Raw genomic sequence first — 57,671 nt, forward strand, 5'->3', positions numbered from 1 at the left:
ATCTTAAACTCAGAACTAAAACTCCTCTGCTTCTTCCCTTTCATACTTACCCCCTCTCTACTCTTCTATCCTATCTGTTCTTCTATTTATCTCCAATATCCTTGCGGGGTAAATATGTTCATGATCTGGGACGATCAACGGTGAACAGCTCCTCGCAGCGCTCAGCGGCTCTCAGGATCGAGATGCTGAAACAAGTTCATGACAAATTATTACGCTTTCGGAACAAGCATTCGTTGTCATTACACGGAACCTGCCCTGAAGCCTGCACCAATGAGCCTGCCCTGAAATGCTCTTGTTCAGGGGTCCTGTTTGGGGTCTCCTGTTGGGCTCCTGTTCGAGTCTCTGTTAAAGGTCATCCCGAACTCGATCCCGGATCTGGTCTCAATCAATACTCTGAACTCATAATCGAATCAGAAACCCATTCGAAAACGAACTTGGCTGATTCGAGAGCCATTCTGTATTCAGATTCGGTAACAGGTTCAACGATTCCGGGATATCGAGAAGAGACAGCATAGTCTGTAAGCTTAGCCGCTTCAAACACTTCTTCCGGAATTTGTATGCTGTCGGGTATATGCTGAATGAGAACGTTGATATTGTGGGTTCTCGGAAACTGGATTCCGCAGTAAATCAGCAGTGCCTTGAGAGACTTCTCACAAGCCTGTTGTGCGAGAAAACACAGGGTACCCGGCAGAATCGCGCCTTCCGGTTTTATGGAAGCCAAAGAAAGGTCACTTTCAGCGTAACTGAGCCATGTTCTCGAAATACCACGATTCTCTTCGTCAAGATGCATATAGCTCTATTCCTTCCTTCAGGGCACTATTGAAAACCATGAAGGGATTGTCTGCGTAATTTGCGATATCGCTCTCGGTAGCTACAATGAGGTCGAAAGGAGTTTTTACACCTTTGATTTCTCTGTACAGCATCTGTGCCGTTCTCCTGCGGCCTTCCCCATCCTTCACAATAACCAGGAGATCATAATCGCTCGTGACTGAACCCTCGCCCCTGGCGCGCGAGCCAAACAGCAGTACTCTTAAGGGAGACGCCAGCTGAACAATCTGATCCAGTAATAGATTAAGATCATTATCGACCACATTTACACCTCCTCGACTCCACTAGATTATAGCAAAATGCTGTTTTCTCAATAACGAAGTCGAAAAGCTAACAGAAGCATCGGGGATTCATGCTCGGCTTCGGTAGAAAGGAATAAATGTGGACTTTCCAAGAACGTCACATACTATCATCTGAACTTGATTCAGAATTACGCTCTCAAGGTTTTCTTCAATCAGAAACATCTAACCCGCATCTTCGATCGGTTCAAGAGCAGATCCCGAAACAAGTTCGTGATGACCCTTAACGTAAGCCCAAAAAAGAGACATTTCGGGCAGCCTTACGGGTGCTGAAGTAAGTAGTTTGTACGAGTGGCTAGTGATGAGAGCCTTCTCTTGCATCGCGTCATCCTGACAATGCTCGTGGTCAGGATCCCTATCCCTCGCGAAAAAGGGGCAGACGTGAGGAGAATCGTCAGTCCCTATTTTCGCTCTCGTCTTCTCATGAGCGCAGCGAACGTCTTGCCCCTCGCGTAAATCTCCCGCCTCAACCTTCTGATCTTGGTTTTTCCTGTAACCTGAATGCGCAGCGTCGGAACGAAGAACTGCTCTTCGCTCTGGAACGAACAAAAGGTTTTTTTATTCGGAGAACGGATAACCATTCAGCGGTGATCCTTTTTCACTCGCTCTTACCAACCTGCAACCACCAACCCCCAACCTCGTCGTTTATTCTTGCATCTTGCAACTGATATTTTGTTCTTACCAACCCGCAACCACCAACCCCGAACCTCGTCATTTATTCTTGCAACTTGGAACTGAGAACTTGCAACTGATCCTTCGCTCTTTCCGACCTCTAACCTCCTACCCCCAACCCCGGTTTCTAAGCAAACTCTAAGGTTTTGCTAAGCTGCCTCTAAGAAATGGACCTTAGACTGAGAATATACCGAAAATCAGATGGAGGTGAAAGCAGATGAAGAAAGTAGTACTGATTACGATAGCGCTTCTCTTGATTGGCGGAATGACTTTGGCTGTTGGTTACGGTGCAAGGCAGATGAAGAGAGTTCAGGATGTGGCGGCATGTGAGAACTTCGTGGACGAAGACGGAGACGGAGTAAATGATAACTGCCCGGTTGACGGTGAAAAGGTCTACATGAACAGAAGAGGACCGGCCGGAAAAGATGTTGAAGGCGGCTTCGGCACAAGAACAATGCAGAGGCTTCAGGATCCTACAACCTGTGAGAACTTTGTGGACGCAAACGAAGACGGCATTAACGACAACTGCCCGAACGGCGGCGAAAGACTTATGGAAAACAAGAGCGCGCAGGACGGAACAGGATACAGATACGGCGTCTCTGGCGAAAAAGGTCCCGGACGCGGTAAAGGCTTCGGAAAGACAAGATAACCCCATCCCCCAAAGATCTAGATCGGGCCCTATATGGGCCCTTTTTCTTGCAATTCAAAAGCTAATTCTTCAGAAGTGCTTTATTCAAGATCCTTCCGCGCAGAAAATCATGCCTTCCAGAAATGATCCAACTCGAGCAAAGTTTCATGAACACAGCTTCAGGAAGCATCTCGACAAGACTCTCCAGAAGAACGGAACAACTTGTTAAATGAATATAATCTTTCTAACGATGAGAAATCGGTATCTTTCATTTTGAGCGAAGGTCATTTCTGCCGCCGTTCTGAAAATCAAGACAAAGAATCCCTTAGTCGAGGAGGATGAACACAGCTATGAGGAACAGATCTCTGGAACTTAATTACAAATCGTTCACCAGAAACAGGCTTACGATGTTTGAGTACAGGAAGAAGCCGTTGCTAGATCAGCTGGAAAGAATCGAGAACGATATGGAAAGACTAATACCTCAGAACGACAGCGAGAAGCTGCGGAGGCCCGGTTGGGCAAGGACGGCAGAAAGAGATGTATCTCAGTTGCTAAGCAAGTTGAGCCAGTTCGATCAAAGGAGATATGCCGATCTCCAGGAAAGAATGAAAGAAACCGAAGAGAGACTAGATGCAGTTGAGATTGAAGAGGAAGATATCGAGCTGGATGTGATCGCCGACGAAATCAAGCACTTCGAAGAATTTCAGAAAGAGTACATGGAGGAAGTAGAAAAGGCCAAGAAAAAATTCGAGGAAGAATGGGATCTAACAAACATCGAGCTGAAATACTCGGAAAATGACTATATCTATAAGGTGATGTCTAAACTTGAAGAGCTTCGTGGCAGAGAGACCGAAATAAACAAGGGCAAGGCGCTGCGGGAGCTCCGAAAGAAGAAGGAGGCAGAAGGCGTCCTCAAATTCGATGACAAAGATGACAAGGATACTTATGTAAGACGGGTCGCGCAGAGACCGGTCAGCTCCGTAGAGCCCCCGACTAAGCCGGAAACGGAAGAACCGCCCACAATAATAAGAAGAAGGGGCGGCGGAAGAATAAAGCGGGACGAAGGTTGAGTCTCGCATAACCGGCGAATTCGCGGAAGCTCAGCTTGAATTTTCCGATAGAATTTGCCTATTTTGATTTTGGCGATTGTTTATGTATAATAATTTTAAGGAATAAGTAATCGAATTGATTTGTTTTGACTTTTTTTCATTTCGTATATGGGTGATTTGCGATGAAGCGCGCTGGAGTGACTGTCACGACGGCTGCGCTTTTTTCTTTGAAGCGGTCGACGTGAGAGCTTTTTTAGTTGAGAGGTTGCTCGATGTGGAAGATTCCCGAAGGTGAGTGAAAAAAAGAACACGTTTTTTTAAGGGGTTTCATGACGTCATTCCTGTTGGACGGCGTGAGTTTCATCTCTAACGGTAATTTCTTGAAAGCCAGCGTCTGAACTTAAGTCTCTTATCTGATTTAGTTTCATCTCTTGGTGAATTATCCCCGCGAATCCTGTCTCGAAGGACACTTCTTGCTCCACAGACAGAGAACAGACTCGACTCACAGGTCAAGTAACATCGTCTATTTGGGGTCTTCGGATGATCCGGTCAGACTGAAACGAAACAGATCTCTGACAGGGTTAATTCCCGTTCTACCTGTCGAACATCGGTTTGTCCAGGCTTCCGTCTTTGCTGTATCCGAATTCTTCCCAGTAACCTTTATACTTATCGTCGTCTGACGGTTCGATCTACTCGACCCAGCGCGCCCACTTGTAGCCCCATTTGTCTTCGGCGACCACAATGAAGGGAAAGCCCTGAGCCGGCGGCAGCTCGATCCCGCTCAATCTGTCGGCCAGTATGATATTTCTTTCCCAAACGTAGACGAGGGTCAGACTTGTTGTGTAGCCATCGGTTGACTTGAATATCACATTTGTCACTCTATCATCCGGGTCGGCCTTTTCGATCAAATTCATTAGCGGAATCCCTTCCCAGAGCATCTTCGCCGTCCATCCCTCCACACGATGCAGTGTTACGAGCTTTTCGACATGCTGAAATTCCTGCAGTTCAGTGTAGTTCATAAAATAAGGGGTTTCTGCAAGACCACCTATCTTCAAGGCGTATTCCTCGATATTCACGTATTGAATGCCCTTTATTGAGTTCTCTCTGAAGGCGCTCAGCTCGTCCAGCTTGACACCCTGGTACTCCCTTACCACCACCTCGTCTAAGGGCCCATCATCTGTGCCGTATGTGACTCCAAACACAATAAATACCACTACGATAATTCCAGTAAGAATAAGAACCGGTAACTTCAAAACGTTCTCTTCCTCGTATCTAGTTTCGTTCCAAATTAAATGGCTTTGTTCAGGAGCAAATGATTTCGCTTAAGGTCTTCATGAGTCAAACGGGTGGCAGCAACCGTTGAGTCTTCTGACCAAAGCGTATATAGCGTCTTCAGAGCGCTCTGCGATCAGCTGTTTCTATGCCCGCGTAGCGGAGCTGGTCGCACGAAGTGTTACTGGCTCTGCCAAGGGCAGAGGCTGCTCACCGAAGATGACTGTCATCCTTCTACTTATATATTCATTCGTTGTAATTGTTTCCAAAGCCCGGATCCCGAAACAAGTTCGGGATGACAATGAGAGGGACGACTGAGAAGTCATGACGGGAATGATAGCGCTGGTTATTTCAAAACGTCTCAATCGGTCATGAACTTGTTTCAGCATCCGGCAGGCTTACCGAAAACATCACATCCCTGACAGCGTCCTGTAATTCTTAAGAACACACCAAACCGTCATTCTGAACTTGTTTCAGAATCTCGATGCTCTCTTCTTGAATGTCAGTAACGAGCTTACTTCATCGTCCTTTAGAAAAAGGTCTTCTTCTTCTCCTTACAACTTGCATCTTGGAACTTGCAACCGTTCTTTTCTGAGAACGGAGAACCATTCAACGGCGATACGTTTTCACTCTGGTCTTTCCAACTCCCAACCCCCGGCCACGGCCTTCAAAAGCCCAGATCCCGAAACAAGTTCGGGATAACGGTGTCAGAAGATTCCGTAACTCTTTTAAGGTGCGAACAGCCCTTGCCTTGAGAAGACTTGTCTTCGTAGAAAAGATTCCTGGATAGTTCTTGAAGACAATGCATTGAGTCGTGTCGACGATGTTCAGATGCGCATTAGTAAAGTGATCCTATAAGAAATGCTAGTATACTTCTTTTCAATAATATTTGCCGGGTAGTGTAGAATAGCTGCAAAGGGGGGATTGAACTCATGAAAAGACATTTGATAATAGCCGTTTCATTATTTGTCGTTATTCTCGTAACAGCTGCCTCGGCGCAGGAACCTATAAAGATAGGCGTAGTGATGAATCTTACCGGCCACTGGGCCTCGATAGACACTCCCTGCGCCAATGGAGTTAAACTGGCTGCATCCCAGATCAACGAGGCCGGGGGTGTTCTGGGGCGCGAGATTCATCTGGAGATTGTCGACACCATGGCCGATGAAGAAGAAACGAGAAGAGCGGTAGTTAGGCTCATAGAGGATGAGAAGGTATCCGTTTTGATAGGCTATTGCGACACGCACTGGGTCAATATTGCGGCTACTGTTGCCCGAGAATATGGAGTCCCTTTTGTTACGCCCGGAGCGACACATCCAAGGATTCCGGAACGTTTCGGGGCCTGGCTGGCCTGCTTCGGAGACAATGCCCAGGCTTCGGCGATTGCAGAATACGTTGTGAAAGAGCTTGGGCTGAAAAGATGCGCAATCTGGATCGACACGGCGGTGGATTTCAGCGTCGCTGTAACTGAGTATTTCATAAATGCACTTGAGCATTACGGAGGCGAGACAGTTTTTGAAGATTACTTCGAGGTAAGCATGAAAGATTTCTCCTCAATGGCCGTCCGTCTGAAGGGATATCAGGACAGGGGCGAGGTCGACTTCGTCTACGTCGGCGCCGTTCCTGACAACTGCGGTTTGATCGCCAGGCATCTTCGGGAGAACGGGGTTACAATTCCAATTTTCGGAGAGGACGGCTTCGATACAACGCTCCTTGTAGAAATCGGAGGGGAAGCGGCCGAAGGCGTCGTCTTTGCGACTCATGTTTCACTCGAAGCTCCAGACGAAACCGTCCGGAAATTCGTGTCGGATTACGAATCAATGTTCGGAAAAATCCCCGAAAATGCCTTCGCAGCGCTGGGTTATGACGCCCTCAGATTGGTCTCGAAGGCAATCGAACTCGCCGGGAGCGATTCTCCAGCAAAAATCCCTGAAGGTCTGGCGCAAATTGAGGATTTCGAGGGTGTCTCCGGAACAATAAGCTATAACGACGGAAGCAGGATTCCCGACAAATCAGTGTCGATAATCCAGGTTGAGAACGGAGAGTTCAGAACGGTGAAGCAAATGATTCCCGAGTACCTTCCCGATCCGGCTATTGCAGAATAGACAGAAGAGCTTTTTGCCGCAAGTCATGGCTTGTAAATGCCAGTTCCACTCCTCTGGCGAAGAATTGCCTTTCGCTGGCCGTTGCAAAGACCCGCTTAACGCATGATGAAATACGCTCAACGCCGGGAAGACAAAGAATCCGTTGTCAGTCAACGGTCCGCCATCATCCGACGAGAAGGCATGTGCTGTAATAATGCGGCGAAATGCATCGCCGGAAGTGAGGCTGCTGGTGTGGAGAAGTGATGCTGACTATTATGCGCCAGGAGGGCGAAAAGAAGAGAAAGAAGTCAGAGAATGTGATCCCGTGCAAGAGCACCGCAGAATGACAGCGCTTAGTAATTCTGAAGAACACAACAATCCGTCATTCTCAACTCCATTCGAAATCTCGGGGTTTCTCGAATCTGCAACCACCTACGAACAACCATGGTCTTCCGCATCTTGTTTTTCTTTGACAAGATCAAGAGAGAATGATTATGGTCTAGATCTTTCTCTAAAGAAAATTGGCGAAAAGGGTAGTAGGTACTGATTGTCTGCCCGCGTTTGATAAAAGTTATCGTAATTTTGGGCATGACTCTTAGTCTCTCAGAATTCAGAACGGAAATGAGTAACGCGAAGGTTTTGATTCTTTTGTCACCCCTAATACCGACGTATTAATCTTATCTATCTTCCTGATAACAGCCGACAGTAACCTCCACTTGACTTGAGTGAGACAGAGCGAACTAACCTTATCAATATACTGGCGTGGTTCAAAAAAAGCTGGGTCTCGGAAGAGGGGTTCATTTCGAGCAACTGAAGCTGAAGTGTCAAGAAAAAGCTTGCCGATGCTGCTCTGAAAATTGTATACTATACAGTAAGTTACTGGTCAGTATACAAATCGGAGGCAAGAATGAAATTCTTTGATCGTAACGATGAGCTGGCGTTTTTTGAGGGGCTCACGAAGAGGAAGTCAAAGAAAATGGTCGCGCTCTTTGGGCGCAGGAGGATCGGAAAAACCACACTTTTGAAGAAGGTTTATCCGGATGCGCAATACTTCTTTGTAGATACTCGCTCCTCGGAGACTCTGCTGAAAGACTTCTCTTCACAGATATTCGAAGGAAGCTTTGACAGCTGGGAAGGCTTCTTCAGGGCGTTGTTTCGCCTTCAGGAAGTAGTGATCTTCGACGAGTTTCAGAACTTCATGAGAGTCGATCAATCGGTCTTTTCGATCCTACAGAAAGTTTGGGACGAGAATTCAGGAAGAGGATTACTGATTCTTTGTGGATCATATGTGGGGATGATGAAGCGAATCTTTCTGGACCAGAAGGCACCACTCTTCGGAAGGTGCGATCACAAAGTCGAGCTGAACCAGTTCCGCTTCAGGGAAGCTCTCGAAATGATGCGAAGCTTCGGCTATTCATTTGAAGAGGCTGTAGAGTGGTACTCAGTTCTCGGTGGCATTCCACAATATTTGTGGCTTCTTGAAGAAAAGGCCTCTTTTGAGATGAAGATTCGAGAACTCTTCTTTAACAGGTTCTCGCCCCTTCGGGAGGAGGGCAAGAATCTTCTTGTTGGTGAGTTTGGAACGGAGCATCCGGGCTACTTCTCGATACTTGAGGCGGTCGAGTTGAGAGCTTTTTTAGTTGAGAGGTTGCTCGATGTGGAAGATTCCCGAAGGTGAGTGAAAAAAGAAGACGATTTCTTAAAAAACATCGCATGTGTAGTTTCTAAGCGATGCGGCGTTAGTTTCACCTCCAGCGGCAATTTCTTGAAAACCAGCGTCTTAACTTAAGTCTCTTATCTGATTTAGTTTCATCTCTTGGTTAATTATCCCCGCGAATCCTGTCTCGAAGGACACTTCTTGCTCCAAAGAGAACAGACTCGACTCACAGGTCAAGAAGCATCGTCTATTCAGGGTCTTCGGATGTATCCGGCCAGATTGAAACGAAACAGATGTCTGTCAGAGTTAATTCTCGTTCTACCTGTCGAGCATCGGTTTGTCGGGGCTTCCGTCTTTGCTGTATCCGAATTCTTCCCAGTAACCTCTATACTTGTCGTCGTCTGACAGTTCGATCTACTCGACCCAGCGCGCCCACTTATAGCCCAATCTGTCATCGGCGACCACAATGAGGGGAAAGCACTGAGCCGGCGGCAGCTTGATCCCGTTCAAACTGCCGGCCAGTATGCTATTCCTTTCCCTGATATAGTCGAGGGTCAGAATGGTTGTGTAGCCGTCGGTTGACTTGAATATCACATTTGTCGCTCTATCGTCCGGGTCGGCCTTTTCGATCAATTCATCAGCGGAATCCCTTCCCATAGCATCTTCGCCGTCCATCCCTCCACAGAATGCAGTGTTACGAGCCTTTCTACATGCTGAAGCTCCTGCAATTCCGTGTAGTTCATGAAATAAGGGGTTTCTGCAAGGCCACCTATCTTCAAGGCGTATTCTTCGATATTCACATATTGAACGCCCTTTATCGAGTTCTCTCTGAAGGCGCTCAGGTCGTCCAGCTTGACGCCCTGGTACTCCCTTACCACCACCTAGTCTAAGGGCCCATCATTTGTGCCGAATGTGACTCCAAACTCAATAGATACCACTGCGATAATTCCAGTAAGAAATAAGAACCGGCAAGTTCAAAACATTCTCTTCCTCGTATCTAGTTTCGTTCCAAATTAGATGGCTTTGTTCAAGAGCTAATGACTTCGCTTAAGGTCTTCATGAGTCAAACGGGTGGCAGCAACCGTCGAGTCTTCTGACCAAAGCGTATATAGCGTCTTCAGAGCGTTCTGCGATCAGCTGTTTCTATGCCCGCGTAGCGGAGCTGGCCGCACGAAGTGTTACTGGCTCTGCCAAGGGCAGAGGCTGCTCACCGAAGATGACTGTCATCCTTCCACTCATATATTCATTCGTTGTAATTGTTTCCAAAGCCCAGATCCCGAAACAAGTTCGGGATGACAATGAGAGGGACGACTGAGAAGTCATGACGGGAATGATAGCGCTGGTTATTTAAAACGTCTGAATCGGTCATGCTGAACTCGTTTCAGCATCCAGGCTTACCGAAAACATCACATTCCGTGACAGCGTCCTGTAATTCTCAAGAACACAACATCCCGTCATCTGAACTTGTTTCAGCATCCCAGTTCTGAGAGACGCTGAACGCTGTGAAAAACCGTCCTTGGTCCTTCGTTGAGCAAGAACCCGTCCCCAAAAAGAGCAGTTCTTCGTTCCGACGCTACGCGTCCAGGTTGTTCGTTCTTAGAACCAGATCCCGAAACAAGTTCGGGATGACAATGAGAGGGACGACTGAGAAGTCATGACGGGAATGATAGCGCTGGTTATTTCGAAAACGTCTCAATCGATCATGCTGAACTCGTTTCAGCATCCAGGCTTACCGAAAACATCACATTCCGTGACAGCGTCCTGTAATTCTTAAGAACACAACATCCCGTCATTCTGAACTTGTTTCAGAATCTTGTGTTTATTGACTTTGACCAAGAACGAAGAACAGATCCTCGTTCTGGAACAAAGAACAGACTCTTTTGTGTTTCTGTGAATAAAGTGTAAGATTGAATCGGGAAAGCTATGCAAAGTGAACCAAATGCCTTTATTCAAACCCATCATAAAAAAAGGGAGGAAAAGAGATGTTCAAGAAGATCCTCGTGTTTCTTTCTCTATTCACCTTGATAGCGCTTGGCGGCTGCTCTCTATTCAGAGCTATCAAGATTGAGATTCCCGATCAGCAGGTGACAGAGGGCCAAGAACTGGTTGTTGACCTCAATCAGTTCGTATTATCATCTGTCTCCGACGGGATATCATTCTCGGTAAGCAGCGGACCCGGGAGAATCGACGGAAAGAGTTATGTATTTACGTCTTTGCCCGGTGACGGCGAAAACAGCCCTTTCAATGTGAAAGTGAGCGCAAGTGATGAAGGCAAGAGCGGAGTAGCAGAGTTCCTGATCAACGTAAATCCCATTCCGGAAGGTGAAAAGGCCGAGATCAAGCTATCTGGGGAGACCGCCGAAGAGTCTGAAGAGATTATTGACGACTTCGTGAAGAGGAATCCTGAGAATCCCGAAGGTCATGCCATTCGTGGAGCTATGAAGGCGATTCCGCAATTACTGAAGCTTCTGGACATATACAATTCGCAGATTGGTTCTCTTGACATTGCAGGAACATTTGATCGAAGCGAAATGCTGGCTGGTTTCGAAGAACTTGTTTCGAATCCAGATCAAGTTGTTCAAAGCATTTCAGCGGATATTCGCGCAAAACTGCTTAATATGAAGCTGAGATCTTCGTTGATTCTCAGAAATCCGGAGCTTCTGGTAAATTTCCTTGCTTCAAGCAGCTCCATAGCAGAGAATTCCGGTTTTTCACTTTGCGGGGAGATCGGAGATTTTCAGGATGAGATGGAGGAGTACGCTGACAGCCTTCAGGAAGTCTGGGGCGATATCTCCTATCTGAGTGGAGAGATGAATATTGTTGTGAAAGTATTTCTCAACGAATTCGACTGGGACAAAGATGGAGTTGTCGAAAGCGACGGAGAGCTGATGCTCGAAGTAGTGAGCAAAGACAATTCTACAACCTACACAGAAAGCTTCCGTCTGTATACGGATATCCTTTTCCTGGAGAAAGAGCCGAAGGGAGATCACATAGTCTCGATCGAGGTTGATCCCGATGGCGGAGACGCGGTGTTCGATCTCGATTTCTGGTTCATGATCTCACAGGGACTTGAAATAGAGTACGCTCCCCGATTCGATGAAAATGATTATCTTGTAATCGATGAAGGAGAAATAGCAATTTTGAAAATGCTGGTCGGCAGTGCCCTTTCAAGCGCCAGAGCATTTACCGTTTATGATCTCGAGCCATCGGAGGCTTTCATGGAGTATTTAGAAGACGCCGATGATGAGATAGATCCTCCGGAGATCGATACAAATAATGACGGAAATATCGATGCGTCAGAAGTCAAGGCATTTATCGGCATATCCTTCTTGACATTCAGGAACCCCTCCAAAAGTCCTCTATGGCTGAGTTCAATAAGGGATACCCTTTTGGAAGCACCTGAAACTACGTTGCTTCTGGCAGATGATCTCTTCAGCGACACTCAGACCGAAGACAATAAGCACAACCTGACTTCACAGTGGTACATCCCGTTCGGTCAGGATGCTTACGATGCCATGGCAGAAAATGCGAGCGAACAGGAGGAACTTCTGGACTACATAAGGCCAAACGGAGAAGATCTCGATACTGAGATCCCGGTCGATGAAGATGAAAAGACTATTATCCTGAGACTCTACAACATCTTCGATCACCCCGAACGTTTTTCAGATCTCTTAAGCTTCTTCCCCACCCTCATAAACTATGAGATGCTTGAGGGAATTGAATTCCCTGATCCGACGTTTGGTGGCCTCGTAGTTAACCTTCCGAAGACGATCTCGCCGGATAACTGAGGTCGGACTCAATCGAGATAATTGTGGGGCAACGAGTTGTAGAAAACGGTTCGTTGCCCCATTTGCTGGAAGTAATCAAAGCATGATACTGCTGTCGAATTTTCCAAAGGAGTTATGGGTTTTCTTAAGGCTTCTGAAAGAAGATCATCGGGAGGTGTTACAATGAAGCACCTGCTACTAGTTTTGATTGTATTAAGTCTCTTTCTCTTTTCTGGGTGCGGCCTATTACAGTACTTCACCGTAGCCGAGGCTGTCGAGCAAGAGACTGTAGAGGAGTCAGTTGTTGAGAAACTCAAGAACAGCAACGGAATCGAAGTTCCCGTTTTCAGAGGGTATTTTCTCAATGTCGATTATTCTAATCCGGAGTTGTTTTTACAATGTGGCCCCCAGACCCGAATCACAGATGAGATTGCCGCGATCGCCGATCAGTTTAATGACAAGAAGGATCTTTCAACAATTATAGAGATATACGGCTGGATGATGCGAAATCTGAGGGGGGTTGAGGGAGAAAAGTTCGGTAGAACATCACACGAGATCATAACATCAGGAGGGGTGACGGGCTGCACAGACTATGGACTAGCCTTCGTCTCGCTTGCAAGAGCAAAGGGGATTCCTTCCGTTTTCATCCAGACTGAACGGATTGACTGGATCGAGGCAAGAAAGAGCTCAAACAGCGGCATGATAGTAGGTCACATTCTTGTCGAAGTCTTTATAGAAGGAAAATGGTATCTTGTAGACTCGACTTCTGGCAGGCTTTACCTTAACTATGACAGAAACAACTTCTCGCTCCCCGACGGGTACTATGTGTTTGCGAAATCTATTGAGGTATGGGATTTGGGTGTGCACAACGACAAAGAGATGGGACCTGTGATGATGGATCTCTTCTGGATCTTTGATCCTTCAGTCTATAACAATCCGGGATACGACTATATTGACCTCACGACAGGGGAGACGAAGTCATCCGGAGTCTTCACCGGCCACTCAACCGTCATGGGAAGCTCGGCTCTAATTTTTGGAAAACAGAGTCCGGTTGAACTGTTCGACGATAGATTCACGGCGCATCTTTCTAACAAGAGGCTTCTCAATCTATACTTCGCCGATATAGACGAAGTGATGAGTACTCAGAGGATAATAGTCCTCCACTCTCTTGATCAGCCCGCCACGATGCCCGACTACATGTTGAGCATTATACCAGAGTTCTCATCTTCGGAAACGCCCGTAATCCTGAACGAAATCAGGGACGGCAGGAGAATTGTTCTTATAATGACAGATACAACAGACGAATTGATGAAAATAATCAAAGAACTGCCCGAGGACTTTTTGGACGGCCCGCTAAACGATGAAAATGTCCCTGATGTCGAAATAGTGAATGACTCAGTTCTAGTTTATGGGATGAGCAACCCGGTGGGAGTATTCGAAGAAAGATTCATAAAAGGATTTTCAAGAAAGGGCTTTCTAAGTCTTGGCAATTCACAATACGAAAGATTTCTGGAGACGGAACTAGTCGTAGTCCTCTACTCACTCGATTATCCCGACAAAATGCCATTTTATATCGAAGAATATCTGCCGGAGTTCTCATCTTCGGAACTGCCTGTAATAGTGAACGAATGGAGAGAAGGTAAGCAGATAATCTTAATCAAGACGTCTACCGAGGCGGAACTGATCGATTTGATCGGGCAACTTCCGGATGACTTTCTTTTGAGGTAGAGGAAGATTAAGCTTCACTCATAAAAGTCCCGATACAACGGAAAAACGGTCTGTATACTGCACAGTAAGTTACTGGCCAGTATACTAATTTGAAGAAACACTCGCAAACGCTAATAAAAAGTGAGACATAAGTGGTTTGAGGCTCCCGATTTCATATACTTGATTAGGTAAAAGAGTCCCGGTACGAACAGAAATGGGTGCTCGACGCATGAAATCTTCACCTGTTATCGCTGCGGTTTTTCACTTCATTTCCCGGCGAACGGAGAACCAACGGCAAACCAGTTTCTTTTGCTCTTCCTACCACCTACCCCGTACCTGCTACCACGGGTCTTGCAACTGATCCTTTTCCCTCTTGCGTCCAAATAAATATCCTTGTAAAACTGAATTGCTCTCGCTTTTTTCTTTTACTCCCTTGGTGCTAAGATTGGCATGAATATGAGTCGAAGGAGCTGAGAGAATGAGGATAGCGAAGTCGCGTTCATGGGAGGCTTTCAGGACTGGAAGGGAACATGGAGTCTGGGGTTGCAACAGAAAGAGATACGGCAACTGGAAGCCCGGAGAGAGACTGGTTTTCTTCATCGAAAACAACGGCGTTGCAATTTGTGAGATAACTGGCGAGCAGTTCGAGTCTGACGAAATCATCTGGGAGGACAACCTCTTTCCCAACAGAATAAAGTTTAGCTGCTCGAATGTTCTAGAGGGGAAGAGTGGAGCCGAGCTTCAGGCTTCGATCAAGAAGATTCTGAGGGAAGGTTACGGTCCCACTTATGGGACACTAATTCTTTTCGGAACGGAGATACCCGAAGAGCTCGAGAAAAAGATCGAAGAGCTCATATAGATTTCTTCAATAAAAAACATACAAACCTTCTGTGGAAACCGGCAGAAGGTTTTTTGACTCATAGCGAATCGGGAAGTCTCTTCGAATTCTAAAATCTATGAATCTGAAGGCGCGCATACGTTATTCTAAACATGAGGTACGTTCTCGATGTATTCACCACACCCCATCGACAAAGGAGCCGTCGACACATCACTCATCTCTGTGTTCTTGATCTTAAATCTGCTCTTGGTCTCTTCTCGGAGGACGGGGAACCGTTGACGGACAACACTATCTTCAGCAGCGATCATCGGGTTATTGATTTTAAGCGTAAAGCGTCTCTCAGGATCGAGATGCTGAAACAAGTTCAGATGAAGGATTTAGACGCTTTCGGAACAAGCATTTGTTGTCATTCCACGGAGCCTGCCCTGAAATGCCTCTGTTCAGGGTCATCCCGAACTTGTTTCGGGATCTTGGTGTTGATCTTATCCAAGGACGGGTTCATGGTTTGGGACGAAGGACCAAGGATGGCTCTTTGCAGCGACCAGCGGGTTTTTGCTCTTAAGCATACAGCGATTCTTAGGATAGAGATGCTGAAACGAGTTCATGACGCGAAGGGCAGGGTATCTATTACAGGGTATGGGGTCTCGCGAACAGAACCGGCAATCGATTCAGGGTTTCAATGCAACTGAGGAAGTTGTCCGGGCAGCGGGTTTGCGAAGTCCCCCACATTGTCATCCCGAACTTGTTTCGGGATCTAGGTTTCGATCTTATCCAAGAACGAAGAACCTGGACGCGCAGCGTCGGAACGAAGAACTACTCTTTCTAGGGTCGGTTCCATGATCCGGAACGGGCAACGAAGAACGGCTCTTAAGAGCTAGATGCTGAAACAAGTTCAGCATGACGCAGTGTTAGATTCTCTGAACGATCTTGATCTTCCTACATCTATCCTCAAACCTCTAATCCCGGCCTTTGCTCTAACAACTCAAAACTTGGAACTGATATTTTGCTCTTACCAACCCGCAACCACCAACCCCGAACCTCGTCATTTATGCTTGCAACTTGGAACTGAGAACTTGCAACTGCTCTTCGAAGGACGGCTCTTAATGATCTTGATCTTAAATGCCCGCTTGAGCGGGGGGGACCGCTTGCGGTGGGGAGTGTGGTCTTTGAACAACTTTTAGAATAGGTTGGCCTTTTGCAAATGAACTACAAATTCACTCTTAACGTTGTTTGGTCTGTGATCCATAAATATGCTCCTAGAAGTAACCATGAATGAACATCGAACAACCGTCTCAGGGGACTATGTCAGGGCAGCAACTTTCCCAAACGTTGGAGACTCCTCCGCCACTACGTGGCCCTCCTCCCTCAGGGGAGGATTAAAAAAATCCTTATTCAGAAGCTCAAACAGTTTCTAAAGGATCGCCCTTGATCTGGGGCATGGACTGTTTTTTACTGCGAGAAGCATCTTCAAACAAACACCAGTCGTTTCGCCCGACATAGTGGGCGCTGGCCTGCATCAGCAGACTGGCTCCTGACTGCCTCCCGCGGAAGCGGCATCACTTCTACTGGTTTTCTGAGGACGGTGGACCGTTGACGATCAGCTGCTTCTTGGCGCGACTCACAACTTGCATCTTGGAACTTGCAACTGTCCTTTTCGGGGAACGGAGAACCGTCCAACGGCTAACCAGGTCCTTTGCTCTTTCCTACCACCAATCCGCTACCCCCAGCCCCGTTTTCTAAGCAATCTCTAAGCGGCTTTTAAGCGGGCTCCAAGAAACGGGCCGTAGACTGAGAATGTACCAAAAATCATATGGAGGTGTAAGAGATGAAAAAGATAGTGTTAATTACGATAACGGTTCTTCTGATCGGTGGAATGACATTGGCAGTAGGCTATGGAACGAAGACGATGCAGAGAGTTCAGGATCCTACAACCTGTGAGAACTTCGTAGATGCAGACGGCGACGGAATAAACGACAACTGCCCGAATGACGGTGTAAGAGAACTGAAGAATGCCCAGGATGGAACAGGCTACAGGCACGGAGCCTCTGGCGAAAAGGGACCGGGACTAGGCAGAGGATTCGGAAAAGCAGCACAGCTGTAAGAGATAAAACCCCTACTCAATCAGGTCAAGGGCCCGTAAGGGCCCTTGTTCTTATAAGGAATACAATCGACTTTGACAGCACAAATTCTGAAACGCGCTAAAGAAGGGCAAAATTGAAAGTAAATCCAGACGTACCACCGCATTTCAAATGATAACGCGCCGATTCGTTGAGAATCCCAAAGGGCTCAGGCTCAATTGGGATTTTCTTTCAAGCTCTTTATTTACTTCCCTCTCCAGAAAAATGAAGTTCCTCCAAAAAGTGAGTCAGTCTACGGAAAAACCTGCTGAGCTTGGGCGATAAAAAAACCGGTGCTGGGCACCGGTTTCTATACAAGGCTAGGTGAACATTCTTCTTCGCATTTCGCGGATGTTCCCGTGCCTTCGATAAACTGTCTCGTCATGTTGAAGTCCATGTAGACAGTGCCTGTCTTTCCGTTTCTTTGTTTGCCGATTATCGCATGATATTCGTTCAACGACTCGCTCTTGTTGTACAGAATAGGTCTGTAGATAAGAATTACAACATCGGCGCTGTGTTCTATCGTTCCAGATTCTCGAAGATTTGAGAGTTTTGGAATCCCCTTGTCGTTCTTACCGACTTCCCTGTTCAGTTGCGAGGCGACTATGATAGGGACTTTTATATCCATGGCAAGAGCCTTCAGCGACCCCATTATCTCGCCGATCTCTGCATCCTTCGATTGCTTTCCCGTGCAGCTCATGAGCTGGAGATAATCTATGAAGACAACATCGAATTGATGAAGCATATTCATCAGCTTAATGCCTGCTATGATCTCGTGAACAGATCTCACCCCGCTGTCACAGAAATACATTTTCTGATCCATCGTCCTGTCGATCGCATCGTTCAGTAGCAACCGTCCCTCTTCGCTCAGCTTGTCCGACTCTGCACTGAGGTTTATATCGAAATCCTTCTGGTGCATTCTGTTCTTAAGATCAACTACATCGATTTCCAGAGAGATATATCCTATAGTCTTTCCTTCGGCAGCCCAGCGATCCGCAGTATTCAGCATAAAGGAAGTCTTTCCCGTTGCTGTCTCTCCTGCTATTACCACAAGTTCCTTACCCCTAAGAGGGTTCAAAACCGTGTTGAAATATCTGAACGGCCAATGAAGCTTCTTGCTCTTGTTCGCCCAGACATCCGTGTGAAACTGCTTCAGAAGCATATTTGCCTGCTTCATGTCCACGTACTTGAATCCAGACGAGCTCTCATGAAGGAAGGACATGATTCTTTCGGTTGCAGCCTCAACTCCCATGCTGCCTTGTCCCATATCACGAGAGATTTGGTTTAGCAGAAACCTGAATTTCTTGTTCCTTAAAGTCTCATTGAAGTCGTCGATCAGATTGTTGGCTGCGTTTTCGCTTACCAGATCAACATCATCGACATCAAAGCGTTCCACCCTGTTATACATTTCCATCAGGATCAAAGTTGGATCTTTGTCTCTCTTTTTTGAAATAATGTCGTAGATAATCTGCGATTCCTGGGAAAGAAACCTTCGATCTATCTCGTCAATCCTGCACCTAAGATTTATGTAGTGTATCAAAGCCTTCAGCACTTGCCTTTCGGACCTGACATCGAGAATCATCATCTCTCATAACCCCCTTCCCATAAACGACTCGCTCTCGAGAAAGCTCATGAAGAGCTTCCATAACTCTGGTTTCTTCAGGAGCGAGAAAAGGTACTTTTTCTTATCATTTGCCCTGTTTATTGCCTCGGTGAAATGTTCGACAAGCCACATGGGGAAATACCAGTCGATCTGTCGATCTGAATCTCCTATTAGCGCAGCTGCAAGCTTGTAATTGTCTTCGATTTCCAGCCTCTCTTTTATCAGACTTGCAGTTCTCTTGATGAAGTCATTCTTTCCCCACTTAGATATATCTTCACTCGTGCCTGCACGATACGAAGTATCCTTAGTAATATCATTATTTAGTAGTGACGGGTTTTCCGCCGCCGGATTATCCGCTTCCGGTTTTGCCGAAGCCGGAAAATCGGTTTGCGGGTGAACCTCGCTCAAATAAGGAGTTTCGTAGATCAGGTACCTCACCCCGTCGAACTTGCCCTTCGTTCCTCGCAACTTCACCTTTTTCACATAACCGGCCTTCTGAAGTTCCTCGATTCCCCTTCTTATACTCTCCTTTCCATCCTTAAAATTCCTCCTGATCTCGGAGAGCCGAAACTCCCAGTCATCGGGTTTGGAAAGAAAGAAGGCGAGAAGTCCTTTCGCCTTGCATGAAAGAGAAGGATCACTCAGAAAACTCTTGTCAATCGCTACGAAATTTCTTTGCTTCTTAACTCTGAAAATAGATGTGGTATTAGATCTTGAGACTCTCAACTAGTTCTCTCCTTTCTTCAACTACATTCGTATAGGAATCGCGATTCCTGTCGTAGATCTCGTTCATAATCCTGCGATACTCCCTGTGAACTCTCTCCTCAAAGGAAATGTTGCGGAAACGATCACGATAGGAACTGACGAATCCTCCTGTGCTAGAATCTCTTCGGATAAAATATCCTTTGTAACTTTTCGGATCTCTTGCAGGAGATCCTTTTTTCCTTCTTACCAACTTGCCCACCTTCCTTCAGTTTGAGTTTTTTTCTTACGGAATCGGAATAGGAAACACCGACTGGGCAAATCATAATCGCAAAGAAACCCTGATTCCAAGTACTTAAATATTCTTTAAGTTTTGTTAAGACTGTTCGCTTCAGAGGCCCTTCGAGTGCTCGAAAAGAATAACGCAGTTGAATTTCGGATCTTCTCCCTCCCTATTTATATAGTGTTCGGTTGTTTCCTACGCAGAGCTGCATTCAAAATCACCTCCTTAAGCAAAACCTGAATCCGTTTTGAGAATATCTATCATCCAACAAGCGGAGCTGCTTTTCAAAAGAAGGACTGATTACCAAATTCCCATGAAAAAGATAGAATCCGCTGAGTCGAATTCTCTTGCCACTCCTCTTGAGAGTTCAGAAAATCGAAGAGACTCTTCTTGATAATCCGAAGACCGGTCTTCGTTTATCAGTCACTATTTTATAGATGCAGAATCCCCAAGACCAAGCTCAGGTGAAAATCACCTATTTTCATATGGATGAAACCCAATAGTAATAGTATTAATTGGCAATACATTGTGTAGCTGCTATTCGAAAGCCTCATAATCAAACCAGGAAACCCATTATCTCTTTGAGGAAGTGTGGTTCACGCGAAGAAGCATACTCTCGACCGTTTTTTTCATGAGCGAGTTGTTTTCGATCCACTTCTGACGAGACCGCTGTCAACATTTCTTGTAAATACACACAAAATTCAGCTTTAATCACTGAAGCAGTATGCCGCAAATCTACTTCGTAAGACAAACCTCAGAGGTCTTCTTGACTTGTGACCAGATGACGTGACAAATAAGCGCCAGACTTTGCACTTGGTGAAATGACAATCACGTTGTTATAATCTATTTACCTAATGTGGAGGGTCTGCGATATGCCGTCAAACTCAAAAACACACCTCAACAGAGCATTCGATCATCTAGAGAATGTTATTTACATAATGGCCGAAGTTATGAAGGGAAGGAGCGCAGAGGAAATAAAACGTCATCTTGTTTTAGACGATCCCTTTTCGAACAGTTCCGAGAAATACAGAAAGGAAGTATCTAGCTGGCTCATAGGAGACTACGTGAAAGGTTTCTCACCTGAAGCTCTGAAAGTCTTCGCGCGCATAATGACTTCTGAAACCATAGAGACTCAGACTAAAAGAGAGATTCTATTCTGGAAGAACTGTGAGAGAGACGAATTGGTCAAGGCCATTACACTCGAGCAGATATTCCCTGCATACCATAAAGGAGCGGCCTTTCTGCTTCGTGAAGACGTTATTGATTACATCGTCAAGGAGAAAGGCTTTACCGCATATATGTCGGACAAGAGGATAACCAATTACCTCGCCATAACCTCTAAACTGGGAATGGCGAATGCGAATGGAAGAAACATAGACTTGAATTACTTTCGCCCAAATAAGAAGAGCGTTATGGCTATCCTTTATTTCCTCTTCAACTCGGGCCTCTCATCTTCAAAGATCCTGCATTCGGACGATTTCAAGTACCTGCTACTGGACGAGAGGGATCTTGTTTCTTACTTGGTGGAAATGAACGCTTTGGGAATAATCGAGTTCGCTATGGCCGGAAACATAGTCAGGCTTGAACCCAAAATAGATTTCGAGGTGCTGCCAAATGCACTTGAAGAATAACCTTTCACTTTCAGAGAAGCTGAACATACTCTCTGAAAAGCTGGAGAGGGTAGATTCATTGACCAGTGAAACCGAAGGCTCGAAGGCAGTTGTACTCATAGTCTCTCCCAAGGAAGAGACGACAGCCATCCGAGAACTTAAGATACGCTTTGAAGGTAGGAGTAAGCTGTTGAATCTGGGGAGCATAATTTCAGAGACGGCCACCAGTTATGGAATGGACAATTTGGCAGATGACTTCTCCTTTCTGGGCAAGTCCTGCATAAAAGACTTCGCTCATCTCTTGCATTCAAAAATGACAGAGAGCATAGTGAAATCCTCAAAGGACAGCCCTCTAACAGTTATACACAGGCTGGGCATACTCAACGGCTTCTTCGGTCTGAATCCGTTAATAGAGGAAGTTACAGGCAAACTTGTCAATCCGGTGTTGTTTATCTATCCTGGAAAGAGGAAGGAACACATACTGACATTCCTGGATGGAAGACACACCACTTCGGTTTACAGGGCATTGGTAATTTGAGATAGAAGGACTAGGGGGTAAGGGAATGAAGATTAAAGAGCTTCTGAGGATAAACATCGAAGACGAAGTCCCTCTCGTAATAAAGGCCGGTGAGCAGGATCTCACCGTCGAAGAGAAAGAAATCTCCCAGTACATAGTCACTCACCAGATAGAGAGACACCTCGAAACCTTTCTGACGAACTACAAGCTTCTCTCTACAGACAGGATAGGCGTTTGGATCTCCGGCTTCTTCGGTTCGGGAAAGTCCTACTTCGCGAAGATAATCGGGTATCTCCTTACGAACCACACACTACCTAAGGGAATAACGGCCCGCGAACTCTTCAATGAGAGATTGAGCAACTGCACGAACCCGGAATTCATAAAGGGAAACATAAAGTCATTGAACAGCATACCGAGCACCATCGTTATGTTCGAAATGACTGCCGACAGCTCCCTGAATATGGAAACGATACAGCAGTCGATCTTCAAGAAGTTTCTCGAAACCTGTGGCTACTCTTCATTCCCTAACGTAGCGATAATGGAGTATGAATTAGACACATTCGGTCACCTCGAAGAGATACGAAATTACATAGAGCAGAGTGGAAACGACTACTCGAAAGTGGCGCAGAACGTCGGAGAGTTCCGCCGCTACGCCGTAAAGGCTATGACCGAAAGAATTGGCTACTCACCGGATGAAGCAGGTGAATTCCTGAAATCCGCAGTCAACAAATACGACAGCCTGTCGCCGGCCGTTCTTGCCGAACACTGTGTCGATTACACGATGAAGACCGGGAAGAGACTCGTCTTCATAGTGGATGAAATCGGACAGTACGTGATATCCCTCAAAGACAACGAAGACAGAATACTGGCCTTGCAGGGAGTCGCTGAGGCCTTCGCCGCAAAGGGAAAGGGATCGGTCAGGCTAATAGTTACCTCACAGGAGAAGCTTGACCAGCTAATAGCCAACAGAGACTTCGACAAAAGAAAGCTGGGCAAATTGACAGACCGTTTCGAAGTGAGACTCGACCTCACGTCAGAGAACGTGGATGAGGTCGCCCGTGAAAGACTGCTGAAGAAAAAGATAGATGCGGAGCCCCTGTTCGAGAAGACGATGCGGGAAAACCAGGGGAACATAACGACTCTCAGCGACACGGGTGGAAGTTACAAAAAGACCGAAACCAAGGACGATCTTATGACCTACTACCCTTTCCATCCATACCAGTTCCAGCTACTCCCCGATCTGGTTCAAAACACCATAGGTTCGACTTATTACCAGGCGACGGCCCGCAAGTTCATCTTTCTCGTTGACACGATACTGAAGAATGTGAAGGATGAAGAGTTCGGACGGGTTGTGAGCGCCACCGACCTATTCGACGCACTAGGCCCCTCCTTCTTCGGTTCAGGAGTCACCCATCTTGTTTACAGTGCCGACGATTATATGGGAAAGAACGTGAAGGCCTCCGACATACTAAAGACTCTCCATATACTGAAAAACCTCAATAAGATAAGCGCGAGCGAGACGGTAATAACCCGTATGCTCTGCAAGAACATCTTTGATAAACAGTATGAACTCACCAAGGAAGTTAAGGATGCCCTCGACTACCTCGAGAAGGCGAAATACGTCACACGCTACAACGGCGAGATAACACTCGTGACAGACCTCGAGAGAGAATTCATAGCAGAGATGGATAACACCGTGATAGACATACCAAAGAGAAACGAAGAGATAGTCCGTCAACTGCTGAATATCTTCAACTACAAGGAAATCCGTTACGGTGATGGTCCCTCGATTCCCATAGAGTGGTACCTGGACAACTCCGCGATCGGCGGCAAGAAGAAGGGTCTCCAGGTCCGCATCGCTCCCTTCACTGGTGTAAACGTGGAAGGCCTTGAATTCGAGTCAATGAACCACCGCGATACTGTCTATGTAATCCCCGAGGCCGACGACACCATTGGCGATCTGGCCAGGGAGATAAAGAGCCTGGACGCCTCGTTGAACTCCTTCAGAACGAAAAAGACGGGAGAGGGCATACACGAAATCCTGACCAAGTACGGCAGGATAATGAACGACAAGAGAAACGAGCTGGGCCGGGTGTTGCGAAAGGCAATAGACTCGGGACAGCTTCTTTACGAAGGTGAATTTAACCCTACATCCAGCCTGATAAACGAGCTTAAGGACCTCCTGAAGGAAAAGGTAATCCCCGGCCATTACACAGAAATCACCTACACAACCGCTACGAGCAAGGACACAGACGGAGTGTTGAGCGGACCTCAAAACACGCTGAAGACAATCCGGTTGGATGACGACCACAGAGTCTTCAACGACAACGGGGAGCTGATCGAGACACACAAGATAATCTCTCCGGTCATTGAGTATCTTGGAGAGGATCAGACGGGAGAGACTCTGCTGGAAAAGTTCTCTTCTCCTCCCTATGGCTGGACCCCGGAAACGATAATCTATTCAGTGGCCTGTCTCATCCGTGGCGGAAAGATAATGGTGAACAATTCAGACTATTACGGAAAGGCAGATGTGCATAAGGCTCTGAAGAGCGTAAGCGAATTCAAGAAGTCCAGGATACGGCGCAGCGTAGTCCTTAAGCCGTCCGACAAGCAGTATCTTATGGACATCATAAACCCGCTTATGGACGATGGGAGACTTTCGCTCCAGTCACCGAGAAGTGAGTTCATATCTCGGGCACTGGAAGCGATGAAACATCTCGACAAGAGAATGAATGAGTTGAAAGAAAAGATGGAAAAACTCGGTGCCGATGTGAAATGGAATCTAGATACTCTAAGAACGATGATAAACACTCTCACCGGTGGCGATAGCGACTGTCTGGATGACCTGCTTCGCCAGAGAGATTCTATACGCGAACTGAAGGATACTGCAGACAAGACGGAGCGGTTCCTCGATAAGAACTACGAGCTGATTCGCAGACAGAAAACCTTTCTCCACGAGCTGGAAGGTGAAATCTCCAAGGGCGCCTTCGAGAAAGACCAGAGTGAAAAACTGTCCGCGATCTTGAAAGAGTATAAGGAAACTCTGCCCAGCATAGCCTCCTTCGGCACCGATCTCGACAGCACCTTCGAGAATCTTCGCAACACCTATAAGAGCTACTTCAACCCCATTCACGATGAGAGAGACGAATGGCTAAAGAAGATAAACGAATATCTCGATTCCATACAGGATGAGAAAAACTCGCTGGGAAAGAGAGCTGGGGATCAGGACTGGTTCAGAAGACCAACCCCTCCCTGCAGAGAACTTGAAATACAGTTCTCCATAAAATGCGAGAAGTGCCATACCGGATTGAATGAAGCCAGTCTTTACATAACGGAGTTCTCTAACAGGCTGGAGAAACTTAAGGACTTCTTCGACAGCTTTATGCAAGAAGAGTCTGATGATCACAAGAAAAAGCAGGAACAGCCAAAAAAACTGACGCTAAAGAGAAAACTCACCTATCGTGAACTGAAGCGAGAACTGGAAAAAATCTCCGTTTCGGAAGACACCGAGCTAGAGATAGAGCTGGAGGACTGATATGGCCGATCTCGAAAAGACGATAATACAGATTCGTGAGACTCTGGAGAAATCATACCCACTCCTTCTCAAACAGTGCGGCATAACCGAGAACGGCGATTACAGAGAGCCGACGACGGGCTTCGAAGACCTGCGAAACCAGATACTTCCCATAATACAGGCCGACGAGAAACAGCTCGGTGCAAAAGAAGCGAGAAACAAGTTCGTGCAGGAGGCCTCGTTCACCACGCTCAACAGGCTGGTCGGACTAAAAGTGATGGAGGCCAGAGAGTTAATCGAGCGGACATATGTAACCAAGAGCATAGACACGGGCGGAAAGAGCGAGGCTCACTACCTTTATCTAAGCCGCAATCCTCAGGCAAACAGCGAACCGGGCCAGGGGATAAACACCGTACTGAGAGAAGTCTTCCAGACTCTCTCACAGGAGCTTCCCCAGCTGTACAACGGCAGCCGCTACGGCTTTCTGCCACGACCGAGCGAAACGGTAGCTGTGATAGACCTAATCAACTCCATAGACCCTGATGAATGGCTGAAAGACGACATAATAGGCTGGATTTACCAGTATTACAACATCGCCGAGAGGCGTTTATTGAAAGACAGTAAGGCCAAAATAGACCAGTCTAACGTCCATTACCAATCGCAGCAGTACACACCGAGCTGGGTTGTCAAACACATAGTGGACAACACTCTGGGTAGGTACTATCTGGAGATGTATCCCGATTCCCCGCTATATGACGAGATAGAGATACCCATTCAAAAAGAGAATCTGAGGAAGGAAAGAGAACCAAAAAAGCTTGAAGAAATCAAGATACTCGATCCCGCCTGTGGAAGCGGTAACTTCCTGCTCTACTCTTTCGAGCTTCTTCAGAAGATGTATCTTGAAAGGGGATACGATCCCGGTGAGATTTCATCGCTCATCCTAAAGCACAACCTGTTCGGGATCGATTTAGATGATAGGGCCGCCCAGTTGACAATTCTCTCGCTTTACCTGAAGGCAAGAACTCTGGATAGGCATAAGAATAGATACACGATGAACGTCGTTTCCGCAGACTTCCATCTTTCCGATTCACTGGAACTCACTGCCGTGAGAAACAAATACAGGAACGACACCACGGTTCAGGACTTCATAGACCTTATATGGAGCCAGCTGAAGGACGCCAGTGCCATAGGCTCTCTTCTCGACATAACCGGGGAGCTGGAAAGGCTCAAGGAAAAGCGAAAGAAGAGCGACGTGATGTTCTTCAGTGAAGAGGCCTGGAGTGAGACGGAGATAAACGTGCTGGAGGACATAAAAGGGGCCGTATCTTCCAACAGGGAGTACGGTGAGTACATAGAACAGGGGATGAACTTCGCCGAGCTTCTCATACAGAAGTACGATGTGGTCATAGCCAATCCTCCGTACCTCGATTCATCGGATATGACGGATGAGTACAAGAAGTTCCTGAAAGACAGATTCAAGGGCTTCGAAAAAAACCTTTATGCGGCCTTCATAAAGAGATGTGCAGATTTCGCCGATGAAGGCGGTTATGTGGGTATGATAACCCCTCAGACGTATATGTTCATATCCAGTTATGAGGAGACTAGAAAGTGGATACTGAACAAGAATCAACTGGTAGACTTCGCACATTTCGGGTTGGGTGGTGTGTTCGGTGAGGCTCTCGTGGATACTGCCGTTATAGTGCTAGAAAAAGCGCCGCCTAACAGTGATGATTGTCTATTCTTCAATCTGGTGAAGTTCGAAAGGGGAAACGCTAAGCCCAAGAGAGAAGCGCTAAGAGAAGGCGTTGAAGCTATACGTAACGGAAAGGAATGCCCTTATGTTCATCTTCTAAACCAGACAGAGTTCAAGAAGATCCCAGGCTATCCCTTCGTTTACTGGATAAGCGACAGGATAAGGGAGCTGTTCAGGAAGTACAAGCCATTGAAGAAGTTCGCTAATGTTGCTGCAGGTAGTCAAACATCAGATAACGACCGCTTCCTCCGCTTCTGGTGGGAGGTAGGGCAGGAAGACATCTCGCTAGATTACAGGACCGATAGAAAAAAGTGGGTACCTTACGCTAAGGGTGGACCTTACAACAAGTGGTATGGAAATCTGTGGTGGATAGTTAACTGGGAAAACGACGGAAAAGAGATAAAAGACTATGTTGTAAAAACGTATCCGTACTTAAATGGTAACTATGAATACGTAGTCAAAAACGAATCCTACTACTTCAGAGAGGGGTTGACTTACTCGTTTGTAAGTTCGTTCGGCTTCAGCTGCAGGTATATGCCGAAGAACTGCATATTTGATGTTGGGGGTTCTTCTATGTTTCCAATCAGTGGTAATCCTCAGGAGTTTTCTGGCATCATCACAAGTAAACTCATATCCTTCGTGATGAGAATTCTTAATCCAACAGTGAATTATCAGGTGGGGGATCTGAAGAACATACCCACAGCGCATCCATCATCCTTAGGGAGTAAAGCCATAAGCCCGGACGAAATTCAGTCTCTTCTGGGTAGTCTCTCTCCTCACTCTCCACTCCCCACGCTAGACTCTATAACTCTCTCCTCCCTCGCCCAGGACTGCATAGAGATAAAGAAAGAGCTGTACAGCTTCCACGTTATGGAGCGCGACTTCAAACACGACCCGCTCTCCTGGGGACTGAAAGGGTTAAGCGAAGAGGGCGGCCTTGTAAACGTGAAGAGCGCCCTGAGGAAGTTCTTCCTGCATAAGGCAGAGCTCGAGGCGAGACTCCTAATAAACGAGGCTGTGAACGACGAACTGGTATTGAAGCTCTACGAACTCCTTCCCGAGGGCACGACACTTAGAGAAGTCATATCGCTCTCCGGTTTACTGAACGGTGGACGGACGCAGGAGGCCTCTTCTAACCTCTCACCTCAGGCCTCTAACCTCTACGCCGCCGTCCTGGAGGTCCTCGAGTCCGAAGGCATACCTGTCGGCGCTTACCCTCCCAGAGACCTTAATGAAGACGAGAGAAAGACACTGAAGAAGCTGTATCTGAAACACAGACACGACAGAGGCTCTGGTAAGAGCGAAGCCATAACGGGAATGGAGTTCGGCATAGTCGAAGAACTGGCCGGTACTCTGAAAGTCAGCCCCGTCACCGTAGTCGAAGAGCTTTCGAAGATCGACTCCCTTCCATCGGAGGCAGTTAAGGACGTTATCTCAGAGCATATACAGGCTCTCACGATAGAGATAATGAGAGAGGACAACGACGGAATACTCTCACTCTCTACAGATACGGGAGAGACTTCAATAGCGACGAGGATAATAGAGAGATGGCGTGCCCTAGGGATAGGCGACACCTACAACGAGCTGGAGAACCTCCTCGGAAAGAAACTGGATGATTACCTGCTTAAAGACTTCTTCAAGGACCATTCCAAGAGGTTTATGAGCCGACCAATAATCTGGCAGCTTACATCGGATAAGGGAAGCGTGAACTTCCTCGTTCTTCATCACAGCTGGAGCTACGACAAGATGCTTCTATTGAGATCGAAGTACCTCGGAGACGTGAAGAGGACACTCGAAAACACGCTGGCCACCGAAATAAACGAAAAGAACAGAGAAAAGCTAATGGAGAAACTGGCAGAACTGGAGAGATTCTCGAACGCCCTCAACGAACTGCTTGACGGCAGTTACCTCCCCGAAGTGGACGGAGGCGTGGCAAAAAACATAGCGCCTCTCCAGAAGAGAGGGCTTCTGAAATTCGACGTCCTCAGCAAAAAGCTAATGGACAAAATGCTGAAAGTGGAGTGGTAGTCTTATGTACCTGCTTGGCATCGTATTGACAAGGCTCGAGAAACTGGACAGTTCGATACCCGTGGTGTTAAAAGACTCCGATCTCTTACTGCGGGAAAGTCTCTCTTACTTCGAGGAACAGGGCTGGCACTACCTGGTACTGGAAAATCTCGACAGGGAGTTTCTCACGATGCTCGAGGCAGAGAGCCTCGCCCAGTCTGGCAGAAAGGTCATCGTTTACATAGCCCACCGCTCGGAGAAGGAGCTCGTCTATCTGGCGGAGTACTGGGACAGGGGAAACGGAGAGCTGATCACCGCGATAAACCTGCTGAGTGAGCTCAGAATTGCCCGTGGAGACTTCAAGAAAGACTTCCTCGTTTCTCTCGTGAGGTACGGCCTGAATAGGGATAAAGACTGGTGGCAAGACCTGAAGAAACGAGGTTTGGAGAACATAAGCAAGATTGTGAAGGAGAGCCTGTGGGAGCTGTTAAGCGACAGCAACTACGCCAAGAGCCTGTCGGAAGCAGAGAGGAACTTCATCTTCACTCACTTCGCAAACGCGACCTTCGATCTGAAACTCACCGCCTCTTCCTCACCGGAGGAAGCCTCCACCCTTATAGCCGAGAAGATACTCGAGGCCTCATACAAGAGCAGACCGGGTGATGAACTTCACGAATACTACAGTGAATGGACGAGAGAGAGCGAGTGGGAAGAGAGCCTTCACCTCCACGCAGAGAAATTCTCCAAGGTCCGCAAGGAAGAACTTCTGTCCAACATTGAGCTCTTCGAGGATGATTACAAGCACCCATTCACGGTTATTGAGAAAGAGCTATTCGATAGAAGAATACAGGCCATCTTACAGGAAGAAGATGCCGCACAGGCGATAGAGTTCGCGAAAGAGAGGGCGAGAAAGAGAAAGAAGAGAGACGAGGACAGAGAAGCGGGAGTCTACTGGGAGGAACTACTCTGGCTAGAACCGCTCCTGCAAGAACCCGATCTCTCGAGCATAGGCTCTCTGGAAAGCTTTCTTTCTGTTTACTCGAACACTCTCTGGAAATACGACTCTCTCGACAGGAAACTGAGACACTCCCACCTGCCCGACAAACTGAAAACCTGGGCTGTGAAAAAAGTATCCGGGATAAACAAGATAGCGGAGAACCACTGGAAAAGCCATTACGATCCTAAGATTCAAACGGGACAACCCGGCCTCCTTTACAGAATACTGAAGGGTGAGGGCAAGAAGGCAGTTATCGTGGTAGATGCGCTGAGATACGAACTCTCCTGTGAGCTTAGTCTTAAGAGAAAGGCGAACATACAAAACAAACCCATACTCGCGGTAACGCCAACGGAAACGCCCGTGGGAATGGGAGCACTCTTCTCATCCGGAGAGATCGAAAAGATACTGAAGGACAAAAGAGTCCTAATAGTGGATAAGAAGACCGGCAAGACGCTGGATAGCGTTCCGAATAGAGAGGAAAACCTGAAGGAACTCCTTCCGGGAGTGGAAATAATCCAGCTAGGCTCGGAACTGCCCGAGACAGAAAAGCTGGTTGTAAAGACTCGAGACATAGACTCTATGGGCCACGAAGAGCTGATGGAATTCTATGGAGACATAATGACCAAACTCTCCGATATGGCAGACAAACTGGTTAAGGCGGGGTATGAAGTACACTTCACGAGTGACCACGGCTTCTATCTTCCCGTTCCCGGAGAGACGGTCAAACAGGACAAGACTGTAAGCTACTCATCCGGAGTCAGGTACAGCCTAAACAGCGCCAAACCCGAGGAAGGCAAATACGAACAGACCGGCAGCAGCTACATACTCTACGCCAACAGTGGGAACGTATTCAAAGACTACGGCGGCCACTTCTGGCACGGAGGGATAACTTACCAGGAGGTAATAATCCCTCACCTAGTCATAACCCCTGTTGTGGGGGAGAGAAGAAAGAGAGTGATGATCGGAAATAAAGATAGACTAAAAGTGGTTCAGAAGGATCACTTCGAGGTCTTCCTCTTCACCGAAATAGATATGTTCGGTATCGCTCCCAGGGTATATATACAGTGCCTGGATCAAAAGATCGAGATAGAAGAACCGGTAAACGAGGAAACGAGACAGAAAATAAAGGTGAACGCGAAGAGCGGCGAAACCTTCAAGATAGAAGTGAGGGATTTGGAAGACGGCACTCTTATGGACTGGGTGGAGTGTGAGTATTTGCCAACGAGAGAGCGCATATTCTGATTGGGGGAGAGAAGAGTGGAGCTGGACGCCCTAGACCTGAAGGTTCTGAAGATATATCCCGAGTACGTGATAAAGAAGTCACTCGTCAGGAACTTGAAGATAGGCTACAACGTCCCGACTTACGTCCTCGAGCACCTGCTAGGAACCTACGCCGACCTGTCTGATCCCAGAGACATAAAGGGTGTGGAGAGCGTCAGGGAGATACTGGAGAAACACTTTCTCAGACCGGATATGGCAGAACTCGTGAAAATGCAGCTCCGCGATAAAGGCTTCTTCCGTGTCATAGACAGGATAGACGCCTGGCTGGACATAACCAAGAACGAATACATCGCCGGACTGCAGAATCTGAGCATAAAGAACGGGGTGATTACGGATGAACTGGTGAAGGAGCATCCCAAAATGCTTCTCGGTGGTATGTGGGCGATAATAGATTTGATCTACGACCACAACACCTACCCCGGAAGACCTTTTGTAGTAGAGAAGATACATCCCATACAGTTGAGCAACTTCATACGAGATCAATTTGTGAGTAGAAGAAGTGAGTTTACGGTGGGCGAGTGGACCGACCTCATAATACGCTCGATAGGTCTCGAACCGAAGAAGATGGACGACAGACAGAAGCTCTTCCAGCTTCTCAGACTCGTCCCTCTGGTTGAAAAGAACTACAACCTCGTGGAACTGGGACCAAGGGCTACCGGTAAGTCGTATATCTACAGAGAAATCTCGCCTTATTCATTCCTCCTCTCCGGGGGTAACACTACCGTCGCCCAGCTCTTCTACAACATAGCCACAAGAAAGGTCGGACTCGTAGGGGAGTGGGATCTGATAGCCTTCGACGAAGTTGCCGGGATACAGTTCAAAGACAAACAGGCGCTTCAGATGTTGAAAGACTTTATGGAATCTGGGACTTTCGCTAGAAAGGTAGAGGTGGTTGCCGAGGCGGGCATAGTCTTCAACGGGAATATAAACGATGATGTGCAGACTCTGTTGAAGATGTCTCATCTATTTGAGCCCTTCCCCGTAGAGATGCAAGACACGGCCCTGCTAGACAGAATACACGCCTATCTTCCGGGCTGGGAAGTGGCGAAACTGAGAGCCGAACTCTTCACAGATCACTTCGGTTTCGCAATAGACTACTTCTCCGAGGTTATGAGGTCCTTAAGGGGAAGTTCCGCAGTCAACGCACCGGACAGTTACTTCAACTTCGGGAGCCAGCTGAACAGGAGGGACGAGAAGGCGGTCCGAAAGACTCTATCCGGTTTGTTGAAACTTCTCTATCCGGACGGAGAGTACACGAAAGAAGCGATAGAAGAAGTCCTGGCCTTCTCCATAGAATGTCGGAGGAGAGTAAAGGAGCAGCTGAAGAAACTGGGAGGGCTCGAGTTCTGGGACACGAACTTCTCGTACATAGATAAGGAGAGCAAGAAGGAGACCTATGTATCCGTTAACGAGGGAGGAAGCAAGGCCCTGATCTCGCAGGATCCACTGCCCCCGGGGGTGGTCTATACCGTCTCGATAACCGGCGGAAAGACGACACTCCTGAAGGTCGAAACTATAGTTGTTCCAGGTTCGGGAAGACAGAACATAAGCGGCGGCGGGACAAAAGCGAAGGAAGCTCTGAAGACCACGATCTCCTGCATAGGCTCTAACCAGCGAAAGTACCTGCCATCCAACTCAGCGTTGAAGGATTACGACATAGCGGTGCAGCTCACCCCTATGATAGGCAGCGAAGTGGGCGATGACATAACGGTCGCCATATTCGTCTCTATACTCTCTGCCATACACAAAAACACCCTGAAGAAGGGATTGGGGATAATAGGAGATATGACAATAACCGGGAGCCTTAAGACCACGCTGTCCTTCGTCGACAGGGTAACGATGCTCGCAGAAAACGGAGCCAAATCTATCACCGTACCCCTGGAACAGATGGCAAACCTCGCAAGTGTATCTATGGACACGATCTCGAAAATCATACCCATACCCATCGCCGGCCCAGAAGACGCCTTTATGCGCGCGAGGCTGGAGGATTGATGCTGAAAATCTCGATCACGCCCTTCACGAACGGGTCAGACTCCATTTTTCACGCATTTGACAAGGTCTCTGATGAATGTGGATATAAAGCAAATGGAGATTACTCATTTTTCTACAAGAATGTTTCTGTGAGTAGTCGCAAAAAACTGGAAGATATTATGAAATTTGATGTCATCCATTAAATTGGACCATACGTAATAAGTAATGGTTTTTGAGAAACTGTTAGAAGCTACTTATTCATGGAGGTTCATGATGGCTATCTCCGACAAAACTAGAAAACGCCTTTGGGCGAACTCAGGTGGTTTATGCGCAATTTGTAAGACAAAAGTTCTCAAGGAATTGAAGCCAGGAGAGAAGCATTCAATAGTTGGAGATGAATGTCATATAGTTGCAAGATCTCCTGATGGTCCTAGAGGAGAAATAGGATCGAAGGTTCCGTCTATAGACTCATATGAAAACCTGATTATCCTTTGCAGAAATTGCCATAAGATCGTTGATGAATATCCCGATATCTATACAGTGGATAAGCTTGGAAAGATCAAACATGAGCATGAAGTGATGATTGCGGAGAATCATGAGGTTATTGTTGATGAAACAATAGGCTTAGAGACGGACTTCCTTCCACGAATCTTAACCGGGCAAGACCTCATCCACACGATCGGAAAAGGTTTGGTCTTTGAATTTCACAAGCCAGAAGATTTGGAAGACTGGGAGTATGAGTTAATCGGTACATTTTTGGAACTGTGCTCAGAATGGGGCGAGATTCTTTCTGACCTTCCTATCAAGGGACGTTTCGATGCAGAAAGAGCGCTTATTAAGGAACTGAAAGAATTGGAAAGTGCACACTTCTACGTGTTTGGAGCGAATATATCAAAGAGTGTCCCGGAACAAGGCTTTGTCGATCCAGTAGGTGTATCGGTATTAAGCATAGTTAGGCAGAACGACCCACAGATAATCAGAATAGACTTCAATGAACTAGAAAAAATGATAGACGATTCTGACAGCAGCTACTAGAACGCCTAAAGACAATACGCGAAAAATCGTACAAGGAGTCGGGATTTTGACTGACGAGAAGATTCTGGAGTACATTGAGTGGTGCAAGAAGCAGAAGTTAAGCTACAAGGAAGCTATGGCTCTCTTTGAAGAAAGCTATGATTCTGAAACCAGGAAGAGAGCAGAATTGCTTTGGCGAGACCATTCTGATTACGAAACCGAAGAGGCTTCTGATTTTGAACAAGAGCCGGTCGAGCTAACAAACACTCTCGAAAGTAAAACAGACCATTATTGGCCTAAGTGGACCATAAATAGATTCGCAAGGATCTTGATCCTTATCGGTATTGTCGTTGTTCTGGTGATGATAGTGTTTCTAGTAATCCCCATTCGTTACTATGAAGAACTTCTTTTCACAACGAGTTGGAATTACGGAACATTGTCAGGATTAGAAATCAACATTGTTCTCAAGAGTAACTACATTCCAATTGAGCCAACAGTACTGAATATGAGAGCTACCTTTAGGGGTATTGTTAACACGTATCCAGAATATGCTGCCTTAAGAGTTATTGCATACAAGAGTTTTTTCGCGGACAAACCGTATGCTTATGGAGATTACATCGACGGGAAGCTAGTAAACTTCAAGATTTACTGAAGGTTCGAGATGCTTCCTAGATTCTTGAGGAGGTTTCGTAGTGGTTATACAGCAATACTCGGTTAATCAACACCCAATTCAGACTTTGCTCACGTGGGTTCAGTCACAGGCAGTTGCCATACCAGAGATTCAGCGGCCCTTCGTTTGGGACGCGATTAAGGTTAGGGATCTTCTGGATTCTCTTTATCAGGGTTATCCCATAGGATACCTTATTGCTTGGCAAAATCCGAATGTCAAACTCAAGGACGGCACTAAATCGGTTGGCAAGAGAATTCTTATCGACGGGCAACAGAGAGTTACCGCCCTGATGGCAGCTCTGTTGGGTCAGAAAGTAGTTACCAAGGATTATCGCAGGATTCGGATAGCCATTGCCTTCCACCCGCTAGAAAAAAGATTCGAGGTTACTAATCCCGCTATAAGGAAGGATAGGAACTGGATTCCAGACATCTCTGCAATCTTCAGACCTGATTTCAGATTGATTCAGGCGGTTAATAATTACTGCGAATTGAATTCTGTTGAGAACGAAGACGAGATTTTTGAGAGTCTAGAGTCACTTAAAGGCATCATAAATAACCCGATTGGCTTGATTGAACTTAATTCTGATCTGGATATCGAAACGGTTACAGAAATCTTCATAAGAATCAATTCGGCTGGCTCAGTGCTTAGTCAAGCGGACTTTGCGATGTCGAAGATCTCTGTGAATGAAACATATGGCGGCAACAATCTCAGGAAGGCAATAGATTATTTCTGTCATTTGGCCATCGCTCCGGAGTTCTATCAACAACTCCAGGAGGTAGATGAAGAGTTCACCAAAACTGATTACTTCAGCAGGATGTCTTGGCTAAAGAATGAAAATGATGACTTGTATGATCCTTCTTATACAGACATGCTTAGAGTAGCCTTCACTTCGAAATTCAAAAGAGGTAGATTGCAGGATTTGGTTGCGCTTCTTTCCGGCAGGAATTTCGAAACGAGAGAGTTCGAAGAGGAGATTTCAGAACGCTCATTTGATCTATTGAAAACCGGCGTTATGGATTTCATGAATGAAAACAACTTCAAGAAGTTCATCATGATTCTCCGTTCTGCAGGTTTCATAGATAGTTCTATGATCAGATCCCAGAATTCGATCAACTTCGCATACATCATGTATCTAACTCTTCGCGAGATGAATTGCGATCAAGCGGAAATTGAATCGTTAGTCAGAAAGTGGTTTGTCCTTTCAATTCTTACGAGTCGTTATTCCAGTTCTCCCGAATCTACTTTTGACTATGATATCAGGAGAATACATGAGAATGGGAAGTCCTTCATAGAAAATGTCTTTTCAGCAGAGCTCTCAGATGCTTTCTGGGAGGTAGGCTTGCCGCAGCAAATGAATACTTCGGTTTCCAGCAGCCCATCTTTCAATGTCTATCTTGCGGCTCAAGTGAAGCTTAAGGACAAGGGTTTCCTTTCACGCGATATCTGCGTCGCAGATCTTGTGAGCCTAAAGGGAGATGTTCATCACATTTTCCCGAAGGAATACCTGAAGAAATTCGGACTTACCAGAGGAAAATACAATCAGATTGCCAACTATGCGATGACACAGAGCGAGATCAACATTGCTATCAGTTCTAAGCCGCCTTCACAATACCTTACAGAAGCTCTAAATCAATGCAATGGTGGGGGTCTCAAGTATGGAGGTATCACGCTGAAGTCAGAAATGCTTGAGAACTGGAAGATGAACTGCATCCCTGAAAACACAGTGAATATGACAATAGACGACTATGAAGAATTCCTTGAAGAGCGACGTTATCTCATGGCTCAGAAGATAAAGAGGTATTTTGCCGTTCTTTGAATAATGGTCCAATTGATATTCATTTGTTTTCTGGACGAGGTGTGAAAGTGGATTCGAACGAAACGGACATAAAATGACAGGAAAAACCCTATGATTCTGTTCTACTTCAGGAAGTACTGGTGGGTGGTATCGGCTGCAATCATCGCGCTTGCATTTGTGATTCCTTATCAGGTGGTTCTAGTCCTGCTCTTTGCACAGATAATCGCTGTAAATCTCGTGTCGTTTAGGATCAGGAGGTATTTGAAGCCCGAGCGAAATGTGAAGAGCCTCAGGAATCTTCTCGTTCTCGAGTTCAAGGACCTTCTCGAAAGTTATGGAATATCCTGTGATTTTCCGCCGCGGGGCGATTATTCCTCCGTTGATCTTATCGCGGACATCTTCGGAGAAAAAACTGTGTTCTCCATTAGAGAGGGCAATGATGAAATCCATAACTCCGAAGTGCAGAGTCTGGCCGCTTCTCTCCCGAAACACGGGGCAAAGCACGGAGTGTTTTTGGTAGATGGTTTGCTGCCGATTGAGGCGAAGAGACTGGCCGAGAGCTACGGTCTGGAATTCAAGAGATATCAGAAGTACAAGGAAGAAGTTCAGGAAAGGCTAAGCTCCAATTCCAATGTCTGCCATGTTTGCGGAAGATTGATCGATCAGAATCAAAAGGAGATATGCAGGAAGAATTCAGAGCTTCTAGGTGGAAAGTCATACTGCCACGAACACTTCAAGGAGATCATAGACAAAACGAAGGCAGAAACAAGCTAGGAGGTGACGCTTTGGGGTTTATGAAGGGCGGAAATGGAAGTTGCTGAAAGCCCAAACACAATTCTAAGAAGAGCTGTGACCACTTATATGAAAAAGAAAGGCTATTTCCCTTCTGAGCAACATTCTATACAATTCACGTACATTCTGAGCGGTCTATAGTCCCATATCAGAATCTCGTTCTTTCAGAAATCAGTTCGCTTTTTCGAAATTCAGATCATATCTAATAAATTTGTCAATACTCTGATATAATTGACGTACTTAATAGATATAGCTGGAGGTGTTTGTGAGAAATTTTGAGAGAGACATTTCTGATCTTGCCGATGAATCGGGACTTATTACCAGACGGAAGCTTATCACTTATTTGGGAAGACTGTTCCCGGAGGATTCTGAGCAACGCCTTGACTGGCGCATTAATTCACTCAAGAAAATCGGTTTGCTTAGCTCGGCAGGCAGGGGGATCTACAGAATAGAAAACCTTGCCGTGTCAGACTTGAAGATTGATGGGATGAAAGGGAGCTTTCTAAGGCTTTCGGATATTAGAGAACCGAGTGAATTGACAAGCGTTAGTGGTCTTGCCCAATCCTTGGAGAAGATGGGGATGATTTCTAGAGTTGCCAAGGGTGTTTTCAGCACAGAGGTGAAACCTACCTACCTTCCATCAATATCTGCTGAGCTTAAGGATTTATGGATTTCTCTGGCCGAAGAGTTTCCTTACCTAGGACTCTGTTTGACAGATACATACTGGATAAACTCCTTCATTTCGCAGCAGGCAGCTGGCAGGAGATTTGTTATCGAGACTGAAAAGGGCACTGAAGAGTCTGTTTTTGACTTTCTTTCATTAAGGTATGACAGTGTGCTGCTCAAACCTTCCGAAAGAGATATGCGCCTCTATGGATCGGGCTTGCCAGTACTCCTAATAGTCAAGAACCTAGTTACGCAATCTCCGATTACGTCGGTGGATGATGTTCCTCTTTCATCCCTTGAAAAGATTCTTGTAGACGTGTTCTGCGATGAACAGGTCTATGACTATATTCAGGGAGATATGACGGTAGAGCTTTTCGAAGAGGCCTTTGAAAGGTTTGCTATTGATCAAAGCGTGCTTAGGAGATATGCTTCACGAAGAGGAAGGTGGAGAAGAATAAGGAAATTTGTGACCGATAATATTGGCGAGGTGTGGGTGTTGTGATTGACAACGCTTCTCTTGAACGCGAATGGATAATGAAACTGAGAAACGAGAGATTCCCCAAAAGAGATCCAGGCATAATCGAAAAGGCAATTTATGCTCTGCCTCTTCTTGAGGAGTCTTAAGCGGAGAAGTTGTTGTTTGTTCCTGATAGTGTTCTTGGACCGTTATTTGGAATGGTGCAGCCAAATGGAGATGTGGCAATTGGTGTTTCTGTTACGGTAGAACATAGCACTGATCAAAGTATGTTTTTCCAAGGGGCGATGATTTCAATTAACTATGTGTCTGGGGACCATACTATGTTCAAAAATAACCAAGCTTTGTATACGGGATTTTGGACTGCTCACAGATATTTGTTGAGTAACTCGTAGCTACTAAAATGGCAGACCTCACGGTTGGTATCTAAAGCGGGGAATTTCAAGTTTTCGTGATATACTCATTATACACATAGTGCGTATAAGACGGTGATCGCATGAAAGATATAAAGGAAACCAAAGAGAGGCACAATATCATGATGAAACCTTCTTCATGGAAGGTTCTGAAGGAGCTCAGGCGCGTACAGGGTAAGAGCGCCAGCGAAATCATTGAGACGGCTTTATGGAATCTCATAAAGACTGAAGGCTACAATTCGATGTACTTCAAGATAATGGCTACTAGCGAGCCGTGCGACCCCGAAGAGAATGAAGAACTCACAAAGATACTGGATCAGATGACGGAAGAGGATCTGGAAATCGTCGATAGCTATGAGTTACCGGATTAGCTTCACGAGATTGAGCAAACGGCAACACGAAAAGCTCGATACCACGGTTAAGAATAGAATAGACAAAAGCTTCCGACAGCTGGTTGATTACTACGACGGAAAGGCGAGGGAGAGACCCGACGTTAAAAGTCTTTCTGGTAAATACAACGGACTTCTGCGGATGAGGGTCGGCGATTACAGGATCATTTTCCAGATCCGGGGAGATGAGTTTGTAATTCTTGTGGTTCAGATAGTTAAACGCGGAGACGCATATAGATGACTTCAAGCTCATTAGTTTTTTTCGTGACAGACTCGCGTTCTTACATTAAGTTCAGATTGGCAGTTTGGAGTGGGATTTTGCTGCACCAAAGCGGGATTATGCGTCTACCCTTTTGTGTTGAGACAAAAGGCAATGGGGGTGATTACAGTGATCATGTTCGACAGAGTATGGAAGATGCTCCAGGAGATCGATGCAACCGAAAGAAAGAAGGCATTCGACGCGATTACTGAAATCTTATCTTCTTCGGAGGACGAAGAGATGCTTCAGTTGAAAGACGACCTGCTGGCATTCGAAGACGACATCCTCGATGACTCGGAAGATCCTATAAAGACGCTTATAGAAGGTGAAAAATGATGCGCTCTTTTGACTCTCTAAAAAAGGAATGGCTCAAAGACGAGAAATTCGCCAAAGTTTACTATTCGAAGAGACCGCTTAGGGTTTTTGTTAGGGAGATAAAATCTGCAAGGCTTGAGAAGGGACTCTCGCAGAAGGATCTGGCCGAAGCGATAGGAACATCTCAAGGAGTGATCGCAAGAATCGAATCCGGCAGGCAGAACATATCGTATGAAATGATGCTCAGGCTTTCCCGTGCACTGGGTCTAAGAATGAACGGGTCAGACTCCTGATTTTGCAGACGGATCTGCGTATTTGTTAAATTGCTTGGCGATGCACTTACTCTGAAAGGTGTATATCTGTTCAGGATGGGTTCTCTGAGTAAAAAAGATATGATTTTAGTGCAAGGTTTTCCGTTGGTTGTTAGATTGAAAAGGAGACGCTTTTATGTATTCTTTCAATCAATGATGTGAAACAAATACTCGAAACATCCATCGACAGTCTTGTTGACAACTTCATAAGACAGCCGTGTTAAACGAGGCAACATCAATAGGCTTTTATCATTCTCTTTCAGTCTTCACGTCGACGACTGCAAAACCCATAGAGGCTTTATCAATAGGTAATTATACTTGATACCCATCTAGAACAACTAAGTCCTCCCCCGGGTTGAAGGATCGTGTTTCAGCAAGAAGCATATGCTATAATTACAAATAACGGCAATTGTCTATATTTATTGCCATTATTTGTAGGTGATTTCAATGGAGAAGGTTAGTCGAAACCAAGTAAATGAGTGGTTCAAAAACAATCAGTTTCTTATGCACTATCAACTGATCAATGAACTGAGTACACTTTTACCTAATAGGAAGCCAGGTACTTATTATGCAACCCTGCACCGGCTGAAGAAAGAAGGACTCATCAGAAATGTCAGAAGAGGCGTCTATGAAGCCGGAAGCAAACGTGAGTTCGAACCTGCCGTATCGAAGGAACTCTCCGGTTTGTTCAAGAAGCTTCGCAAGAACTTCCCGTACCTGGAGAATCTGTGTGTCTGGAACAGCAGATGGCTGAACGAATTCACTGTTCAGCAGGCGCTTTCTTCTATGGTGATCATAGAAACTCAGCGAGGCACAGAGGACAGCGTGTTTGAATATATCAAAGCATCCTACTCCCGGGTGTTCATCGATCCGACTCCGAAGGAGATAAACAACTACATTCTCGGATGCAAGAAGTGTTTTGTTGTAAGGTCGCTTGTAACTGAAGCCCCTGTAACATCCTTTGATAATGTCGTTATACCGAGGTTAGAGAAAATACTTGTCGATCTTGTCTGCGAGAGGGATCTCTTCGTATCATTTCAGGGAGAGGAGTTACGCAACATATATCACAGGGCTTTGAAGGATTACGACGTGAGTCTGAGCACGCTGAGAAGATATGCCAGGCGACGCGGGAAGTTAGAAGAGATAGACAGGCTCATAGTGACCCAGGGAGAAGGCATGTGATCACAAGAAACTCTGCTACCAAAGCGTAAAATAGGCTCAGACTCCTATTTTTGTAATGCTTTCTACAAGTCAGGAATAAGAGAGCGTTATGATGTGCTTGAGGCAACGTGGAAGGTGGCAAAAGATATCTGCCCCGATGAGATCAGAGAAGATAATCAAAGAGATTCATTTACGATTCTTTTCTGGAAATCCTTACCGCTTGAGTCAATACTCAGAGAACTTGATATTACCGATGATGAATTTTTGGCCCCAGAAAACTACGAATATAAAGACAAAGTCTATTTGAAGCTGAGTTATAGCTTTAAGGAAAGGCTGATCTGTCTATCTTTGCATCTTGCAGAGTACGGGAGTTGATTTCATGAGATGTCCCGAATGTGGAAGGGAAATGCGCCTATCTAAGGAAGAGAGCATCGAGAGTTTCAAGGGGAGTCAAGTCAGACTTTCCTACGATGTCTATAGATGTGATGGATGCGGAAGTTCATATGTGGATGCCAGATCCCTCGATGAAGCCTGGAAGAAGATCTGGGACAATTATGAAAAGACTAATTGCATCCCGTCGCCGGCAGATCTCAGGAAAGCCAGAGAGAATCTAAACCTCACTCAGGAGGAGATAGCGCTTCTGCTGGGAAGGACGAAGTCCCTGGTTTCAAAGCTTGAAGACGGCTCGAGAGCTCTTTCAGACAAGCTTCTCGAATCTTACTCAAATTACATAATACCAGGTGGAGACGACTTCATCTCTTTCGTTAATGCCGCGGCGGTCCAGGGAAGAATCTCTCCGGATGATCGAGACAGAATAGTCGACAAGACCGGTATTCGGAGATTGAACGGGTCAGACTCTTAGTTCTTACGAGAAATGAAGCCCTTATCGTGTTATAATTCGAACAATCGGCAATATATATAAAAATTGCCAATTGTTCTATAAGCGAGTTGATTGATTTGAAAGGCGAAACCTGGTCTTCAAAACGGAGTGGCAAAAGAATGAATTCAATACTTAGAGATAGGGACTCCTTCACTACTGAGGAGCTCAAGCCGTTTCTTATTCTTCCCGGAGAAGAGATAAGCCCTGTTACTATCCGAACCAGACTGAATGCTCTGAAAAGGAGCGGAATCATTACCCCTGTCGGGCGCGGTCTATACACACTCAAGAAGCTGCACAACTATACTCCAGAGATAGACAAATCCCTTAGAGAGGTATATCTTGTGCTTAGGAAACAGCTGCCACTAACCAGAATATGCGTTTGGAAACCTTCCTGGCTGAATGAGTTCGCGCTTCATATAGCCTCTATACAAATCATAGTTGTTGAAGCGCAGAGAGAAGCTGAAAGGGCAGTCTTTGAGGTGCTACAAGAAGCACTGAAGAAGAATTCCTCTCTTACCGAAAATCTACTACTCCTAAATCCTTCTACTGAAGATATCGATCTCTATGTTTCTGGCCAGTCCCCTGCAATATTCGTGGGAAGACTCATTACTGAAGCTCCGATCATGGAGAGTGATGGAATCGTAATACCGAGACTCGAGAAGATGCTTGTAGATTTGTTCTCAAGGGAGCCCGCTCTTGAGCCATTTGGTGATGCCGAAATGGACAGGGTTTTCAGAAATGCCTTCGATACATATGCACCAAACGCAGATACCATATTGAGATATGCTGCAAGGAGAGGAAAAAGACAGGAAATGATAGAGTACCTTACCTCACAGAAGTTGACAGGTTAATTTAAGGAGGTACTGGATGATCTCCGATACTTGTTTGACCAGAGAGTATCTTGAGACCAAGCGTGTTGAGCTGAGGTGTGATCAGATACTTCTTGAAAAGACGATTAAAGCACTCCAGCTTCTGGAGTTACTGATAGTCAACGGGGCAAATCTGACGTTCAAAGGAGGAACTTCTCTGATCCTGCTTTTGGATAGAGTTCAACGCCTATCAATTGACATTGATATCGTTGTTGAGCCCGAAACGGACCTTAGTACTGCTTTCAGCAAAGTCATTTCGACCGGCAAATTCTCAAACTATGAAGAGGATGTAAGAAAGACTATCTTCCCAGTAAGGCATTTTAAGTTCTATTATGACTCGGTCAATCCCAGTCAGAAGAACGCATACATTTTAATAGATGCCCTGTATGAGAAGCCTCTCTATACTGAGTTAATCCAGACACCGATAAGGAGTTCTGTTTTTTACACCGAGAATCCAGTAACAGTGGTTACAACACCATCGATTGATGCGATTCTTGGAGACAAACTCACGGCTTTCGCTCCCAACACTACAGGGATTCCTTATGATGCGAAGAAGGGAATGGAGATCTGCAAACAGCTCTTTGATATCGCCACTATCTTTGATTATCACAAGAATACTAGAACTGTAAGGGATACTTTTATGAGAATCGCTTTAGTCGAGGCTCATTACCGTGGAATGGAGTCTCTAACTCCAGAGGATATTCTAAAGGATGCGTTTGCGACAGCACTCCTAATTGGAACGCGGGGGAAGAGAGAACCAGACCATTACAGAGAGCTGGATTCAGGAAGATCTAGACTGTCGTCACATATTCTTGGTTTCAACTACAAACAAACGAAGTTCTTCTCCGACGCCGCTAAGGTAGCTTATCTAGCAGCTTGTTTACTCGGGGAGACCGATGCTACTTTCAGGTGGTCTGGAGACGAGTTCTTCGAAAGGATTGTCGATGAGTCCTTCACATTTCTGAACAAATTATCCGCGGTGAGCCCCGAGGCATTTGCATATTTCAGCAAATCAGTAGAGCAGATCGCCAAACTTTCTGGCATACAATGAGTGTCACCGAGACCTTATACAGATTGAAAACTGCTATTCACCTTTGCGCTAACGAATCGAATGAAGATCATTGCTAATGAAAGATTATTGACACAGTCTTCGGGAGAAAGAGTCTTTGTAAGAACTACGCTATCACTTTCAGACATGGGTACAGAGTGAACGGGTCACAGAATGACGGGTCAGATTCCTGATTATTGCGAGAACTGAAGCCTTTATTGAGTCATGACTAGAACAAACGGCAATATACTTAGAAACTGCCATTTGTTCTAATGGCGAGCTGATTGGTTTGAAGGACTAGGATTTTGGTGAACATCTGCAGAAATGCCGTGTCGAAATAATAGAATAAATTATAAAGGCACTAGAAAGAAGAGAGAATTATGGCAGCAAGAACATTCGAGAAAGAGATTTATATCGACCAAAAAGCTGTGGAGAATATGGTTAAAGCAATGAAAGCTGCAAAGAAGCGGTCGAAGGAAGAGTATATAGACGTTAGAGCCTCCATTGAGAGGAGTGTATCTTTATTACCAAAAACATTACGCCGCTAAAGGCCCTGCTAGACAAATACGATGAGAGTGAAGTGAGGGAGGTTTTATCCCTCTTTTTTTGCTCGAAAAACAGCGACGTCGAAACGTTTTTAAGAGAAAAAGCAATTGCATTCGAGAAGGCCTCGAGAGCCCGTAGAGAGTCTGACTCCAATTCTCAAGAAGAAACGCCCGTTCTCTAATAAAGATCTGCTGAGTACTTATAATAAATAACATTCGCCAAAATTGCTATTTGATAGGACTCTGCATGATATGACTACAGAATGGACTGTTGAATAGGCCCTGCCTCTCCAATAGGAAACCCTCGGTTCTCACTTTTCCGAGGCAGAAGCAGAATTAAGCGATATGTTTCTTTGCACTTTCCTCTTGTTAGGTTGACGCTCCCATTAACAGAGTAATAACTGCAATTACAGAGCTGATAACTGAGGTAATTACATATCCTCTCCAGGTATTACATGCTATTCGATTAGAATAGGCAAACGAATAAGCTTCCTCGTATGCAGCGATTGCCTCTGGATCATCTGTGAGGCTGTTGATGTAAGCGACCCTGTTTGCTGGGAGGGATTTTGAACCAGTGTTTACAAATATGGCGGACAGTGTACCCAGTATCACAGCTCCAAAGAAGCCGGCATTATCTGCATCTTTGGATCCGTGATAATTTCCTAGAGCCATTGCATCGTACATAGTAAAGCCTGCCAGCATACTTCCCGTTAGAAGAGTTACCAAAAGCACTACCGAAAGAGCTTTTTTCACTTTGAACCTCCTTATGCTCTAGAACTTCCCGGCTCATCTGTGCCATGTTTTGGAGGGTTAAGTAATTAGACGAAATTTTCAGGATTAAACGACTGGGAACAAGAACATTTCAGTTGATGTGGAAATAGATGTCAGCATCAAATCTGCAGTAGTCGTCATAACCATCCCAATTAGTATCTACCCATCCATAATCAGTGTTGTCAATCACGATTCGGTAAGTTCCTCCAGGTGACATTGCACTGGAATAGAATGTGTAATTGCCTGTGTAGACTGTAAAGTGGTCAACAACACTCACCACATTCGAATTAACGAAGTTATTGAACTGAGTCTGAGTCATTATCCATACTTCAAAACCATAACTGGGAGCTTTAGAGCAACTTACAACGATCTTGACATTATCGCAGTTGTAACCTGGGTAGAGCAAATAGGAATAGGTGTAATAATGCTCCGAAAGAATATAATGCTGCCAGTAATCCTTCAGAACCCATTGCCCAAGGTCCACAGGAGGAGTAACTATGCAGCCTGATAGTATGATACTAACAACGATAAGTACTCCAAAAAGTCCTTTAATCCCTTTACGCAAGATTCACACCCCCCTAGTTCTATTGAAATTCTGAATCTTATGTTAAGCAATTGTTTGATGTCTATCAAGTTAAATCATATCACCGATACTTCAAATTACTAATGTCGTCAATATAGTGTCGTTGGATTAAGACTTCAGCAGAGTGGATTTCTGGAATAGATGGTGCTTCTTTCTTTTCCATCTTGAATTCAATGTAACAAAGGCTTTAGTTTAATTTTGAGAAATAGGATTGCAAAATGGCATTGTATCAATTGCACGGCTTTGATTCTAAACGTTCTAAAAGAGGCGTTTTGTTGAAGGAATTTGACCTTGCTCTCGAAGTGCAGAGGTCATTGATTAGAATGTATGTGGTTGTCTTGGCAAAAGAAGAAAGCAAAAACGGCGCCCTCTGCCTGCTCCGCCCACGGGGACACCCCATGCAAAAATATTATGACACCATGGTTTACTTGAGTTCAGTTCTAAGTTTATCGTCAGAAGCGGGATGCTGAAACAAGTTCAGATTAAAGGAACGGGTCAGACTCATAGTTCTGCAGACGGATCTGCGTAAACTGCATAAGAAGCTTTCTAAATAGGTCTGGAAGGGCTATTATAAAGCTAGTTTGGAAGAAAATGATCTGCTATCTATCCGACAATAAGTACAAAGAATTATCAAGCAATACACACATCAGATAAGTTTTTTGGACGAGGGCTAATAGTGTTATTCATTCGATGAAAGAGCGATCATTCAATCTGCAAAACGACAAAGAGCGAAGGCGCGAACCAGGGAGATTTCACAGGACTACCAAGACACGATATTGAACACAATACTCCTGTACAAATTATTCGACAAAACCAGAGATCCTGCTAGATAGAGCGATGATATAATCACATTGAAAGGGGCGATGGAATGGATACGCGTCAGCTCCTGAGAAAAGAAATAGAAACCGTACCCGATGCTCTCTTGGAAGAAATCCTTCGGTTTGTGAAGGCATTGAAAGAAAGGAATCTACCTGCCTTAAGTCGCGAGCTGCTGGATGCTTCAGAGTCGGCTCTTGCCAGGGATTGGCTAAGGGAAGAAGAGGATATAGCATGGAAAGACTTGTAAATGTTGATGTTGTGGTAATTCCCTTCCCTTTCTCTGATCTCACCGGAGCAAAAAAAAGCGACCTGTGTAAGTTATAGTGGAACTGGCAGTGATGATGTCTTAATGTGTCAGATCACAAGACGGTCAACGTGGTCTTCAGCAGCGAACAACGGATCTTCTTCCCAACAAATCGGAGAATAGCTCGCAAACGTCATCCAGCTGATTTTTCTAGATCACGCAAGTCTATTAGCAGAACTTCTTTCGGTATGTTCGCTTTGAAACCAGACTTGCTTATAATAACCGGTACTTTGATCCTCTTGTCAGGGATGTACTGCATCTTCTCTATTAGCTCTTCTGCTACTTCAGGTCCAACCGGGTCCTTTCTCCATTTGCACTCGAATACCAGGATTCTGTCACTCGACTCCCCTATGAGATCTATCTCATATGTCTTGTCCCTGGTGCCAGGAATTTTGCCCCAATGTTTGCCGACTCTCTCGGGCAGAAAAGGGATTTTTTCGGCCCTGTAGAGATCGGGGACGAGTGATTTCACGATTGATTCAAATGCTCTGCCAATATACTCTCCGAGATTCTCAATAGTATATGATAGGGCCTGTTCGGAATCGAATTCGACGGCGTTCTGTCTTGAGTAGATATACTTCATCCAGAATGAAAGGAAGTTATCTTTAATAGTGTATCTCAGACCGCGTTTCGATTTTGAAAGGAGGTTTTCTACCTTGCCGATTATTCCGTAGCTGTTTGTGAGCTCAGAAAGGTATTTCATCGCCTTTGTGCGTTCCATACCCGTTCTATCGACAATCTCGCCGGCATCTCTATCAAAGTAACCGACCGCCTCAAGCACGGAGAAGTAGCCCGGATGCTCCGTTCCAAACTCGCCAATAAGAAGATTCTTACCCTCCTCCCGAAGGGGCGAGAATCTGTCAAAGAAGAGTTCTCGAATCTTCTTATCGAAAGAAGCCTTTTCTTCGAGAAGCCACAGGTACTGAGGAATACCGCCGAGAACCGAGTACCACTCCAAAGCCTCTTCAAATGAATAACCGAAACTTCGCATCATCTCTAAAGCGTCCCTGAAGCGGAACTGATTCAGCTCGACTTTGTGATCGCATCTTCCGAAGAGCGGTGCCTTCTGGTCCAGAAAGATTCGCTTCATCATCCCTACATATGATCCACAGAGAATCAGCAGACCTTTACCTGAATTCTCGTCCCATACTTTCTGAAGGATCGAAAAGACCGATTGATCGACTCTCATGAAGTTCTGAAACTCGTCGAAGATCACCACTTCCTGAAGCCGAAATAACCCCCTGAAGAAGCCTTCCCAATTGTCAAAGCTTCCTTCGAATATCTGTGAAGAGAAATCTTTCAGCAAAGTCTCGGAAGTACGGGTGTCAACAAAGAAGTATCGGGCGTTCGGATAGACCTTCTTCAAAAGGGTGGTTTTGCCGATCCTCCTGCGCCCGAAGAGCGCAACCATCTTCTTTGACTTTCGCTTCGCGAGTCCCTCGAAAAATTCTATTTCATCGGCACGATCAAAGAATTCCATCTTTGCCTCCAATTTGTATACTGGTCAGTAACTTACTGTATAGTATACAATTTTCGCAGTAGCATTGACAAGAATTCCCTTGACACACCAACTTCATCAGCCCGAACTATACCCCTTTCATCCTTGAATAACAGAAACTCCTTTTTTCAAGACTCACAGTCTTTGAGAAGACAAATGCAGGATACAGACACCCATGAGTCATTCGACTCGATGCCGCGCAGTTCCGAGAAGCAACCCGAAGACGTGAGATGCTCATTCACTACCGGATCATGTCTATAGGCATCGGGATATTAGAGAGACTAATAGAGGCGATATGCACAGGAGAAAAGACAGAGAACATCAAAATCGAGTAACCGGAGTAACCGGGTATGACCAGACTCCTTTTTTCCGTACAAGAGATGATAAATCTCGATAGTGGTGGAATCGTAATACCGAAACTCGAGAAAATGCTTGTAGATTTGTTCTCAAGGGAGCCCGCTCTTGAGCCATTTGGTGATGCCGAAATTGACAGGGTTTTCAGAAATGCCTTCGATACATATGCACTAAACGCAGATAGCATATTGAGATATGCTGCAAGGAGAGGAAAAAGACAGGAAATGATAGAGTACCTTACCTCACAGAAGTTGACATGATAACTTAAGGAGGTATTGGATGGGAATAATCGGGACATTATCATCATCTAATACACATCGTTTGGAAGCTATTTCGAACCCTTCGCCCTCACTAATTATTTGCTTTTCCTCATTTTTTCTTCGCACATTTGTCTGATACAGCTTAATGAATTCTACAGCTAAAGCCTAAGGCACATTTTTTCTATTTCTCCTGCGAGAAATATATGACTTTATCCATGAGTATTTCCTCATACGCGGCACTTACGGCCAGTTTTGGGTCTATGTAAGCTCTGAAGGCTACAAAAAGCTCGTTGTAGGTGATCCTCTCATAATTGGATTCAGGCACTACGGCGCAGTAATCCTCTTTATCCGGGTTAGCTTTGGCTATCTTCCAAACATAAAAAAGTTCGGCATTTGGGTCGTCTGGAAGGAACCGCTTTGCGCTTCCCTTAAGGCCTAGCTTGCTTTGCTCGTTCGTTTGGCTGTTCACACTCAAGAAACCGAGCATAATCCTCGATTGCAGGGGTAGCAGATCTTTCACGATATCGCCGGTGTAGAGTATAAAGCTCGAGTAGATGGATTTCCCGGTAAGGGAGTGTATTGGGCCATAGACGATAACGAAATCTTCGCCAGACTCAGAGAGCTCAAAGGTGTCGGTACGGAAGTAAACGGTATCCCTGGTTTCGCCGAATACATCCGTTGTTGTCTGTATGCCGTGATAGCTCTCTTCGAACCACCTGTAGCTCTTCAGCTCGCTGAAGTGCAGGCCTTCGTACTCCTTCAGGATGGCCTCACGCAACCTATCCATCGTCTTGGCCAGTTCGAGTTCGGAGGTATCGCCCGTAGCCCTTACCCTGAGAGGCGGAATCGGGAATGGATCGCTCTTGAGATCTTCCGGGGGCGTTACTCTGAAGACCCAGCCTCTGAAATTGCTTTGATAAGGTGGCTTCACGAGTATCTCTTTGTAACCGACGAGCGGTGGATCGCTGGTATAAAACTCTCTATCGGCTTCATTTTCGAAGAAAGCTGTTCTGAAAAGGAAGGTCAGCTCGTCATCATCATGTTCCAGCCCAAGTCTCAACAGGGCTGAAGGAAGTACTTCCGTGTTTACTATTCCAACATCGAAGCCGGCTCTGGCTATTTCTGCTCTCAAAACGGCGTCGGTATTCCTGTCTGGTGTGCTGATTATTATTGTTGGAGCGTTGAAGTCCGTGCCTTCCGTATCTTCCTCTATTGACTCGCCCGTGTTTATAGTGGAAATATTGATAGTGTCCCCGAGGTTCCCGAATATCCTGTGAAATGCATCTTTATAGAATCTACCGGCTAAAAAGGTCTGATAACTGAAATAAACCATAGGTGGCGGCGTCCAGCCGAGATAGATAATTGCCTCGTTCTCTTTCAGTTTGTAGGTCCAGGGGTACTTGTTGGGAGTCATCTGACCCGGCCCTTCGGGAATAAGGTAGACGGCGTACGGAGAATCGGCATTGTTGCAAAAACAGCTGGGCAGTATATAGTTCCCGAACAGGTCGGCCGGATTAAACAGGTACAGGCTACCTTCCTGAACTGTGAAACCCTGGCTCTCCAGTAGTTTTTTGAAGTGTTCGACGCTTTCCTGTGTGAAGCAGTTATCGCTGGAAAAAAGAACTACGGCCAAGGACAAGATCAAAAGAATTGAGATCTTTCTCATTTTCCTACCTCCTTGGTTATTGAATTCTATTTCATCCGCTTGTAGAAAGCTCTTTTATTGGACACAAGATTATACAATGCGTTATATGGGTGTCTAACATTTTAATAGTGTGAATAACATCATAGCCTTTATCATGGAAGGCTTCATTAGACTCGGGTTCAAAAGCAACTCAGATTACTCTATCTGAAATCCCGGGTAAGGGTTCTTCTGCAAATCCGGACAACATCCGTGACGGGCTCGATTATTTGCATCTCCAAAACACTATTCTTAGTGCTGGAATTGGCAGGTTTTCTCTTCCTGCAAGACAATATCTTGAGATAAGACGCGAAGAACAGAGACTCTCTCTTCTATCATGAACTGGATAAGGAAGCGTCATGATTGGGACAGCGAAGAACCAAGGACGGCTCTTCACAGCGATTATCGTCTCTCGGCAAGTGTCCAGCGCTCTTAGAACCGAGATGCTGAAACAAGTTCAAATGACAGAGTATGCCGTTGGCATGAGTAATCAGAGATTACAGCCTTTTCTTTCATCGTGTCATTCTTAGATGATCCTGCTCAGAATCTCAACTCGTAAAAAGGGTTCTCAGGAGAATCTAACAGCCAGTCTGCTGACGCAGGCCAGTCAGGCTCCGCCTGGCCAGTCTCGCCTTCGGCGAGGCCAGTTCCCGACTGCGTCGGGCAGAAAAGTCGCTCCTTAGTCACATAGTCGGCCGAGAAAGGGTCTTCACAGCGATCAGCGGGTCCTTGATTTCAAGCGTAAAGCGGTTCTTATACTTGCATCTTGGAACTCCCAACTTACAACTGATCTTAGATCGGGATTCTGAAACAAGTTCAGACTACGCATTGCCGAGGTTTTTACATTGCTGCTCAGTTTCATTCAGACCGTATCATTTTGACCAATGGTTGACTACCAAGACTCTGGATTTGCTAGCAGAAATAGATATGTCATTCCTTATTTTACAGTGCGGGCCTGCAGACTTTTGAGTGATCAGTTACGCGATTTCAAAATCCCCCTCATGCAAGTGAAGGTCAAATAAGGCAAAAAACACGAATAATTGTCAATAGTTATTCCTTATCACTGGAGCCCAAAGAAGACGTTGATTTTTTAGCTTTGGTGATTGAGTTTGTAACTGTTATCATCTTGAGGACGGTTTGAAATAGATATCACTCCTCCTAGTTGTTACTTCGACTCTCAACAACAATGATTACCATTACGAATGGAACTTGTGTTTTAAAGAGTATTTAAACCGGTTAAAATCAATGATTGAATGTCTGGCATTAGTGAAACCGAGTGTTACTCTCTGAAAGAATCCCGAACCATATCAAGATCGAATCCTGCCAATCGAGAAATTTAAACCGGTTTAATACATCTCTGAAAGGAGTATTCCTTGGAAGAGAAAGCAAAGAGAGTGATAAAAACCAGACTGGAAGATTTAGCAAGGGAGGCAAATGTTTCAAAGGCAACAGTCTCTTTGGCGCTTAGCGGCAATCCGAAGGTTGCCGCCAAGACTGTAGAACTCATTACCAAGTTGGCTGCAGAACACAACTACACTCCGAATTCATTCGCCAGGAGACTCTCAAAAAGAACAAGTGAAACAGTGTCCCTGTTTATGATGGGAAAAGCTACAGAATACTCTGGTTGGTTAATACCTTCTAGCTGGCTCTTCTACAATCCGATATTTAAGGGAGTTAGTTTAACTCTGTCTGAAAAGCATTATCAATTCTCTTTTGAATTCATTAATCTGGACGGCAAGAAGAGGGAAAACAATATTATAAGCCATGCTCAGAGTAGTAGTGCTGACGGTCTGCTAATACTAATAATTGATGAATCGGACTACTCTTTTCTCGAGAGTCTCGACGTCTTCTTGCCAATAATTACGATCAACAAGAAGCTGAGTGATACACTTAGTTCTTTTGAGATAGACAACTACAAGGGAGCATTTGATGTTGTGAATTATCTGGCCACACTCGGTCACAGAAAAATTGCTCACATTGGTGGCCCCTTTTACGCATATAATGCGGTAGATAGATTCAATGGTTATGTTGATTCTCTGAAAGAAATCGGAGTTATGTTCCGAGAAGATTACGTTGTCGAGGGTGACTGGAATATTGAATCAGGTAGGGAAGGAATGAAAACTCTTCTAAACCTTCCTGAACCACCAACAGCCGTTTTTTGTGCGAATGATCACATGGCAATTGGCGCTATGGAGGCAGTTGAAGAATCAGGACTTACTATTCCGAGAGACATCTCTTTGATTGGATATGACGACACAGAAATGTCAAGGGTAGTGAGGCCAAAGCTAACCTCAGTAAGTCAGCCTCTAGAAAAGCTTGGTCGTATGGCCGCGAATGAAATACTAAGGAGAATCACTGCGAGGAGCGCTCTTGACTCGAAAAAGCATGTTGTTCTGCCCCCCTTGCTAGTGAAAAGAGAATCCTGTTGCGAGCCATCCAGATAGCGAGACTTGCTGAAAGGGGGCGATAATCTGCTGTCTTGATCGAGTTGCTAACACCAAAAATCCAAGGAGGGGAAAATTGTGAAGAAAGTATTGATTGTATTGTTGATTCTAAGCGTGATTTTTACAGGTACGATGATGGGTGCGGACAAACTTGACAAGATTCTACAAGAGGGGAAAATTGTTGTTGGAATAGCGCTTGGTGGACCCCCAATAGGCTTCAGAAATGAGAAAAATGAGCCTATGGGCTATGATGTAGATGTTGCCACTCTCATTGCAGAAGCTTTGGGTGTGGAACTAGAAATAGTTGAAGTAACAGGTGCCACAAGAATACCTATGCTGATGTCTGACAAAATTGACCTTGTAATTGCCAACATGACTGCAAATCTCGAGAGGGCAAAGTCGGTAGATTTCTCCATGCCTTATCTTAGAACCGGCATAAAAATCCTTGTTAGAACCGGTAGCGATATCGAGAGCATAGAGGATTTCAATGGGAGAAAGGTCGCAATTGGCAGAGGAACGACAGGTGAAGCGCTTGTAAAAAAGATGGCCCCAGACACCGAATTTGTCTACATTGAAGAGTTTACTAACGCGATTCTTCTGCTAAGACAGAACAAAGTTGAAGCAGCAATCGAAGATGGAACATTAGTTGACTACATGGCCGGTCAGTATGATGAATTCACCGCGTTGCCTAAACTGTACACTTCTGATCCTATAGGTATTGGTGTACAGAAAGGAAATCCTGATTTCCTGAGATGGATAGATATGTTTGTTTCGCAGTTTATTAGCACCGGTCAGCAGGCAGAACTATACAAGAAGTGGTGGGGTGTTCTGCCGACTGCAGAACTCGCTTACATCTGGTAGATCTCGCATCTGTTATTGGCGACTCAACTCCCTCAAGGATTTGCGGGAGTTGAGTCCCAGATTAATGTAAGAGAGCAGATTTGATTTGTATTGGAGGGCTACTGTTGACCTTACATTTCAGAGTTATTTTCAACAATCTTGACTTCTTGCTCGAAGGGCTCAAGATGACGTTCTATATTTCGGTTTTCTCCTTAATAATTGGGTTCTTTATTGGCCTTGTAGTAGCTTTCATGAGGATCTCAAAGAATAAAGTCTTTTCAAGCATAGCGATAGCATATGTCGAATTCTTCAGAAACACTCCATTTCTTGTTCAGTTGTTCTTTTTCTACTTCGGACTACCTGAACTGGGAATTTCAACAGAGCCGGTGACAACGGCTATTATTGCTTTAGGAATCAACAACGCGGCTTATAACAGTGAAATTATCAGAGCGGGTATCATTTCAATAAATAAGGGATTAATTGAAGGAGCCGAGTCACTAGGATTTACGAAGTTTCAAATTGTACGTTTAATAATCATTCCTAATGCATTGAGAGTGACGTTCAAACCGCTTGGAAGTAATTTTATTAACTTGATACTCACAACTTCTGTTGCTGTGTCAATTACAGCTAACGAACTGATGAGTAATGCGATGACTTTGTCTTCAAATACCTTCAGACCATTTGAAATATACTTGACGATATTAGTTCTGTACTGTGTATTGACGTTCTCTCTCTCCGGACTCATTCATTTTGTAGACAGAAAATTCATAAGCAAGGGAATTTCCTAGGGGGAGGGATGAACCGTGGAAGAGTATATATTTCCAAAACTAACTAGTTATGACGCTTTGCTTCTTTTGAAGGGGATGGGAATGACAATTACGGTCACCCTTCTGGCTATCGCAATAGGCCTTGCTATCGGGTTTTTCATTGGACTACTGAGAAGCCTGAAGATACCCGTTATGAGTAAACTGCTGTTAGTGTACATAGAACCGATAAGGAATTCACCACTGGTTGCGCAACTCTTCTTTGCTTACTATGGCATTGCGATGGTAACCGATTTCAGCCTATCAGCTTTTCAGGCTGCTGTCTGGACTCTTGGAATAAATACGAGCGCATTTGCTGCAGTAATTGTCGATGCATCCATCAGGTCCGTTGAAAAAGGGCAGTGGGAAGCCGCCTACTCGCTGGGGATGAATTATTGGAAAACATTCAGACTTGTAATTGTTCCTCAAGCCATTCGAGTATTCATTCCTTCCTTTGCAGGACTTTGCGTGAATCAGTTACAGGTTTCCTCTCTTGTCTCTCTTATTGGTTTCGTTGATCTTACAAGAGTTGGATATATGCTTACTCTCCGAACGTACAGACCATTTCTCATATGGTCGATTGTCGCAGTCCTGTATTTTGCTTTGTCTTTTCCAATATCCAAATTCGCCAGATACGCCGAATCCCGAGTTAAGTCCTATGGAAAGATAGGTTGAGGAGGCAGCACATGATTCAAGTTCGCAATGTCAGCAAATCATTCGGCAGCACAAATGTACTGAATAAACTAAGCATTGATTTTGATAAAGGAGTCACCGTAATAATGGGCCAAAGCGGTGCAGGCAAGAGCACACTTTTACGTTGCATAAATGGTCTTGAGAAAATAGATGGCGGTGATATCGTTGTTGATGGACTATCCATAAACGAAAAGAAGAATGTTAGGGAGATAAGAGAGAAGTGTTCAATGGTTTTTCAGCAGTTCAATCTATTCCCTCATCTTAACGTCCTCGAAAATGTTACGCTGAGCCCCATCCACGTTCTGGGAATTGAGAAAAAGAAAGCGCAGGAGAAAGCAATGAGATTTCTTGAAATGGTAGGACTCAGCGAGAAGATAAAGAGTTATCCTTCACAACTTTCAGGTGGCCAGCAGCAAAGGGTCGCTATAGCGAGGGCTTTGATCATGGAACCAAGCGCTCTTCTTCTAGATGAAATAACTTCTGCCTTAGACCCGGAGATGACATCTGAAGTCCTGGAAGTTATTGAGCGAATAGCGCGTGAAGGCACGACCATGCTTGTTGTGACTCATGAAGTGTCCTTTGCAAGAAGAGTCGCTGACAGGGTGGTGTTTCTTGAGAATGGGAAAGTCTTGGCTGATCAGAATACTGAGGATTTTTTCAGTTCAAACAACGAAAGAATAATGAGATTTCTCCAGAAAATCGAATTCAACTGAAGATTAGGTCTCTTCTAGAACATAGGAGGTCACAGTAGAAAATGAAAGCGCTTGTTGTACATGGAGGATGTGATGAGGGGTTCTTACCTGATGAGGAAAAGAGAGCCCGTCTTTCCGGGGTAAGAGATGCGTTTCAGGAAGGTTTGCTGATTCTCAAGGAAATGGACTCTGCTCTCGATGCTGTTGAGCAGGTGATAAGAAACTTGGAGGACAATCCTCACTTTGACGCAGGAGTCATTGGCTCCTTCAACAACATGATTGGGGAAATTGAGATGGATGCTGCAGTCATGGACAGCAATGAGTCGGCAGGTGGAGTGATAAGAATCAGAAATACTGCTCATCCTATTAGTGTAGCAAGAAAAGTTATGGAGGAAATGCCACATCTTCTTCTATGTGGTAAAGGTGCAGAGATATTTGCGCGCATTTCAGGGTTTCGTGAAGTTAGCCCGGAAGAACAGCACGGAAATGTTGACCAAAGAGAAATCGATAAACTTCCAGAAGAATTCAGGAATTTCATTTTGGAGTACACAGAAAGGCTCAAAGAACACAAGCTGTTTTCCACTGTAGGGGCCGTTGCTATAGATTCAAAAGGATACATCGTTGCAGGCACTTCAACGGGAGGAATTGCAAAAGCATTTCCTGGAAGAGTAGGTGATTCGGCGATTATTGGTGCAGGAACTTTTGCGACCTTCTACGGAGGTTCTTCGGCAACAGGAATTGGTGAGGGGATTATCAGAGTAGGCGTAACCAGAAAAGTAGTAGAAATGGTAGAGAATGGTACACCCATTCAAGAAGCTTGTTCAAAAGTTGTAGACATATGTTCAAGACGTGGATTCTCGTGTGGGGTAATTGCTCTCGACAGAGATGGGAACGCAGGAATATCTCATAACGGTCATTTTATGCCAACACTTAGCATCAAAATCGATTGATTAACAAAAACCGAATGGGGGCAGATTAGTGAAGAAAATAAGAATAGTGGAAATAGAGCTACCAGAGGATAAGACCATCGACAATTATGTTGAAATCACTGCGCTTCAGTATCAGGATAGGCTAAATCTTGTGAGAAATGCCATGGAAGAGAGGAAGCTAGATTTTCTAGTAATTTATGGTGACAGAGAGCATTTTGCAAATCTTCACTATCTAACTGGCTACG

Annotated in this window: 49 protein-coding genes and 1 pseudogene (1 of these 50 running past the window's edge); 39 read left to right on the top strand and 11 right to left on the bottom strand. The window is 45.4% G+C overall.

Annotated features, from left to right (window positions below; all coding sequences use genetic code 11):
- Positions 1 to 385: 385 nt before the first annotated feature.
- Positions 386 to 790: a HEPN domain-containing protein gene (locus Y696_RS00700; protein ID WP_099772511.1), complete on the bottom strand. Its 405-nt coding sequence runs from the start codon at positions 788 to 790 to the stop codon at positions 386 to 388.
- On the bottom strand, positions 780 to 1,091 hold the full coding sequence (locus Y696_RS00705; protein ID WP_180274869.1) for a nucleotidyltransferase domain-containing protein: 312 nt from the start codon (positions 1,089 to 1,091) through the stop codon (positions 780 to 782). Before Y696_RS00705 ends, Y696_RS00700 begins: the two co-directional genes overlap by 11 nt.
- A gap of 925 nt (positions 1,092 to 2,016) precedes the next feature.
- Here Y696_RS00705 and Y696_RS00715 point away from each other — a divergent pair.
- Both Y696_RS00715 and Y696_RS00720 read left to right on the top strand, forming a co-directional pair.
- Positions 2,017 to 2,448: a Thrombospondin type 3 repeat protein gene (locus tag Y696_RS00715; RefSeq protein WP_099772305.1), complete on the top strand. Its 432-nt coding sequence runs from the start codon at positions 2,017 to 2,019 to the stop codon at positions 2,446 to 2,448.
- A 329-nt stretch (positions 2,449 to 2,777) separates the two neighbouring features.
- The gene (locus tag Y696_RS00720; RefSeq protein ID WP_121509562.1) at positions 2,778 to 3,497 is read left to right on the top strand and encodes a hypothetical protein; all 720 of its coding nucleotides are present in this window, start codon (positions 2,778 to 2,780) and stop codon (positions 3,495 to 3,497) included.
- 668 nt (positions 3,498 to 4,165) lie between these two features.
- On the opposite strand, the gene Y696_RS00730 is transcribed toward Y696_RS00720, so the two are convergent.
- Positions 4,166 to 4,729 (bottom strand): molybdopterin-dependent oxidoreductase, encoded by a 564-nt coding sequence (locus Y696_RS00730; protein ID WP_183084164.1) that lies wholly within the window; start codon positions 4,727 to 4,729, stop codon positions 4,166 to 4,168.
- Positions 4,730 to 5,680: 951 nt separating this feature from the next.
- Between Y696_RS00730 and Y696_RS00735 the strand changes: the two genes are divergently transcribed.
- Both Y696_RS00735 and Y696_RS00745 read left to right on the top strand, forming a co-directional pair.
- Positions 5,681 to 6,850 (top strand): ABC transporter substrate-binding protein, encoded by a 1,170-nt coding sequence (locus tag Y696_RS00735; protein WP_121509565.1) that lies wholly within the window; start codon positions 5,681 to 5,683, stop codon positions 6,848 to 6,850.
- An 886-nt stretch (positions 6,851 to 7,736) separates the two neighbouring features.
- Positions 7,737 to 8,507, top strand: coding sequence for an ATP-binding protein (locus tag Y696_RS00745; RefSeq protein ID WP_259459817.1), 771 nt, complete (start codon positions 7,737 to 7,739; stop codon positions 8,505 to 8,507).
- Positions 8,508 to 8,900: 393 nt separating this feature from the next.
- Here the strand turns inward: Y696_RS00745 and Y696_RS14440 are convergent.
- Positions 8,901 to 9,367 (bottom strand): annotated as a pseudogene (locus Y696_RS14440) (molybdopterin-dependent oxidoreductase).
- Between the two features lie 1,101 nt (positions 9,368 to 10,468).
- Here Y696_RS14440 and Y696_RS00760 point away from each other — a divergent pair.
- The 4 genes from Y696_RS00760 (at position 10,469) to Y696_RS00780 (ending at position 16,899) form a co-directional block, all read left to right on the top strand.
- On the top strand, positions 10,469 to 12,274 hold the full coding sequence (locus Y696_RS00760) for a hypothetical protein (protein WP_121509567.1): 1,806 nt from the start codon (positions 10,469 to 10,471) through the stop codon (positions 12,272 to 12,274).
- Between the two features lie 162 nt (positions 12,275 to 12,436).
- Complete coding sequence (locus Y696_RS00765; RefSeq protein WP_183084165.1) at positions 12,437 to 13,981, top strand: transglutaminase domain-containing protein; 1,545 nt, start codon at positions 12,437 to 12,439, stop codon at positions 13,979 to 13,981.
- Between the two features lie 457 nt (positions 13,982 to 14,438).
- Positions 14,439 to 14,819 carry a hypothetical protein gene (locus Y696_RS00770; protein WP_121509569.1) on the top strand — a complete coding sequence of 127 codons (381 nt, stop codon included), beginning with the start codon at positions 14,439 to 14,441 and terminating at the stop codon, positions 14,817 to 14,819.
- A gap of 1,804 nt (positions 14,820 to 16,623) precedes the next feature.
- Positions 16,624 to 16,899, top strand: coding sequence for a hypothetical protein (locus tag Y696_RS00780; protein WP_099772471.1), 276 nt, complete (start codon positions 16,624 to 16,626; stop codon positions 16,897 to 16,899).
- Between the two features lie 326 nt (positions 16,900 to 17,225).
- Here the strand turns inward: Y696_RS00780 and Y696_RS00785 are convergent, their stop codons facing one another.
- Genes Y696_RS00785 through Y696_RS00795 form a run of 3 tightly spaced genes read right to left on the bottom strand, consistent with a single transcriptional unit; the run spans position 17,226 to position 19,473 of the window.
- Complete coding sequence (locus Y696_RS00785; protein ID WP_121509571.1) at positions 17,226 to 18,500, bottom strand: DnaB-like helicase C-terminal domain-containing protein; 1,275 nt, start codon at positions 18,498 to 18,500, stop codon at positions 17,226 to 17,228.
- Between the two features lie 3 nt (positions 18,501 to 18,503).
- Positions 18,504 to 19,244: a hypothetical protein gene (locus Y696_RS00790; RefSeq protein WP_121509572.1), complete on the bottom strand. Its 741-nt coding sequence runs from the start codon at positions 19,242 to 19,244 to the stop codon at positions 18,504 to 18,506.
- Positions 19,225 to 19,473 carry a hypothetical protein gene (locus Y696_RS00795; RefSeq protein ID WP_121509573.1) on the bottom strand — a complete coding sequence of 83 codons (249 nt, stop codon included), beginning with the start codon at positions 19,471 to 19,473 and terminating at the stop codon, positions 19,225 to 19,227. The genes Y696_RS00790 and Y696_RS00795 overlap by 20 nt, the downstream gene beginning before the upstream one ends.
- Positions 19,474 to 20,375: 902 nt before the next feature.
- On the opposite strand from Y696_RS00795, the gene Y696_RS00800 reads away from it, so the two are divergent.
- The 22 genes from Y696_RS00800 (at position 20,376) to Y696_RS13990 (ending at position 44,758) form a co-directional block, all read left to right on the top strand.
- Positions 20,376 to 21,134, top strand: a complete 759-nt coding sequence (locus Y696_RS00800) for a hypothetical protein (RefSeq protein WP_121509574.1) — start codon at positions 20,376 to 20,378, stop codon at positions 21,132 to 21,134.
- Positions 21,118 to 21,651, top strand: coding sequence for a DUF1788 domain-containing protein (locus Y696_RS00805; protein WP_121509575.1), 534 nt, complete (start codon positions 21,118 to 21,120; stop codon positions 21,649 to 21,651). The genes Y696_RS00800 and Y696_RS00805 overlap by 17 nt, the downstream gene beginning before the upstream one ends.
- Before the next feature lie 25 nt (positions 21,652 to 21,676).
- The gene (gene brxC / locus Y696_RS00810; protein WP_121509576.1) at positions 21,677 to 25,165 is read left to right on the top strand and encodes a BREX system P-loop protein BrxC; all 3,489 of its coding nucleotides are present in this window, start codon (positions 21,677 to 21,679) and stop codon (positions 25,163 to 25,165) included.
- 1 nt (position 25,166) lies between these two features.
- Positions 25,167 to 28,925, top strand: coding sequence for a BREX-1 system adenine-specific DNA-methyltransferase PglX (gene pglX, locus Y696_RS00815; protein WP_121509577.1), 3,759 nt, complete (start codon positions 25,167 to 25,169; stop codon positions 28,923 to 28,925).
- Between the two features lie 4 nt (positions 28,926 to 28,929).
- Entirely contained in the window at positions 28,930 to 31,143 is a 2,214-nt protein-coding gene (locus tag Y696_RS00820; protein WP_121509578.1) for a PglZ domain-containing protein, read from the top strand.
- A gap of 15 nt (positions 31,144 to 31,158) precedes the next feature.
- Positions 31,159 to 33,174, top strand: a complete 2,016-nt coding sequence (gene brxL, locus Y696_RS00825; protein ID WP_183084166.1) for a protease Lon-related BREX system protein BrxL — start codon at positions 31,159 to 31,161, stop codon at positions 33,172 to 33,174.
- 252 nt (positions 33,175 to 33,426) lie between these two features.
- On the top strand, positions 33,427 to 34,188 hold the full coding sequence (locus tag Y696_RS00835; RefSeq protein WP_121509581.1) for an HNH endonuclease: 762 nt from the start codon (positions 33,427 to 33,429) through the stop codon (positions 34,186 to 34,188).
- Between the two features lie 46 nt (positions 34,189 to 34,234).
- The gene (locus Y696_RS00840; RefSeq protein WP_121509582.1) at positions 34,235 to 34,819 is read left to right on the top strand and encodes a hypothetical protein; all 585 of its coding nucleotides are present in this window, start codon (positions 34,235 to 34,237) and stop codon (positions 34,817 to 34,819) included.
- Between the two features lie 40 nt (positions 34,820 to 34,859).
- Positions 34,860 to 36,653 (top strand): DUF262 domain-containing protein, encoded by a 1,794-nt coding sequence (locus Y696_RS00845; protein WP_099772689.1) that lies wholly within the window; start codon positions 34,860 to 34,862, stop codon positions 36,651 to 36,653.
- A 90-nt stretch (positions 36,654 to 36,743) separates the two neighbouring features.
- The gene (locus Y696_RS00850) at positions 36,744 to 37,406 is read left to right on the top strand and encodes a restriction endonuclease (RefSeq protein ID WP_099772690.1); all 663 of its coding nucleotides are present in this window, start codon (positions 36,744 to 36,746) and stop codon (positions 37,404 to 37,406) included.
- A 283-nt stretch (positions 37,407 to 37,689) separates the two neighbouring features.
- Entirely contained in the window at positions 37,690 to 38,592 is a 903-nt protein-coding gene (locus Y696_RS00855) for a DUF6577 family protein (RefSeq protein WP_099772691.1), read from the top strand.
- On the top strand, positions 38,589 to 38,714 hold the full coding sequence (locus Y696_RS14210) for a hypothetical protein (RefSeq protein WP_257212073.1): 126 nt from the start codon (positions 38,589 to 38,591) through the stop codon (positions 38,712 to 38,714). The genes Y696_RS00855 and Y696_RS14210 overlap by 4 nt, the downstream gene beginning before the upstream one ends.
- A 347-nt stretch (positions 38,715 to 39,061) precedes the next feature.
- Positions 39,062 to 39,349: a hypothetical protein gene (locus Y696_RS00865; RefSeq protein ID WP_099772693.1), complete on the top strand. Its 288-nt coding sequence runs from the start codon at positions 39,062 to 39,064 to the stop codon at positions 39,347 to 39,349.
- Positions 39,333 to 39,608: a type II toxin-antitoxin system RelE/ParE family toxin gene (locus tag Y696_RS00870; RefSeq protein WP_257212074.1), complete on the top strand. Its 276-nt coding sequence runs from the start codon at positions 39,333 to 39,335 to the stop codon at positions 39,606 to 39,608. The genes Y696_RS00865 and Y696_RS00870 overlap by 17 nt, the downstream gene beginning before the upstream one ends.
- A 153-nt stretch (positions 39,609 to 39,761) precedes the next feature.
- Positions 39,762 to 39,962, top strand: a complete 201-nt coding sequence (locus Y696_RS00875; protein ID WP_147431762.1) for a hypothetical protein — start codon at positions 39,762 to 39,764, stop codon at positions 39,960 to 39,962.
- A complete protein-coding gene (locus Y696_RS00880) occupies positions 39,959 to 40,234 on the top strand; it encodes a helix-turn-helix domain-containing protein (protein ID WP_099772696.1) in 276 nt (91 codons plus the stop codon). The genes Y696_RS00875 and Y696_RS00880 overlap by 4 nt, the downstream gene beginning before the upstream one ends.
- Before the next feature lie 465 nt (positions 40,235 to 40,699).
- Positions 40,700 to 41,434, top strand: coding sequence for a DUF6577 family protein (locus Y696_RS00885; protein WP_099772697.1), 735 nt, complete (start codon positions 40,700 to 40,702; stop codon positions 41,432 to 41,434).
- A gap of 93 nt (positions 41,435 to 41,527) precedes the next feature.
- Entirely contained in the window at positions 41,528 to 41,788 is a 261-nt protein-coding gene (locus Y696_RS00890) for a hypothetical protein (RefSeq protein ID WP_099772698.1), read from the top strand.
- Positions 41,789 to 41,792: 4 nt separating this feature from the next.
- The gene (locus Y696_RS00895) at positions 41,793 to 42,275 is read left to right on the top strand and encodes a type II TA system antitoxin MqsA family protein (protein WP_099772699.1); all 483 of its coding nucleotides are present in this window, start codon (positions 41,793 to 41,795) and stop codon (positions 42,273 to 42,275) included.
- Between the two features lie 137 nt (positions 42,276 to 42,412).
- Entirely contained in the window at positions 42,413 to 43,144 is a 732-nt protein-coding gene (locus Y696_RS00900; protein WP_121509583.1) for a DUF6577 family protein, read from the top strand.
- Between the two features lie 16 nt (positions 43,145 to 43,160).
- Positions 43,161 to 44,213 carry a nucleotidyl transferase AbiEii/AbiGii toxin family protein gene (locus Y696_RS00905; protein WP_121509584.1) on the top strand — a complete coding sequence of 351 codons (1,053 nt, stop codon included), beginning with the start codon at positions 43,161 to 43,163 and terminating at the stop codon, positions 44,211 to 44,213.
- 377 nt (positions 44,214 to 44,590) lie between these two features.
- Positions 44,591 to 44,758, top strand: a complete 168-nt coding sequence (locus tag Y696_RS13990) for a hypothetical protein (RefSeq protein WP_180274881.1) — start codon at positions 44,591 to 44,593, stop codon at positions 44,756 to 44,758.
- A gap of 366 nt (positions 44,759 to 45,124) precedes the next feature.
- On the opposite strand, the gene Y696_RS00910 is transcribed toward Y696_RS13990, so the two are convergent.
- Together Y696_RS00910 and Y696_RS00915 are read right to left on the bottom strand one after the other, a co-directional pair.
- The gene (locus Y696_RS00910) at positions 45,125 to 45,508 is read right to left on the bottom strand and encodes a hypothetical protein (protein ID WP_006490316.1); all 384 of its coding nucleotides are present in this window, start codon (positions 45,506 to 45,508) and stop codon (positions 45,125 to 45,127) included.
- Between the two features lie 109 nt (positions 45,509 to 45,617).
- Entirely contained in the window at positions 45,618 to 46,091 is a 474-nt protein-coding gene (locus Y696_RS00915) for a hypothetical protein (RefSeq protein ID WP_121509585.1), read from the bottom strand.
- A gap of 886 nt (positions 46,092 to 46,977) precedes the next feature.
- Between Y696_RS00915 and Y696_RS00925 the strand changes: the two genes are divergently transcribed.
- Positions 46,978 to 47,175 (top strand): hypothetical protein, encoded by a 198-nt coding sequence (locus Y696_RS00925; RefSeq protein WP_121509587.1) that lies wholly within the window; start codon positions 46,978 to 46,980, stop codon positions 47,173 to 47,175.
- A gap of 190 nt (positions 47,176 to 47,365) precedes the next feature.
- On the opposite strand, the gene Y696_RS00930 is transcribed toward Y696_RS00925, so the two are convergent.
- Positions 47,366 to 48,712 (bottom strand): ATP-binding protein, encoded by a 1,347-nt coding sequence (locus tag Y696_RS00930; protein WP_121509588.1) that lies wholly within the window; start codon positions 48,710 to 48,712, stop codon positions 47,366 to 47,368.
- 368 nt (positions 48,713 to 49,080) lie between these two features.
- Here Y696_RS00930 and Y696_RS00935 point away from each other — a divergent pair, with 368 nt between their 5' ends.
- On the top strand, positions 49,081 to 49,344 hold the full coding sequence (locus Y696_RS00935) for a DUF6577 family protein (RefSeq protein WP_121509589.1): 264 nt from the start codon (positions 49,081 to 49,083) through the stop codon (positions 49,342 to 49,344).
- 181 nt (positions 49,345 to 49,525) lie between these two features.
- On the opposite strand, the gene Y696_RS00940 is transcribed toward Y696_RS00935, so the two are convergent.
- Positions 49,526 to 51,010: a hypothetical protein gene (locus tag Y696_RS00940; protein WP_121509590.1), complete on the bottom strand. Its 1,485-nt coding sequence runs from the start codon at positions 51,008 to 51,010 to the stop codon at positions 49,526 to 49,528.
- Between the two features lie 1,388 nt (positions 51,011 to 52,398).
- Here Y696_RS00940 and Y696_RS00945 point away from each other — a divergent pair.
- From Y696_RS00945 to Y696_RS00975, 7 genes are all read left to right on the top strand, one after another.
- Positions 52,399 to 53,469 (top strand): LacI family DNA-binding transcriptional regulator, encoded by a 1,071-nt coding sequence (locus tag Y696_RS00945; RefSeq protein ID WP_121509591.1) that lies wholly within the window; start codon positions 52,399 to 52,401, stop codon positions 53,467 to 53,469.
- A 78-nt stretch (positions 53,470 to 53,547) separates the two neighbouring features.
- The gene (locus Y696_RS00950; protein WP_121509592.1) at positions 53,548 to 54,330 is read left to right on the top strand and encodes a transporter substrate-binding domain-containing protein; all 783 of its coding nucleotides are present in this window, start codon (positions 53,548 to 53,550) and stop codon (positions 54,328 to 54,330) included.
- Positions 54,331 to 54,434: 104 nt separating this feature from the next.
- Complete coding sequence (locus Y696_RS00955) at positions 54,435 to 55,097, top strand: amino acid ABC transporter permease (RefSeq protein ID WP_121509593.1); 663 nt, start codon at positions 54,435 to 54,437, stop codon at positions 55,095 to 55,097.
- A 15-nt stretch (positions 55,098 to 55,112) separates the two neighbouring features.
- Positions 55,113 to 55,787: an amino acid ABC transporter permease gene (locus Y696_RS00960; protein ID WP_121509594.1), complete on the top strand. Its 675-nt coding sequence runs from the start codon at positions 55,113 to 55,115 to the stop codon at positions 55,785 to 55,787.
- Positions 55,788 to 55,798: 11 nt separating this feature from the next.
- The gene (locus Y696_RS00965; RefSeq protein WP_121509595.1) at positions 55,799 to 56,518 is read left to right on the top strand and encodes an amino acid ABC transporter ATP-binding protein; all 720 of its coding nucleotides are present in this window, start codon (positions 55,799 to 55,801) and stop codon (positions 56,516 to 56,518) included.
- A gap of 41 nt (positions 56,519 to 56,559) precedes the next feature.
- Complete coding sequence (locus Y696_RS00970; protein WP_121509596.1) at positions 56,560 to 57,447, top strand: isoaspartyl peptidase/L-asparaginase family protein; 888 nt, start codon at positions 56,560 to 56,562, stop codon at positions 57,445 to 57,447.
- 28 nt (positions 57,448 to 57,475) lie between these two features.
- Positions 57,476 to 57,671 carry the start of an aminopeptidase P family N-terminal domain-containing protein gene (locus Y696_RS00975; protein ID WP_121509597.1) on the top strand. The gene runs 1,199 nt beyond the window's last position, so the window shows 196 of its 1,395 coding nt (coding positions 1–196); the start codon lies at positions 57,476 to 57,478; its stop codon lies beyond the right edge, outside the window.

The organism is Mesotoga sp. H07pep.5.4, from assembly GCF_003664935.1.
GTDB lineage: Bacteria > Thermotogota > Thermotogae > Petrotogales > Kosmotogaceae > Mesotoga > Mesotoga prima.

Bases quoted from the DNA above. Each gene is read 5' to 3' on its own strand.
- Y696_RS00700 (WP_099772511.1), bottom strand. From the start codon at position 790: ATGCATCTTGACGAAGAGAATCGTGGTATTTCGAGAACATGGCTCAGT.
- Y696_RS00715 (WP_099772305.1), top strand. From the start codon at position 2,017: ATGAAGAAAGTAGTACTGATTACGATAGCGCTTCTCTTGATTGGCGGA.
- Y696_RS00720 (WP_121509562.1), top strand. From the start codon at position 2,778: ATGAGGAACAGATCTCTGGAACTTAATTACAAATCGTTCACCAGAAAC.
- Y696_RS00735 (WP_121509565.1), top strand. From the start codon at position 5,681: ATGAAAAGACATTTGATAATAGCCGTTTCATTATTTGTCGTTATTCTC.
- Y696_RS00745 (WP_259459817.1), top strand. From the start codon at position 7,737: ATGAAATTCTTTGATCGTAACGATGAGCTGGCGTTTTTTGAGGGGCTC.
- Y696_RS00760 (WP_121509567.1), top strand. From the start codon at position 10,469: ATGTTCAAGAAGATCCTCGTGTTTCTTTCTCTATTCACCTTGATAGCG.
- Y696_RS00765 (WP_183084165.1), top strand. From the start codon at position 12,437: ATGAAGCACCTGCTACTAGTTTTGATTGTATTAAGTCTCTTTCTCTTT.
- Y696_RS00770 (WP_121509569.1), top strand. From the start codon at position 14,439: ATGAGGATAGCGAAGTCGCGTTCATGGGAGGCTTTCAGGACTGGAAGG.
- Y696_RS00780 (WP_099772471.1), top strand. From the start codon at position 16,624: ATGAAAAAGATAGTGTTAATTACGATAACGGTTCTTCTGATCGGTGGA.
- Y696_RS00785 (WP_121509571.1), bottom strand. From the start codon at position 18,500: ATGATGATTCTCGATGTCAGGTCCGAAAGGCAAGTGCTGAAGGCTTTG.
- Y696_RS00800 (WP_121509574.1), top strand. From the start codon at position 20,376: ATGCCGTCAAACTCAAAAACACACCTCAACAGAGCATTCGATCATCTA.
- Y696_RS00805 (WP_121509575.1), top strand. From the start codon at position 21,118: ATGCACTTGAAGAATAACCTTTCACTTTCAGAGAAGCTGAACATACTC.
- brxC (WP_121509576.1), top strand. From the start codon at position 21,677: ATGAAGATTAAAGAGCTTCTGAGGATAAACATCGAAGACGAAGTCCCT.
- pglX (WP_121509577.1), top strand. From the start codon at position 25,167: ATGGCCGATCTCGAAAAGACGATAATACAGATTCGTGAGACTCTGGAG.
- Y696_RS00820 (WP_121509578.1), top strand. From the start codon at position 28,930: ATGTACCTGCTTGGCATCGTATTGACAAGGCTCGAGAAACTGGACAGT.
- Y696_RS00835 (WP_121509581.1), top strand. From the start codon at position 33,427: ATGGCTATCTCCGACAAAACTAGAAAACGCCTTTGGGCGAACTCAGGT.
- Y696_RS00850 (WP_099772690.1), top strand. From the start codon at position 36,744: ATGATTCTGTTCTACTTCAGGAAGTACTGGTGGGTGGTATCGGCTGCA.
- Y696_RS00865 (WP_099772693.1), top strand. From the start codon at position 39,062: ATGAAAGATATAAAGGAAACCAAAGAGAGGCACAATATCATGATGAAA.
- Y696_RS00870 (WP_257212074.1), top strand. From the start codon at position 39,333: ATGAGTTACCGGATTAGCTTCACGAGATTGAGCAAACGGCAACACGAA.
- Y696_RS00875 (WP_147431762.1), top strand. From the start codon at position 39,762: ATGTTCGACAGAGTATGGAAGATGCTCCAGGAGATCGATGCAACCGAA.
- Y696_RS00880 (WP_099772696.1), top strand. From the start codon at position 39,959: ATGATGCGCTCTTTTGACTCTCTAAAAAAGGAATGGCTCAAAGACGAG.
- Y696_RS00885 (WP_099772697.1), top strand. From the start codon at position 40,700: ATGGAGAAGGTTAGTCGAAACCAAGTAAATGAGTGGTTCAAAAACAAT.
- Y696_RS00895 (WP_099772699.1), top strand. From the start codon at position 41,793: ATGAGATGTCCCGAATGTGGAAGGGAAATGCGCCTATCTAAGGAAGAG.
- Y696_RS00900 (WP_121509583.1), top strand. From the start codon at position 42,413: ATGAATTCAATACTTAGAGATAGGGACTCCTTCACTACTGAGGAGCTC.
- Y696_RS00905 (WP_121509584.1), top strand. From the start codon at position 43,161: ATGATCTCCGATACTTGTTTGACCAGAGAGTATCTTGAGACCAAGCGT.
- Y696_RS13990 (WP_180274881.1), top strand. From the start codon at position 44,591: ATGGCAGCAAGAACATTCGAGAAAGAGATTTATATCGACCAAAAAGCT.
- Y696_RS00925 (WP_121509587.1), top strand. From the start codon at position 46,978: ATGGATACGCGTCAGCTCCTGAGAAAAGAAATAGAAACCGTACCCGAT.
- Y696_RS00930 (WP_121509588.1), bottom strand. From the start codon at position 48,712: ATGGAATTCTTTGATCGTGCCGATGAAATAGAATTTTTCGAGGGACTC.
- Y696_RS00935 (WP_121509589.1), top strand. From the start codon at position 49,081: ATGACCAGACTCCTTTTTTCCGTACAAGAGATGATAAATCTCGATAGT.
- Y696_RS00940 (WP_121509590.1), bottom strand. From the start codon at position 51,010: ATGAGAAAGATCTCAATTCTTTTGATCTTGTCCTTGGCCGTAGTTCTT.
- Y696_RS00965 (WP_121509595.1), top strand. From the start codon at position 55,799: ATGATTCAAGTTCGCAATGTCAGCAAATCATTCGGCAGCACAAATGTA.
- Y696_RS00970 (WP_121509596.1), top strand. From the start codon at position 56,560: ATGAAAGCGCTTGTTGTACATGGAGGATGTGATGAGGGGTTCTTACCT.